The following is a 57,671-nucleotide window of genomic DNA, read 5'->3' on the forward strand; positions in this document are numbered from 1 at the left end:
CTCTGTTCAATTTTCAAAGACCAGTGCGGCTTTTCCCTCACCGCTTAGTTAGCTTACCACGGTGGGTTTTCCTTGTCAACACTTTTTTAAAAATTGTTTGTTAGATTTTCTTACTAACTAATTTTTAATGTATCCAAGTGTTTTGACTTGGTGTCGCTCTTGCCGCAAGCGACTTACTTATAGTACCACGAATCTTTATAGAATCTTTTCTATTACTTCTTATATTATTAATAAATATTACATATTTCTCTATTTTTCTCTCTATATTAATGTTTTGCTTATACAGATACACTAGGTTTAGTTTATTATAATATATAATAAATAACAGGAATACTTTTCGTTAAAAGAGAAAAATTGTATTATAATTATAGAAAGGAAACTTCCTTGATTAATGAAAGGAGATTTAAATGAAGAAATCAGATTTTTTAAGTATTTTAGAAGCTAACCTATCGGGATACCCTAATAATACAGTGGAAACCATACTAAATAAATATAAAAATAAGTTTAAAGAAGCTGAAGCCCAGGGAATCTCTGAAGATTCAATCTTGAATAGTATGGGAGATCCATACATAATTGCTCAAAGCTATATAAAAAATATGCCCCTTATTATAAAAGATGACAGCTCTTCATCCACAGAAACCTACTGTAATATGGACTCATCAGTGAAAACTGAGGATCTTCCATCAGTAAATGATGTTCAATCTTTTTTGGCTAGATTTTTTAAAGGTATTTTTAGTCTTTTAGGCTTTGTATTCTTTCTTATTATATCTTTACCTATATTTTTTATACTTTTATCTTTATTTATATGTTCTATTTTATTATCTGTTTTTGGATTAGTCATATTATTTTCTTCTATCTTTGCCCCAAGTTTTTTATCACAGATATCCTCTCCTATTAATTTATCTAATTTAGGAATGCTAGGTGCTTTAAATATTGGTATAGTAATTTTTATTATAGGAATACTCCTTATTAAATTTAACTACAGACTCATAAGAGCACTAGGAAGAAAAGTTAGAGGCTCTCATAATAACAAGAAAACTACTACACAATCAAGTGATTCTTAGCTTCAGATGGACTTACTTAAAAGGAATATCCTCTTCAGCTCAAGCTTAGAAGAACTTATCCAGGAGCTTAGCGCTTATTAAGAAGTAGGGATATTAGGAGCGGTTAGATATCGAATAAAATATCCCTACAAAAAAAGAACATACTCCTTTCAGCAATGCTGTTATAAAGTATGTTCTTTATTTTCATTATTATTTAGCTTTTAATGTCTTTACTAAGCTTGGACATCAATATTTTCATTTTCTTTTTTCTTCATATAAATTTCCCACGGTTTTTTCCTTATAATTGCGTAACCTATCCTTATTATAGCCGCTATGGCAATATAGATAAGCATTAATTTATATGCTTGGTCCCAAGCCTTCATCATGTCCAATTTATCATTACTAACCAGCCTTATTACTGAGGTAAGTAATCCAAGGTATAAGGCGCAGGCAGTAAATATAAAGCTCATTACTACTATTTCCACGCCAGAATACATAAAGTATCTGTTTAACCTTTGCGTCTTCATGTACCTATAAGATATAACTCCTAGTACTAATATAATAAAAGCTGCAATTAACATAAAAATCATTACAGAGGCTTGCAAATTATTATTTTGAAGAGCTAGTCTATAATCTGTATTTATCATTTCATAAAGCTTATAAACAGTAAAATTATCTACCCACTTAATAAATTCCCTAGTTTTTGTATACCTTTCGCTTAATAAAAAATAGCCTGTACCAAAAATCAACAAATATGAATATATGAAAAGTATAGGCATTATAACAACAGAAAAGGGCTTACCTAATATAGAATGAAGGAATAGGTTTATACTCACCATTAAGATAATAAATATCAAGTGAAACATCAAAAACTTTATAAAATAGGAAAAATCAACTTTAGCCATATCATAAAATACTCTTCTATTAGATATGTAAGCTATAATCTTTAAAAGATAATTTCCCCCAAAGCTTATTCCTAAAGCTGTAAGCAAAAAAGTCCCTTCTGTTATAAAATAAGTAATTCTTTTACCGCCTTGAAACTCTTCTGACTGAAGATACTTAGCTTTATTAGACATTAATATGGTGCAGCTTAGCGTATATACTAAAGCTAGAAGAATCATATTAATCCAAGATAAGGATATATAATTCTTTATGGCATAGGACTGGCTAAAGCCAACCTTAGCACCTTTTGTAGCCACAGAAAACATTTGGTTATTATTAAAAACTACAAGTAAAATCAGGAATAATATAGGACTAAACCATTTAATTTTTTTAAATTCCTGTTTAAACATAGATTTTGAAAAATATTCTCTCATAATTATCACCCATCACATCAAAATCTTTCAGATAATATATCCTATTATATCATAATCCAGTTAATTACTGTATTTTTAATTATTTTAATTTTAGTAACACATATTTATATGAAACATATAATGATTATATAAACCCCTAGCTAGCTACTCCTCTTAAATATAATGCTTTGCCCCAACATTTATTTAATAGAATTCTTCCTACTCCCATCTTTAAATTAAAACAGATCGCTCCAAAAAAGGAGCGGTCTGTTTTTTTTACGATGCCTTATAATATCACCTTAAAAATAATTAAGAATATAACCCCAGGAACGCCAAAGAATCCAGCTATCAAAGCTGTTGCAGCATTAATCCCTATTTGTATGCCAAATCCTTGTCCAAAGAAATTAACTAACCAGAGAAGTACAGCACCTAATAAACCATTTACTAAGAGTTTTACTAAGACTTTTATTGGCCAAGAAAATAGTTTTACTAATACCACTAAAGCTACCATTGCTATAATAAAATAAATAATAATATCCATACCTTTAGCCCCCTTTATACTAAATCATAAGAAATTATGATTCTAACTACTATATATAATATATTACTACTATTATATATTATAATATGCCTGTATGGAATTTTTATTGATAAGATCCTTAGCGGTTATAGAAATATCATATTGCTTTGCCATGGTTAGAAGATACTCGTACCTAGTTACAGCAGCTTGTTTATAAAAAATGGCCACCTCTATAAGCTTAGAGTCCGTGGTATTTTGAAAAAAGCTCTCTGCAGCTTCCATATCTGCCAAAGCCTTATCTATGCCTTCAAGTATATCTTTCTTAATCTGCTTTAGTTGCTTTTTCGTAAACTCAAAAGTAATAACGCTTTCTGACATAAAAAAACCTCCTATTTACGTAATAGCTTGATTATTGACGTAAATAGGAAGTTTTATGCAAATTTTTATATGTTAATCAAATAATGTTTTATCAAAAACATGCAATAAGACTACCGACAGATATACCTACAATACATAATAAAATAAAATGTAATAATCTGAAACATTGTAGAATACAAGTTTCTCACTACTCACTTTTTATACTCTATAAATAAAAGCAAGATAGGATCCTATCCTGCTAAACTTTCCCCAGAGTTGCTATATTAGACCATATTTAACAAAGCTAATATTAAAATAATTGAAGTAATTACAGGAAGAAAGTATCCAATTAATGTACATATTAAATATGGGAGACGCTTTTTTCTTTCCGTCTCCGATATCATATATGGGAAACGTTTTTTTCTTTCCATCTCCGATACATCAAAATTTGATTTTCTAAAATCTTTTTCCACTTTTTTTAACCCTATTATTCCGGTAACAAAAAACACCAAACTTAAAAGATAACCTAATATAATTATCATATTTCCAGTAAAATTTTGCATTACTTCTCCTTCCTGATAATACAAACTTTATATATACTTTTTCTCAAATGATTGTACCTAATATAAACTCATTATTAGGGTAAGCATAACCACACACATTATAGCTAACCAATTACTATTCCAATAACATAATCCACGAGATTTATAAGTTTGCTCATGAAATGGATCCAAACTGTATCTCAATAATACGTTCAATGGTTCTACCAGTTTTATAGAAATAATAGATTCATTAATACAGGTTTGTGGTATTAATCGGAATAGTTTGAAACCTAGAGTATATTTTATGCTAAAAAAGCTTTCTACTTTAACCAGTAGATTTTCAAATTAGTTGCTCGTTTTCACTTCCAGCATTATGTGTAATTATAAAACAATTGTATCTTACATATAATACCATATTATTATATTATTATAAATTATAATAATAAATTCTAAATTATATAATTAAACAGAAGAAAAGTAAAAGTATGAAAGCTTGTATGTCATTGTTTTTAAATTATGATATGAAGCAATTAGGAGTAAAAAATAAGGGAAAAAGACTGGTCATTTTAACCTGCTTTTCCCCTTCTATGCCTTACTTATTAAAGCTTCCGACTTAGTATTATCTTTTCATTTTCTAAACTTTTAACCTAGCCTTATTCCTCTTGTCATAACATAACTTTATTTTCTGTAATAATACTTTTTTGCTGTGACAGATGTTTTTTGTAATATACATTTAAATCTATAACTTAAATTTCTTTTCTACCCTCTAAGGCTTTAGATAAGGTAACTTCATCTGCATATTCCAAGTCTCCCCCTACAGGTATTCCTGATGCAATCCTAGTAACCTTCATATCTAATGGTTTTAATATCCTAGATATGTACATAGCAGTAGCTTCTCCTTCTATAGTAGGATTGGTGGCTACTATAACTTCCTTTACCTCTGGGGACATCCTTGCTACCAGTTCCCTTATTTTAATATCCTGAGGGCCTCTTCCTTGCATAGGGGAGATATTTCCATGAAGAACATGATAAACCCCATTAAATTCTTTAATTTTTTCCATAGTCATTATATCCTTGGGTTGTTCGATTACACATATTAAGCTTTTATCTCTATTAGGATTAGAACATATAGCACAAGGATCCTTATCTGTATAATTTCCACACACGGAACAGTATTTTATGGTCCCTCTTGCTTGCACTAAAGCTTTTGAAAATTCCTCCACTTCTTCTTGTGGAAGGTTTAATATATGTAGTGTAAGCCTTTGAGCGGTTTTATGTCCCACCCCTGGGAGTTTTGCAAATTCTTCTATAAGCTTTTCAATAGCTACAGGATAAAAATCCAATTATTTCACATCCCTATATAATTTAAAATTGAGAATTGAGAATGAAGGAAAAAAATTTTTCCCTAAGGAAAAATTTTTTAGTTAATTTCATTCTATAAATTCTATAGTTTAGAATAATCCTGGCATGTTAAGTCCGCCAGTTAATTTTCCCATTTCACTGTTTGTTTCTTCCTCTGCTTTTTTAAGAACTTCATTAACAGCACTTAAAACCATATCTTCAAGCATTTCTACATCATCTGGGTCTAATACTTCTGGTTGTATCTTTATGGAAGTCAATTGTTTCTTGCCGTTTGCTTTAGCTACTATCGCTCCACCACCAACGGAAGCTTCGAACTCTTTATTTTCAAGTTCTTTTTGCATATCTTCCATCTGCTTTTGTAGTTTTTGTGCCTGTTTCATTAAATTATTCATGTTTCCGCCGCCGAAACCTCCTGGAAATCCTTTTGCCATGTTTATAAACCTCCTTAATTACCATTCATTTACTCATATTATTATATATTATTTTAATGCTTATGACCATATTTATAATAAGCTTTAATGTGAAGCTTGAAGGAAACTTATTCATCAATGATCTGGATGTTGTCTTCTCCAAAGGCCTCTATAATAAGATCTTCTGTGCTTTTACTATCTTGTTCCTTACGATCTACAATATATCTAACCTTTAGCTTATCCTTTAATATTTCTGAAAATACTTCATCTACTATTTTTCTATTATCTTCTTTTTCTAACCTAAGCTTGTTAAAAGAAAATTGTTCTTCATATTGTACTATAATAACACCTTTGTCACAAGATAATGGTTTTCCAGTCATTAAAGATGCATATATAAGCATATTTCTCCTGGCCTTAAAGCTTTCCAATATATCTTTCCATGCTCTTTTAACCATATCTATATTTACTTTTGAATCCGCATTAACGATATCTCCCGATTCTCTTAAAGATTCTTTTTTCTTTGATGACGTAGCTTGTTTATTAACTATGTTTTTCTTTTGCTTTTCCACATCTCCCTGGGATGATACAGCTATTTTTCCGCTTTTAATTAAATCCTCTAACTTATTAATTCTAGTAAGCATAACCTCAGGGGAAGTGTCATATTCTATTTTACATAGCTTTATAACAGAAAGTTCAAGATAAAGTCTCGCTTGCTTGCTAGATCTGGATTGTTCTTCACAATCCTGCAATATCCTTATGTTTCTCATTATCTCTTCTACTCTTATTCTATTACCCTGCTGCCTTAAAAGTTCTATATTCTCTAAGGACATATCTACTATACTCTCTGGGGAGTTGCTAACCTTTACCATGAGAAGATTTCTATAATGGGCTATCATATCTTTTATGAAGAGATATAAATCCTTTCCCGCCATTACCATTTCATCTATTACATTCATAGCTTCTTCTACATTTCTCTCTATAACAGCATCCGTAAGTTTAAATAAATTTTCATTGGTTACAAGTCCAAGCATATTAATTACATTGGAGTACTCTACTTTTCCTCCACCCATGGATATAGCTTGATCTAATATACTTAAAGAATCTCTCATAGCTCCATCTGCAATTCTGGCTATAAGGTTTAAGGAATTATCATCAGCAAATACTCCTTGATCGTGAACTATCTTCCTAAGCCTGGCGGATATATTTTCAGTGCTTATCCTTTTAAAGTCAAATCTTTGACATCTTGATAATATAGTTATAGGAAGCTTTTGAGGATCTGTGGTAGCTAAAATAAATACTACGTTCTTTGGAGGCTCCTCCAGGGTTTTCAAGAAGGCATTTACCGCACCTTGGGAAAGCATATGAACTTCGTCCATTATATATACCTTATTTCTTGCTTCCTGTGGAGGATATTGTACATCGTCAATTATATCTCTTATTTTATCAACTCCATTATTTGAAGCAGCATCTAATTCAGTAACATCTATCGCTAAACCTTCATTTATCTTTTTACACATTTCACATTCATTACAAGGTTCACCTTCTTGTAAATTAAGACAATTAAGTGCCTTAGCCATAATTTTTGCAGTAGAGGTTTTACCTGTTCCCCTAGTACCACAAAATAAATAAGCATGGGCAGTTCTTTGATTTTTAATTTGGTTTTTAAGGGTTATAGTTATATGTTCCTGTCCAACTACATCTTGAAAATTTTTAGGTCTCCATTCTCTATATAATGCAGTATAAGCCAAGGCTTTTCACCTCATTTCTATGTTTCTACCCTATTATTATACACTAAATATATATACTTTTATCAATTAGAAATATAAAAGAGTATAAAAAAAAGAAATACTTAAGTATTTCTGCGTTTCAACCTATATATTTTATTATAGCCATTCACAAAATTAAGTTTGCACTTGTCATGTGCCTGGCACCTTTTTTTAAATGAAACCGTGCACCTTACGTTGACAGTAACCTATAAGCGTTACCCATACAGTTAGCTCAAGCTAGGTTGATCCACGGCACACGAAAGATTCCACTTACCGCTGCTTCCTTCCGGACCTGACGGGGTTCACGGGCTTCCGTTGCGTGGGACCCAACTCTCAACACCACTTATATGGGGCAGACCCTACAGGTTAAAGCCGAAGTAAGGAATTCAATCCTGCTGTAGCGGATTGCAGGTACAGGGCACCGCTAACTCCCCATCTAGCACGGCAAAGTTTAAATGGCGGAGAAAGAGGGATTCGAACCCTCGGTAGAGTTTCCCCTACACACGCTTTCCAGGCGTGCTCCTTAAGCCACTCGGACATCTCTCCATAAAGGCGTCCTTATCTTAGGACGCTCATTCATTATAGCAAATTAATTTTATATATTCAAGTGTTTTTTTAATATATTTTTTGCCAAATTACATTAATAAAACCATGTTCTTCTTTTTCTTTTAATAACTATTATACCTATGATTCCAATTACTACTCCTAAAATACTTACTAGTTGGGCTGTTCTTAACCCCATAACCATTAAGCTGTCTGTTCTTAGACCTTCTATGAAGAATCTTCCTAAAGAGTATAAAGCTATGTAAGAAGATATCACTATGCCTTTACGATGCTCTTGTCTTTTATAAATAATAATCATTAATATAATAAATACTACTATGTTCCATAAGGATTCATATAAAAATGTAGGATGATAATATGTACCTGATATGTGCATACCTTTTTGTATAAACTCTGGAAATCTGCTTATAAATTCATAACTTACAGGTCCACCATGAGCTTCTCCATTCATAAAGTTCCCCCACCTACCAATGGCTTGAGCAATAATAAATGAAGGCGCTGCTATATCAGCTATATCCCAAAAATTTATTTTTTTAATCCTAGTGTATATATAAGCTGTACCTATTCCAAATATAAGAGCTCCATGAATAGCGAGTCCACCTTCCCTTGTATTAAAAATAGAAAGCAGATTATCTCTATAAGTATCAAATTCAAAGGCTACATAGTAAAGTCTCGCCCCTATTATTCCCGGTATCAAGGACACAAGAAAAACATCTAAAAAGTTATCATAGCTTATATTTTTAATCTTACAATTTAATGAAGCTACAAACATTCCTACTAATATTCCAAGCGCTATAAGTATTCCGTACCATCTTACTTCTAATCCAAAAACATTAAATGCAATAGGATTCATCAGTTTCCTCCCTGGGGTTAAACTATTTTATTTAATAGCACAACCATTTTTTCTTAATTTTAAATTACTTTAAGTTATGTTTCAAGTGGAAGTTGTTATTATAATTTAGAATTGAGAATTTAAAATTCAAAACGGAGCTGTTACACCTAGTGCAACAGCTCCGTCTATAGTAAGTGGGGAAATAGGAGTTATTTATATTATAAATTTACTTTTTAGCTTTTTCTAATGCTTGATTTACAGCCTCTATAACACCTTGAGAGGATTTTGTGGCTCCGCTTACAGCTTCTACCCCTTCAGTTCCTTGCTTTTTAACTATTTCAGGAACCATGTTTTGTGATACTCCATCTACAAGTGTTTTAGTCTCTTTATGGTCTACAAGCTTAACATCTTTGATCTTTCCGCTTTTAACTTCTACGGATACTTTTATATCGCTGGAAGCACCTCTTCCAGTTCCTTCATAAGTACCATCTTTATATTTTCCAGATGCACAACCTGCTAGTAGTGCTGCTGATAAGGCTCCTGCTGTGATAAGTGAAAATATCTTTTTCATGTAAAATACCTCCAAATTAGGGATTAATTATTTTGCAAAACCTGCTGCATTTTTACCAGCAATTCTTCCGAAAGTCACTATATCAGCTAAAGCGTTTCCGCCAAGTCTGTTTCCTCCGTGAACTCCTCCGGTAACTTCTCCTGCAGCATATAAACCTTGAATTACCTTGCCATCGCTAGTCAATACTTCTGCTTTAGTGTTAATCTTTATTCCACCCATAGTATGGTGAACCGCTGGAGTAACATCTATAGCATAGAATTTAGGTTGATTTAATTGTATTGGCATATCAGGTCTCTTAAATTCTGCGTCATTTTTTGCTGCCACTGAATCATTGTATTTTTTAACTGTATCTGCTAGTGCTGCTTTATCTATTTTAAGCTTGTCTGCTAATTCTTCAACGCTGTTTGCTTCTGTTACAAGATTCATATTGAAATATTCTTCTGTAGCTTTTAAGCTCTTTCTTAAGGTTTCATCAAAGAATAAGTAAGCTACTTTGTCTTTTTGTCCAAGGATTGCTTTTGAAACTACGTCTCTTGTTAATAGTTCATTAGTAAATCTCTTACCATCTTTATTTATAAGTATTGCACCGTTACCTCTTACAGCTTCTGTAACCATTACTGCTTTTTCTGGTACTACTGTTGGGTGAGTTTGAATTTCTTTCATATCCACTAGATCAGCACCTAATTTTGATGCCATTTCTATACCGTCACCAGTTGCTCCTGCATGGTTAGTAGTTGCAAAACCTTTTAAATCTTCTTTGTATTTAACTACCATCTGTTGATTTGCTGAGAATCCACCTGCTGCTATAACTACTGATTTAGCTTTTATTGTATATTCTTTTCCTTCTTTATCTTTAACCTTAACTCCAGTTACTTTTCCATCTTTATCTACAACTATTTCTGTAGCTTTGTTCCAAAGCCTAACATCAATTTTTCTATCTTCTGCTGCTTTCTTTAAAGTAGAAACTATTTCAGCCCCTACAGCTCCGCCTCCTGTTGGTCTATGAGCTCTTTTTTGGCTAGCTCCAGCAAGCATTCCCACATCATTTAAGTCTCCACCTAACTTTGTAAGCCAAGCTACTGAATCTTTAGCTTGTTCTGACAATAACTTAACAAGATCTGGATTATTTTTATTGTATCCACCCTTCATGGTGTCATTATACATGGTTTCTGAACTGTCTTTAATGCCAGCTTTTTCTTGTTGAGTTGTTCCAGCAGCATTTAATCCACCAGTAGCTCTGTTAGTGTTTCCACCTACCATAGGCATTTTTTCTAAAACTACTACGGATTTTCCTGCATCATGAGCTTCAACTGCTGCAGCCAGGCCTGCTCCACCTGCTCCTATTACAACTACGTCAGCGCCATTTTTACTTCCACATCCAGTAAAAGCTACTGTTGGGATAATCATCACAGCACTCATAACTAATGCTAATAATTTCTTTTTCAATTTTTGTTCCCCCTTAAACATATTTAATCTTATGTCCATTTAAAGTATATTTGTTAATTAACAAACAAACAATAATATGGTCTTATTTATCCTTTTGGTCTTTTTGGTCTTAAAGAGGAAAATATTTTTACCATAAAATGCGAAATTCGTGATAATAAAATGTAAGTTTGGTGCGCAAAAAAAGAGTTGATAAAAATAAATTTTTATTAACTCTCCTCTTAACTCATATATCTGCTACTCAATTGTTTATAATTTATAAATATGGCTTGGCCTTCCCACTTTTCCATACTCCATCTCTAAGAAAAGCTTGTGTTCTTTTGTCATATATTCTAAGTATCTTCTCACTGTAACTCTAGCCATGCCTAGGCCGTCTGCTACCTCTTCTGCAGTAAACTCTTCAGCGGAGCTTTCTTTTATATAATCCCAAATTTGCTCATAAGTGTTTCTATTAAGCCCTTTTATAAGCTCACCCTCTTGCTTTTCTTGGTGGGTAGAATTTGAATTTAATATATATTTATCTATGGTATCCTGTTGCAGCTCAAAGGCATTAGACACTTTTTCTATTCTCTTTTTATACTTTAAAAGAGCCTCTTTAAATCTTTCAAAGGTAAAAGGCTTGATTAAATAGTCCACAGCACCATATCTTAAGGATTGTTGAAGAGCTTCACAGGACTTGTCTGCAGTTATTAATATAACATCACATTCTATATCCTCCATCCTAAGCCACTTAAGAAACTCTAACCCGCTGCCTCCAGGTAGAAATATATCTAGAAGTACTAATCTAGGCCTTTTTTCTAAAGCTAACACCTTTGCTTCTTCTATATTTCCAGTAATTCCACACACATTAAAGTTTCCTACCTTAAGCAAAAATTGCTTATTAATATCACTTACCATAGGATCATCTTCCACAATCATAACCTTAATCATATTTTCACCTCTTTTTATGGCGGGGTGCCACTCACTTGCCACGTGCCTAGCGCCCTTCCTTCATTTCACAACTGGTATCTCTACTACCCATTCAGTTTCTTCTTCGGAAGTAACTTCTATAGTTCCTCCTGCTTCATCTAATATTCTTTTAACATTATACAGGCCGTATCCTCTATTCCCCTGCTTGGTACTCACGCCTAATTCAAAAACCTTTTTTATTATTTCTTTTGAAATGGCAGCACCGTTGTTTCTTACTTTCATAGTTATGTTAACTTTATCTTCTCTTATATAAAAATATATCTTGCCTTTATTCATACCTATAACAGCATCTATAGAATTTTCTATTAAGTTCCCTGCAATGCACATTAAATCATCAGAGGTTATGCACTTATGACTTTCGGATATGTAGGAACTATTATCTATCTCAAAATCAATTCTCGCCTCAGAAGCCTTATTATATTTGGCTAAAAGCATGGCAGAAAGAGCCACATCTTTAATATTGTTATTTAGTATTCCTACAACATTTGTTCTTATCCTTGATATTTCTTGAATATAACTTAATGCTCTCTTATATTCTTCCAGCTGTATAAGCCCGGATATGGTATGGAGTTTGTTCATAAACTCATGATTCTGCGCCCGTAAATCCCAGGTAAGCTTCTTTATACCTGTAAGTTCTTCAGCCATCTTTTTTACTTCTGTCATATCTTGAAAGCTTACTAAGGCCCCTTCAAAGTTTCCCTTGGAGTTTATCAGAGGCATATAATTGCTTAAAATATTTATACCATTTTCAGTTTTTTCTTCCACGTTACTTAGTAATTCCTTGTTTTTTATCACTTTATCAAAAAAATTACCCATTTTAAATTTGTTAATATCTTTACCTAAGGTTTCTGTAGATAAATTTAATATCTTTCTTGCGCTTTTATTTATTAGTATTATTTTGCCTTGCTCATCTACAGCTATTATTCCTTCTTTCATATTTTCAAGTATGGCTTCTCTTTCACTTAGTATCCAAGCTATCTCTTCAGGCTCAAGTCCAAAAATACTCTTCTTAATATTATAGGATAAAAGTGCAGCACCTATTAAACCTATGATTAAGCCTATGGCTATATACGGCACTAACCCTCTTAAAAATTCTCTTAACTCTGTTCTAACATTATCTATTAATATACCTGCACAAACTACACCTACTTGTACACCATCCTTATATACTGGTGTAAATGCCCTTAAAGATATTCCTAAGGTTCCTTTTCCTTCTGTAATGTATGACTCTCCAGTATATATAGCCCTCTTTTCATCATTTCCTTCAAACTTTTCCCCTATCCTTTCAGGCACAGGATGAGAAAATCTTGTAGAATTCATATCTATAACGGTAATAAATTGTATATTAGAACTTAATCTTATACGTTCAATAATTCCTTGAATCTTATCACTGCCCTTAATATCTCCTAGGTTATCTTGAATTTGAGGCATGGAAGCTACAGCTACCGCAGTGTTCATAGCACTTTGTCCTATTTGTAACTTCATTTTTCTTTGAAGGTACTGTACACCAAAGTAGGAACTAATACCTAATGTAAGAAAAATTATTATAGTCATATAAGTCAGTATCTTATATTGAAGTTTCATTTTTCCTCCTAATATTAAGCTTACTTTTCAAAATCATTTAACAAAACCTTACACATCAAATACGACATATTAATATAAATATCACACTTATTCTACATTAATTATAATATATGAGTAAGTAAGAAGTAAAAGGTAAAAAGTAAGAGTTATGGATAAAACTATTAGGGTTTTTTACAATTAATTATACTTATTCACTATTACTTCTTACCTCTTACCTCTTACTTCTTAGTTCTTAGTTCTTACCTAATTACCTATTCCCCTTCCTTCTCTATAAAATTATAATTTATTTAAATTAAAAACAAAAGGTAAAAGAAAAAGAGGCCTCCCACAAATTATGGAAAACCTCTTATCAACTCTTAACAACTGTTCTATTATCTCTTAGCTCTTACTTCTTAGCTCTTACCTATTACCTATTCACTCATATGGCTGCCATTCCTTAGCAAACCTTCCCTGGGTTTAGTAGGTTATGAGGGTCAAAGGCAAGTTTAATGCCTCTCATTATGGCTAGGGTTTCTGGGCTTAGGGATTGATTTAGGTATGGTTTCTTGGCAAATCCTATACCGTGTTCTCCGGATACCTGTCCTTTAAGCACTCTAGCTTTTTTGTACATATCATCCATTACTGCATTTAGTTTAAGCTTCCAGGTTTCTTCATCTAGTGCATCTTTTAGTACATATATATGAAGGTTTCCATCACCTGCATGTCCAAAACTTCTTATTCTTATATCATGCTTTTCTTCCATTTCATGAGTATATTTAACAAATTCCGCTACTCTGTTTCTTGGTACAACTACATCAACTTCGTCCATTTCAGTGGTAGATGCTTTTATAGCTTCAAGGAAGGCTCCTCTAGCACTCCATATAGCTTCTTCTCTTTCAGCAGTATTGGATATATAAACATCTAAGGCGCCATTTTCAAGGCATATATCTGCTACCTTTTCATAGTTTTTCTCTACTTCTTCCGTGGTGTTTCCATCAAATTTTAGTAGAAGATATGCATCGGAACTATTATCAGGGAACTTCTTACCTAAAAATTCTTCTGCAGCTACTATGGCTTCTCTTTGCATAAACTCAATGGCCGTAGGTATAGATTTTGATTTTATTATTTGTGGCACGGTGTCTATGGCCTTTTGAAGATCTGGAAAAGGTATTAGAAGGCTTACAAATTTCTTTGGCAAAGGTAAAAGCTTAAGTGTAGCCTTGGTTACTATACCTAAGGTACCTTCTGAACCTACAATTAAATCTTTTAAGCTATAACCTGAACTATTTTTTACTACCTTACCACCAATTTCTATAACCTCTCCACTAGGAAGTACTACTTCAAGCCCTCTTACATAATCTCTGGTAACACCATATTTAACAGCTCTCATACCTCCTGCATTGGTATTAATATTTCCTGCTATGGTAGCTGTTTTTTCACCTGGGTCTGGTGGGTAGAACAGGTCATTTTCTTCTACAAACTTACCTATTTCCATAAGTAGCACACCAGGTTCTACTGTAAGAGTAAGATTTTCTTCATCTAATTCTAAAATATTGTTCATCTTGCTTAAATCTATCATTATTCCGCCATAAATAGGCACTGATGCACCTACAAGCCCTGTACCTGAACCTCTTGGAGTTACGGGAATCTTGTTTTCATAGGAATATTTCATTATTTTTGAAACTTCTTCTGTACTTAAAGCCTGTACTACAACCTCAGGCATTTTTTTAACTCCGCCTAACTCGTCATGGCTATAGTCTTCATTTATAGTTTCTCCATAGAATACCCTTTCATCATCTTTAACTACAGACAATATATATTCTATATCCTTCATATCCACTATTTTATAATTTGACTGTAAAACTGTATTATTCATAACCTTATGCCTCCTTTTCAGCTTTTAATGCTTCAATAAGCTTTGGAACTATTTCATATATATCTCCCACTATTCCATAGTGAGCCACCTTGAATATAGGAGCTTTATCATCTTTGTTTATAGCAAATATATAATCTGAGTTATTCATACCTGCAGTAAATTGTACAGCTCCGGAAACACCTAAAGTAATGATAAGTCTTGGTCTTACAGTTCTTCCGCTTAAACCTATCTGTTTTTTGGCATCAGTCCAACCAGCTTCAATTAGCGGTCTTGTGGAGGCTACTTGCCCTCCTAGAAGTTCTGCTAGCTCATTAGCCATAGCTAAGTCCTTTTCAGATTTTATTCCTCTTCCTGCTACCACTATTACCTCTGCATCAGTAATACCTGTTTCTTTTTCTTTAGCAATTATGTCAAATACATTTATACCTGAGGCAAGCTTTTCTTCCTTAACACAGCAGTGATTTACTTTACCTGAAGCTTCCTCTGTTCTCTCCGGTGCGTTCATAACCTTATATCTTACAGTAGCCAGCTGCGGTCTTGAGTTTGGAGTTACTATCTGAGCCATGATATTACCGCCAAAGGCAGGTCTTATCTGAACTAAATCTGTATTTTCTTTCATATCTAATATAGTGCAGTCTGCGGTAAGTCCAGTTCTAAATCTAGCAGCTACCCTAGGTGCTAAGGATCTTCCTATGGTGGTAGCCCCTACTAATATGGCTGTAGGTTTTACTTTATTTATAAAGTCTTCAAAAGCAGAGGTATAAGGCTCTATTCTAAAATGTTTTAAATTTTCATCATCATATACAAATACCTCATCCACTCCATAATGAAGAAGTTCTTCTGCTTTATGAGCTATGTTATGTCCCATAAACACTGCATATACAGGATGGTTTACCTTGGAAGCAAGCTCTCTGGCTTTTCCTATAAGTTCAAAGGTTACTGGATGTATTTCACCTTCTACATGATCCACATATACAGCTACGCCCTTCCAAGCACCTTTATCTATGCTTTTAACCTCTTCTTCTACAAACACTACAGCTCCTTCTGGGCCTTTTTTAACACAAAGCTTGCACATCTTACAGCCTGAATTAATTTCTAACTTGCCTTGATTATTTTCCATAGCTCCAAAGGGGCATATTTTTACAAGCTCATCTATATTAACTATCTTTTCTTGATTTATCACTAATTTTCCCATTTTAAAATCCCCCTAAATAAATTTTAAAGCCTTAAACTTTTCAAGCATCTTTCCCGCCAATTCTTCTGAATTCCCTGTCCAAGTTTCCCTGTCATTGTTAACTTCAGGAGGAAATATTCTTTCTACTTGAGTAGGTGATCCGCTTAATCCATACTTCTTTTCATCTTGATCTTCCAAATCCTTTAAGCTTACGACTTTTATTTCCCTATCCTTAGTAGCTAACTTCTTCTTATAGGAAGGAAGTCTAGGCTCAAATATATCCTTTTCCACAGTTATAAGACAAGGATACTTAATTTCTGCCACCTCTACAGTATCTGGCATATCCATTTCTACCACTATAGAAGCTTCCTTTAACTCTACTATTTTCCTTACATTGGCTACATGAGGTATTCCTAAATATTCTGCCATTTCAGGTCCTACTTGAGCAGTATCTCCATCTGTGGTTTGCTTTCCGCAGATAATAACATCAGGATTTCCCATTTTTCTTACCCCTTGAGAAATGGTATAGGAAGTGGCAAGTACATCCGCTCCCCCAAACTTTCTATCAGAAATTAAAGCGCCTTCATCCGCCCCCATCATGTAAGCTTCCTTTATAACTGCCATAGCTTGAGGCGGTCCCATACTTATAACGGATACCTTACCTCCCTTTTCTTCTTTCATACGAAGGGCAGTTTCTAAGGCATAAAGGTCATAGGGATTCATTTTAGAATCTACTCCATCCCTTTTTAGCACTCCAGTTACAGGATCTACTTCTACCTTTGAAGTACCTGGTACCTGCTTTATACAAACTATTATTTCCATTCTAATTCCCCCTAAAATCTATATTAATAATAAAAAAACGTTTTCTTGGCAACGATTACTCAAAAATTGGTATGACCACTTTTATTTACAACTTCATATTATCACTACTGTAATATTTTTTCTATAATTGTTATAATATTAACATCAATATTTTTTATTTACTCCCTGTAGCGCCCATACAAAGGTATTATGTTCATATTTTATTAATAAATGCAGATATATTTTTTTAATATCAGTTAATCAGTTAACAATTATAAATTTTGTATATAATTTTAAATTTTAATATTGGTCGTACCAATATTAAAGAAGCTGTGGCATTAGCGGTTAAAAACCGCTGATACCACAGCTTCTTTCTATTTTTCCCCAAAATTTTCTCTTATAAGTTCAAAGTGTGCCTTCATAGCGGAATATGCCTCTTGAGAATCACCCTTCTCCAAAGCTGCTAATATTTTTTCATGATGTATATTTAAATTGTTCCAGGTCTTGTGAGCTTTATATATTTTATTTCTAGAATCTCTTATAAACTCATCTATTAACTGGGACAACACTTCTAACACATTTAATATTAATATGTTTTTTGAAGCTTTAGCTATAAAATAGTGAAACTGCTTGTCAAAAAATATGCGCTCATCTTCATCTTGGCACAGTTTAAGCCCTTCAATTATGGTTTTTAACTCAACTATTTCCTCAGGCTCAATCCTATTGGCTGCAAGAGCCACAGTCTGAAGTTCTAAAAGCTCTCTAAACTCTAGTATATCTTCAGCCTTACCATTGTCTAGCATAAATAGTGTAGATAGTGGTTCAAATAAGCTTCCATCAAAATTTTCCCTTATGTAATTGCCCGCTCCCTGCTTGCTTTCAATAAGTCCAATAACCTCTAAAGCTCTTAGAGCTTCTCTTACAGAGGTTCTGCTAACCTGTAGTTGTTCTGCTAAATCTCTTTCCGTAGGCAGCTTGTCACCTTTTTTTAAAATCCCCTTAAGTATAAGGAGTTTTATTTGTTCCACCACCTGCTCATAAACCTTTGCACTTTTTATAGGCTTAAACACTTCAATCCCCATCTTCCATAAAATAATTCACCTTAAAACACTAGTGAAAACAGTTTTTTCTATGCTAACTTACATATTCTATAACCTTTTCACCTTATGCATCTTCAAAAAAATAACTAGTCACTATGCTAGTTTATTTTCTTTCAGATGCCTTACATCATCGTCTATGAGGTAAATTATACATTACCTAATTAAAAAATTAAAGCAATAGTAAGGTCAAATTATTTTTTTAATCCATAACCTCCATATACGGTTTTTGTGTCACTGATGGAGATAACAGAGTTTATTCCGCTATTTTCAACTAGTTTTACAAGTTCATTCTTTCTCTTTCTTTTTACATGAGCCATAAGTATTTTTTTATTCTCTTTGAACCCTTCTGCATCTATGACTGTTACCCCTAAATTATGCTCTCTTAAAACAGTAGCCATATTAGGTGCATCTGCATCTGAAACTATTATATTTATAGTAACAAGACCTAGAGCAAGCTTCTCTTCTATGGTAGATCCCAGGTAATTTCCTACTCCAAAACCTAAAGCATAAACCACCATCCTAATGGGATCATCTTTGATCCCCACCAATACGGTACTTACTAAAACAAGCCATATAGAAACTTCAAACACTCCTATTATAGCTCCATAAAGCTTTTCTCCCCTAGTAATAAGCACAGTTCTTAAAGTCATCAAGGAAACTTCTACAATTTTAGCAACAAATATCATTAAGTAATTTAACACCATCATCCCACCAAACATTATGTATTTATAAACTATGATATAATATCTCCTCTTAAAAATAAACCCTATAAAAGTAACATTAGTATTAATTTATAGTTTAGAATTCTAACTTCTCCATACTAAACCTTCTAATACTTTTAACCTTTGAATATTTAATTTATATTATAAAAAAGCTGCCTGAAAATCAGCGCAGCCTTTTTAACCTAAGTAATTCTAAAGATATACCTAATATATTTATTTACCATGGGTAATTAACCCATTTAAATTCTTTACAGTAGAAGCTTATATACTTAATATGCTGATTTAGCATAATTACTTTTGTCAATAACTGAAGCAATTAAGCATAATAATGCAGTTACTCCTAATAAAATTCCACATTCTAATGGATAGTTTAATACACTCTTTCCTTCTATCCAAGTACCTCTTATCATATATAGCCCATGGATTATAGGGTTTATTATCTCCAAAACCCTTCTCATTGAAGCGCCAAACATTTCAGGTGGGAAAGTTAACCCTCCTAAAAACATCTCAAAGTAAAAAACTATCAGTGCTACAGTTTGGTAAACAGTGCTCTTTCTAAATATTGAGGATAAAAAATATCCTAAGGAAAACTGGAAAGCTGTTATTATAAGAATAGTTAATAACACATTAACTATATTATTAATTGGTATAGTAATGTTATTTATAAAATAAGCAAATAATACCAATGATATGATTCCAATTATCTCACAAATAATAATGGTTATAGATACTGAAATTGCAATTTCTAAAGGTTTAAAGCCTAGTAATTTATATTTAATAAAATAATTCTTTTCTTTATATACGGTAAGCATTAATCCAAACATCATAATTCCGCCGTTGATTATAATGATAGGTAAATAGCTAGGTATTAGATAATCTACAGCAGCAACCTTACCATTATATCCAGTTACGCCTTTTAATAAGTTACTAAAGATCACGTACATAATTACTGGAAAACCAATTAAGAAAAACATAGCTTGATAATCTCTAATTTGTAATCTTAGCTGATAAATACTCAATGCTTTAAGCTTCTTCATAACAAATCTTTCCCTCCTTATCAAGGCTATACCCTGCAATTTTTAAGAATACATCTTCTAATGTGGGTGATTTTAGCACAAGATTTTTTATTCCAACATTAGATAAAAGGTCAATAAGCACCTTTTCCTCATCTTTTGTCCTTATTTGATATCTTTCATCTGTTAATTCTAGCACGCTATATTTGGATAATTTAAATGAAGCTCTATTATCTTTAAGTTGAAACTCAATTATTTTGTCACCATTAGAATATTTATCTATAGCATTGGTTACCGTTCCCAAATACTTCATCTCACCTTGATCTAATATAATTATTCTATCTGCTAGATATTCGATTTCCTCCAAAAAGTGACTAGTTAAAACAATGGTTGTTTCTTTATCTTTATTCACCTTTACTAGCATTTCCCACACTCTTCGTCTTGCTATAGGATCTAAACCTGTGGTAAGCTCGTCAAGAAATATTATGTCTGGCTGATGTATAAGTGTAAGCATTATAGCTAGCCTTTGTCTATTACCCCCAGATAGATACTTAACATAAGTTTTCATTTCATTTTCTAATCCAAAATCTTTTAATAAGGCTTTTAAATCCACATCACTATTGGTAAGTTCTTTGTATAGCTTACATAAATCTATTACCCTTGCCTTATCTTCAAAATAGTTATGCTGCATCTGTACTCCAATATGATCATACATACTCTTTTTATCAAATAGGTAATCAATATTACCTTGATTTGGCTTATATATATCTACCAGGCAATTAACTAAAGTAGTCTTACCAGCTCCATTGTGTCCTACTATAGCTAATACCTCACCAGCTTCTACTTGAAAACTAATATCTTTTATTGCCGTCTTAGTACCAAATTTTTTAGTTATATTATCCACTGTAATTAGTTTACTCACCATAACCCCTCCTTTTATTTAATTCTATCACCCTCTTAAATATTAATTAATATTTTTCATACCGCTAAATGGGCAATACATACTTAAATTCTCATATTATAAAAAAATCTCTTGAAACACTTGAATATAGTTACTCTTTAAATTTATCTATAATTACCACAATATAAAAAAACAGCCCTATAAGAGCTGTGAAATTTACATTTCAGATATGATTTATCATATTAAATACCATTACTAAGTGAATTAATCAAAGCTGTAATAGTTTCATTTTTTCCTTTGTTATAAGTGCGTTGCTCAATTCATGTGTATTTTTAAAATAAATAATAAAAGATGTATCTCCATAAGGTTCAATCCTTTGAATGTTTTTTAGATTTACTATATAAGACTTATGAGTTCTTAAGAAATTGCTTGTGAGCTTTTTCTCCATTTCTGAAAGAGTTACATTAGTATAGTATTTTTTATCCATTACATTCACTACTAATTGATTGTGTTCCTTTTCTATATAGTTTATCTCGCTCATATTGATTAGATTATAACCTTGTTTTTCCTTAATAATTAATAGATCATTTGATATTAAGGTGTTTTCTTGTTTTGCCTCAGTTGTTAATGCTATTATTCTCTCCATATTACTCTTTACCCTTGAAAAATCAATCGGTTTAAGTATATAATCAACAGCTTTTACTTCGTAAGAATCACATGCATAATCTCTATAAGCTGTAATAAAAACAATCTTTAAATCTTCATTTATAGATAGCATAATCTTAGATGCTTCAAGTCCATCCATTATAGGCATGTCCACATCCATGAAAGCAAGATGTATATCATTATTTTTTACTAATTCAACAGCCTCTTCTCCATTGGAAGCTAAGAATATTTCATTAATTTCTTCATTTTCTTCAATGACTTTTTTTAGCACCCTTACAGTATAAATATCATCATCACAAATTAGAACATTAAACATTTTTATCACCTACTTCTAAAGTAAAAATAATACTATCCTCTGAAGTGTTTACTTCAATTTTGCCGCCATAACCTTCCAACAACTCTTTAACAATGTATAATCCATATCCCCTTCCAGCATTAGCTTTTGTAGAAAATCCTTGTTCAAATAATCTATTTAGATTTATATTATCTTGTTTATAATGATTTCTAATTTTAAAAATATATCCCTTCATATCCTCAGTATTCTCAACATGAAAGTAGATTTTTTGCGGCAACTCTTTATGCATTAAAAGATATTCAATAGAATTGTCCAGTAAATTACCTATAATACTCGCTATATCCCAGGGTTTTATCTTGGATAATTTAACTCTGCAGTATTTTAGAACAATGAATTCTATTCCCTTTTGGTTTGCCAGTTCTTTTTTAGTATTTACAACTGCGGTTAAAGTAGGATTACCTAATCTAAGAAATTGACCTGAAAATCTATAAGTTTCTGCAATTCCTTGAAGATAATTAATAGCTATTTCCTGTTCATCTAACATAAGCATGGAGTTTACAGTTTGGATATGATTTATATGATCATGGCCTTGCTTCCTAAATAGATCAATCAATGCTTCAGTATTCTTAAACTCTGATTTTACAATTGCTAACTCATTATTTTTATCCATTTCCTTCATTAGCTTATAAGCAAGAAAAAAATTAATAATTTCCGATATAATAACTATCCCTATTAGCCAATAACTTAATATATTATGTTTTTCAACGTTTTCTGCAATGAACATTTTTCTTGCTATAAATATAATAATAAATAGTTGTATTATATAAGGTAAAAACAAATAATAAATTGCTTTCTTTCTATTTGTCATTCTTATTATAATCCTCCTGATCCCCAATATTGATGCTATCTTCTAATTTACTTTACTTATACTTTTAATAATCTCTATCCTCAATGATAACCTAATTATAGCTTATTGAAAAATATAAGAAAATCCTGCTATTATAAAAAGGCTGCCTGAAACCTCATGGCAGCCTTTTTAAATTACTGGGGATAGCTTGTTCTACTTAACAAGTTCCACTTCTAATGTTTTTTCTATACCAAAGGAGCTCTTAATATTTATTTTCGCGGTTTTATTACTTAATTTACCCTTGGTCTTTATCCAAAAACCTATACACCCCCCTATTAATGCTACTTGCTTAGGTCCTACTACGTTTATATCTCCTTCTGTTTCCACAGAAATGAAACCACTTATGAAAGGAAGAAGATTTTCACATTGATCCACAGCCTTAACAACCACTCTGGTAGTATCCACTTCCTCACCTTTTAGGCATTTGTCATCTATGGTTACAGATAAATCCTTAAGCACCGGATTTTTTGAGTATTTCTTTACCGCTACCTGTTTATTATCTAAAAACCCTTTAAATTCTACTTCATTCCAGCTGTAACCCCATTCCCCTGAGGAAGCTTCTATTTTAATAGGAGGATATTTTAATCCCGATAGCTTGTTATCTAAAGTATTTTCGTCTCTTCTAAATATCCATACAGTCTTTCCTTCTAACACCACTTCCACACTATCACAATTGGTGCATATATATATGGGGAATACTTCTCCCTTATTTCTTTCTCCTCTTGTCCAGTAAGTTAAAGGCCCCAGTACCACTCCTTGTGAAGGTTCCTTTTGGCTGCTATATATATAGGAAGCAAACTTAGGTATTCTAAACATGTCCATAACTCCGTGATAACAGATTCTATCCCCAGAGCCAAAATCAAAATGAGTGTTATAGTCAAAGGCGCACCATCCTATAGCTCCTAAATGCTCCTGACTTTTTGCTGATTCACTTTGAACTCTACCGTGTCTTAAGGCATGCTCTACCAATCTTTCTTCATTATCAAAACGCTTAGTAGGGAAAATATGTCCACAGAACTCAGTAACCAAGTAAGGCACTTCTTTGTCTAAACCGGTAACTTGTTTTCTTGTTCTTAGTACCTGTTCTCCACCATCATGAATAAAATCATTCATAGTGTATATATCTTCTAAAAGATGGCTATTTTCATAACATCTTATGCCTGAGGTAGGTCTTGAAGCATCTAGTCTTCTAGCTAAGTCATTGGTTTTTGTGTAAAGCTCATCATCATCTCCAGATTCATTAATCCTAACTCCCCAGGTTATTATAGATGGATGGTTAAAATCTCTTAGAATCATAGACTCAACATCATCTAAAACTTGATTTCTCCACGCTTCATCAGAGCTTACATGCTGCCAACCTGGTATTTCCTCTAAAACTAGAAGTCCAATTTCATCACAACGGTTTAAAAAGTATGGTGATGCAGGGTAATGAGAGCTTCTAACTGTGTTAAGCCCTAATTCAAATTTTAATATCTCTGCATCCTTTCTTTGAGCTCTAGCAGGCATAGCATAACCTGAATAAGGGAAGGCTTGATGCCTGTTTAATCCTCTGATTTTTACCTTGTTTCCGTTTATATAAAGCCCTTTACCTTCTATTTTTAGATGTCTAAAGCCTAGTGTCTCCGTACTCTCATCTAATTTACAGTTCTCTTTAGCTTCTTTGCCAAGGAAAAGTTCTAACTTAACTTCATAAAGATTTGGATTTTCTATATCCCAAAGCTTTATATTTTCTAAAGGTATTTCTTCTAAGTAATACCATTTACTTGCTTTTTCTACCTCTACCACCTGAGTAAAGTTAATTTTTTCTTCACTATTATCCTTGTGTTTTAGGGTAAAATTTAATAAGTATTCCCCTGCTTCACCCTTATTATTAATTAAAACTTTAGGAGTTAATTCTACATGTCCATTTTTAATATCTGAAACCTTATAATCATAAAATGCATTTTCTATAAAGCACTGAGATACTTCATATAAATATACATCCCTATAAACTCCTCCATAGGTTAAATAGTCAATTACATGTCCAAAAGGCGGTATATCTTCTCTTTCACTAGAATCTACCTCAAGATAAATAGAGTTTTTTTCTCCATAGTTTATAAGCTTTGTTATCTCAATAAACTTTGGAGTGTAACCACCTTTATACTCCCCTGCAAATTTATCGTTTACATAAAAGTTAAAGGAAGTCATTACTCCATCAAACTGGATAAATACCCTTTTTTCTTTATTTTCTACATATATATCTCTCTTATAGTTAGTAATTATTTGATAACTCTTTTCATCAAAATAATTATAAGGTAATTCTACATTAGTATGAGGTAAATTTACTTCATTATATTCTTTATCTTCTTTTTGCTTAAACCACCAATTGTTATTAATTAGCCTTTTGTTATTAGAAATCATATGTGTTCCTCCTTCTTGAAGCTGTTTCATTATATACTGATTGTCATGGTATGGAATTCATATTTCTTATATCATATTAATATCTAGTAAATCAATAGCTATAGATGTATTAACCTAACTTTGGAGAGTTGCACAAACATTTCTAAAAATATATAAAAAAACTAAAGGATGCCCCAAGTACTTTGAGACATCCTTTTTACAATAACATTATATTATAAATTAATTTTATTTTAATAATTTCTTGCTGCTACTTCAAAATATTCCTTTGGATGTAAGCAAGCAGGACATTTTTCTGGAGCTTCATAAGCTTCTAAAATAAATCCGCAGTTTCTACATTTCCATAGAACTTTTTCGTCTTTTTTAAATACTTGTCCATTATTAACGTTAGCTAATAATTTTAAGTATCTTTCTTCGTGTTCTTTTTCAACCTTTGATATCATATCATAGGCTACGGCAACTTCTGGGAAGCCTTCTTCTCTTGCAACTTTAGCGAATTCTGGATATAAGTCTGTCCATTCTTCATTCTCACCAGCAGCTGCAGCTTTTAAGTTATCAGCAGTGTTGTCATGTAGAGATACAGGATATTTAGCAGTGATTTCTATAGCCTCATCCTTATAATCTTCTTTTAAGAATTTGTAAAATCTCTTGGCATGTTCTTTTTCTTGTTCTGCAGTTTCTATAAATATTTCTGCAATTTGAAGAAAGCCTTGTTTTTTCGCTACGCTAGCATAATAAGTATACCTATTTCTAGCTTGAGACTCACCAGCAAATGATTTTAATAGATTCTCTGCAGTTTTAGTTCCTCTTAATGATTTCATAAAAATCCTCCTTCTACAGTACTTACACATAATTTAGTGATAATAATTTAACACTAGTTATAAGCTCTTGTATATATATTAACAACACATCTGTAAATTGTCAATAATAATTATTATTAAAGAGGAGTTAATTTATTTTTATATCCATAACAATATGATATAATTATATAAATGGGAGATTTAACAATAATGTATCAATAATTTATAATTAATGTTGAAATATCCTAGGTTTATCACTAAAATATATGTATTAAGCTATGAAAGGAAGATAGCTATGAAAATAGATAATATAAACTATTATTTAAGAGATAATGATGTTAAGCCCTCCTATCAAAGAACAAAAATATTTGAATATATATTAAAAGATAATAGTCATCCTACAGTTAATCAAATATATGAAGCTTTGGTGGATGAAATACCTACATTATCTAAGACTACAGTTTATAATACCCTAAACCTATTTGTAGAAAAAAGAATTGTAGAGATGATAACCATTGAAGGCAATGAGGCTAGGTATGATATCTTTAACCCTGAGGCTCATGCTCATTTTAAGTGTGAGGTATGCAAAAAAGTTTATGATATAAGCTTAGATATAAGCGAGGCAAAGGCGGAAGCTCTTAAAGGTTTTGATGTTAAAGAGCAGTATATTCACTTTAAAGGAGTTTGTCCTAAGTGCAAAAAGTTTGTTAATGCTCAGGATAAATAATATGAACAAAAATGTAAAAGCTCATATTTAATGGATTAAAAGTCTAAATAGATTTTTAATCCATTTTATTTTTATAATTTTTCATTTTACCCTTGACATATTACAATATAAGAGTTATTATTATATTGTAATCATTACAAGATTAAAATAAAAACATATAAGGAGAGGATATTATGAATAATAAAGAAAATCTTTTAAAGGACTTAAATGTATACTTGGCTAATCTTAACGTCTTAAATATAAAACTTCACAACTATCACTGGAATGTAAAAGGACCTGGTTTCTTCCAACTACATGAACAATTTGAAGTACTTTATAATCAAGCTTTCTCAGAATTAGATGAAGTGGCAGAAAGAATCCTAGCTTTAGGCTCACATCCTGCTTCCAGCATGAAAGAATATCTAGAATTAGCTACACTAAAAGAAAGAGCTAGCGAAGCTATAAACTCCCTAGACTCTATAAATGAAGTGAAAAAAGACTTCCAAGTGATGAAAGATCACGCTTTAAGCTTAATAGAAGCTTCAGAAAATGCTAAGGACCCAGTAACTGCAGACATGTTCACTGGATTCGCAGCTAACTACGAAAAGGCATTATGGATGTTAAATGCTTATCTAGGATAGACAAACTAATGGCATTCATATTTGGAGAATTGAAAATTTAGAGTTTAGAATTGAGAATGAAGGATAGTTTTTCTGAGAAAGAGTCAGAAAAACTTCTAACATAATTTAGAGAGGAGCTGCACACTAATTACTTAGTGCTGCAGCTCCTTATTTTCTACGATACTATTTTAATAAAAATGCGAACTCCACGGAGTGTGAATTTTATGTTTAGCTTCTTCTACTCTTTTTAACTTCTAGAACGTTTGACAATCTATATTTTATTATACAATGACGAAGCTATGCTCGTGAAAGATAATATACCTACTTTCTTTTTACTGCAACTCCCATTTTATTACACAAAACCACTAACAATGAAAGCTTATATTTTGCCAACTAATACATATGAGCTACTTGGTGTAGAATATTTTATTAGGTATTAGCTATATATTAGGCATTAGCTAAAGTTAAAAATGATAAAAATATTACTATACAAATTGTTGCTATTAAAGCAATAATATTAAGGATCTTATTAGTCTGATTCTCTGTTTTAAATATTTTACGAATAACAAAATAAATTCCTATTCCTATAATTCCTCCAAGAGTGTTTCCAATGAAGTCTGTTATATCAGAAGCACCTATTGCAAGTATAAACTGTAATACCTCATATAATAAGCTAACACCTGCTATTGGGAGAACTTTCTTTAAAAATGGCCAGTTGCTTTTTAACATACTAATATAAAGTCCGAAAGGTACAAACACAAGCACATTTGCATATATCTCTGAAAAATCAATTTTATTGTTGACTATTACAGAGCCTTCGAAGGGAATTAAGTTAATACCACGAAAATGGCCTAATTCTTGAATTGAAAATCCCATTTTAAATAATATAATCCATGTTAAAACTATTAAATATACTAAAAATAAGCAAGTAGTCATCCTACATTGCTTAGATTCTTTATTTTTCATTGTAATCCTCCTTATTCTTTTTAATAAGTATACTAAAAATTTCTTAAAAAATTGTTCATCTCATTCTTAAAAACTTCTTAAGATTGGAGAATAAATAAAAGCACCTATTCCTTCTCTTAAATAATTCATTAACATATCTTGCTTCTCCGTTGAAGTTAAGTTTATATAAATAATATTTATTTCAGTCTAGCACATAGAAAATAAAAAGCCATGCTATGAGTTCAAATCCTCATACATGACTTTCATTTGAGTGTGTCGGTAATAAATGATGTGAGTGTATCTTCTGTAGCGTGATTTGAACTGTCACACAAGGTTAGTTTTGTTCATTAATCTCACTGATAAAACGGAATTTGTTAAAGCGTTTGTGCCGTATTAAATACACATAATAATCCGTCTGATATTATTCCGTTGAAAATGTACTGCAAATAGTTCAGATCGTGGTCGTGTTTTGGAAAAGTAAATATATGTAGGTTTTTATTACCTGCTTTATCAAAATCAGCTCGAATTTTATCAATATCAGAGATAGGAATGTTTGCGTCATCTTCACCTTGAAAAATGAAAATTGGCACAGAAAGCGAACACATTAAGGTTGACACATCTGGTAAAGCAAAATGTTCCTTACACCATGTTGAGGTAATACGAACTGAAAAATTATCTCTTAACCATTCATCATTATTATCCTCTATGGCTTGAAACACATTTGTTTTATATTCTGATAGTTTAAGTGCAAAGTCACTTTGTGTTAATTTTCCATCCTTATCTATATCCAGATCCTCAAATTCTGTATCTGGGAAAAGAGAAGAACGGACATTATACTTGTCCAAAATATAATCGGATTTTTCTATAAATCCTTTTTCTGAACAGCCAAAGTATCTACACATATTTACCATAGAGCTTCCGCCGCTTAATTGCCAATCAAGAGTGTCTTTCATATTCTCATAAGAAAATCCCAACAGCAACAATCCTGCAACATCTTTGCATTTTTTCATAGCAAAAGGAACAAGCGTAGCACCCTCACTAATACCCATAAGCAATATTTTTGATTGTTTAAATTGAGAGAGTTTCTTTACAAAATCCTTTATAGTCAAAATATCTTGAATAGATGTTGACGGACGATAGGTTTCAAACTTTTTTGCATTTACAGAAACAAACTCTGGCGGAATATCTGATAAACTACACCCCCTTGTATTCCAACGGCAAAATGCTATATTCCGTTTGCAAAATTCCTGTGCAAATAAATCAAAGTAATTAAAATGTTTTCCTTCAATCTCCCTATGATTATCATAAGTATTAGCACCGCTACCGTGACAAAAAATAATAATGCTTTGGGTATCCGAAGGATAATCTATTTTTACATCAAGCATATATCCGTCATGGGCCTTCACATGAAATAAGCTTGTCTGGTTCAATGTCTTACACCCCTCTAAAATTCAATTTTTGTGAGATTATATAAACAGCCTTCAGTTTAGAAGAATATCATATCATATAAAAAGTAAAAACATAGTGTGAGTTTAAATACTCAAACTATGCTTTAGTATGGCGGAGACGGTGGGATTCGAACCCACGGAACCTTACGGTTCAACTGATTTCGAGTCAGTCTCGTTATGACCACTTCGATACGTCTCCATATTGCACTATAAAAGAAAACTAATAGCTCCCTTCATATTAATGCACTGATGTAATTATATAAAAAATATTCTAATAAATCAACAAGCAGTATTCCCTAAGTAAGCAGTTTTTCTGCAGAAAGACTTATGCCTACTGCTCCTAGAGGTGCTGTTATTAAAATAGATAAAACAGCAATGGCTAGCATTAATTCTCCACCCTGTACTCCTAGGGATAATGGAATGGCTCCCATAGCTGCCTGTACTGTGGCTTTAGGTATATAGGCTATAACACAAAACAATTTTTCTTTAAAGTTTAGGTTTGTTTTTATAAGAGAGAGCATTACCCCTATACTTCTTCCTATTAATCCTATAAAAATTACTATTATGCCTACAGCTCCTGCATGTAAGGCTACCTTAGTATTTACTTGTGCTCCTACTAATACAAAAAGTAGTATTTCTGCAAAAACCCATATTTTATTGAACTTTATTGCAAGCCTCTTGCCTACCTTAGGAAGCTTTTCTAATATTATAAATCCTATGGTCATAACCCCTAAAAGAGCTGCAATTTCTATCTTATTTTTAAGAAGGGTTTCTAAAGCAGTTAAAAGTATGGCAGAGCCTATGATCATAAGAACCTTTTTAGTATCTCTTATATTATATTTTTTAAAAATCCTAACCATAAAATATCCTATGACAATACCTAATAATATGCCTAGTATAATGGAAATAGGAATGCTTAAAATTTGAACTCCTATATTCATCTGTTTTCCACTATAAAGTCCTAAAAAAGTTGAAAATATAGTTATGGCAAAGACATCATCTATAGAAGCCCCTGCAAGAATAAGAGTAGGGATTCCCTTATCTGTTCCTACTCCTCTCTCCATAAATCCCAGCATGGAAGGCACTACCACAGCGGGAGATACTGCTGCAATAATAAAACCTAAAATTCCCCCCTGTACAAAAGTGAAGCCAAGAAATTTTACAGAAGCAAAGGCTATAAAAAAGCCTTCAATAAGTCCAGGAATACAACTTAACCTTAAGGCTGGAGCCCCTACCTTTTTTAAATCACCTCTGCTTATTCCAAAACCTGCTCTTAAAAGTATAATAATTAAAGCAATTTTTCTAAAGTCCGCTGATATACTTATAATTTCTGGCTGAAGGATGTTAAGACCATAAGGTCCAATTACCATTCCTAATATAATCATCCCCAGCAATCCTGGCAGCTTTATTTTTGCAAATAATGTGTTTGACAAAAGACCTAATAAAATTATGATCGCTAAACTTGTAGCCATGATTCCCCTCCTAAAAATTCAACTAAAAAAACTCCCACAGGATAATAAACTATACCTGTAGGAGTCATCAGCATTCCGCAATTATGGTGAACTCCATCACCTATTTAAAATAATTTTTATTCATCAATTTTAAATTATAATTTTTTATATGTGATTTGTCAATTTTAAAATAGTGCCAGGCACGTGACAAGTTGCAAACTAACTCCAGAAGAAAGTAAATTTATTCTAATATAATTCTTTATTGTAAATAACTACATAATAACAACACAAGTTTATATTTTTTCTTAAAAATAGCTAGTATAAATCTAAGAAAGAAATATAATAAAAGTATAGAGGCTATTATTTTAAAATAAACTTTTAGAATTATGTTGTATGAATATTAATTTTACGGAGGTGCTATAAATGAGCAATAAAAAACTATATAAAACTAAGGAAAACTCTATGATTTCTGGAGTTTGTGCTGGTCTAGCTGAGTATTTTGATTTAGATGTTTCTATCATAAGAATTCTTTGGGTAGTTTTCAGTCTTGCTGGAGGTTCTGGAATAATTGCCTATATTGCTGCAGCTATAATCTTACCTGAAAAAAGAGATGTATATAAACAGGATCCTAACTACGGAAAGCCCTATCAAGATGCAGAATTTCACCAAGAAGACCCTAGGGATAAAGAGTAAAAAATAGTACAAGACTTAATAAACACAAAACTTCCAATTTTTGTTACCGCCCCTGGGGTGATAACAAAAAATGGAAGTTTTTCGTTTTTTCAATAAACTTTAATCTTATATTTTTTAACCTTATATTTTAAATCTAAATACCAAGAAGCCATACAGCTATGGAAAAATAAAGAATTAATGCTATGGAATCTACTATGGTGGTTATCAAGGGGCTTGCCATTATAGCAGGGTCTAGTTTAAGCTTCTTTGCAGCTAAAGGAAGAATTCCTCCTATAATCTTTGCTAGCACTACTGTAAAGAATAAGCTTATGCAAACAGTTAGGGCTACAAAAAAGTCAACCTTTTGTAGGAAATATATCCTAAGGAAGTTAACCACTGAAAGCACTAAGCCAGCAATAACACTTACTCCCAACTCTTTTCCTATAACCTTGAAAGTATCTTTAAGTTGAATTTCTCCTAAGGCCATACCTCTTATAACCAGAGTTGAGGATTGAGAACCCGCATTACCACCAGTATCCATAAGCATGGGTATAAAGGCAGCTAGTATTACTACAGATTGAAGCACCTCTTCATACTTTTGAATTATATTACCGGTAAAGGTAGCTGAAATCATAAGTACTAAAAGCCATATTATCCTATGTTTGGCCAGTGTCCAAACATTGGTTTTAAGATATTCTTCTTCGTTGGGCTCCATAGCAGCCATCCTTTGGAAGTCTTCTGTAGCCTCTTGGTCTATGATATCAATGATATCGTCAATGGTTATAATACCTACCAATCTCTTTTCATTGTCTGTTACTGGGATGGTGGTTAGGTCATATTTCTTAAATTGTTCTGCAATATATTCTTGGTCATCTAAGGTATTTACATATATTATTTCTGTAGTCATTATATCTTTTATTAATACGTCAAAATCGCTTAAGATAAGTTTTCTTATAGAAACTATACCTTCTAGTTTCCTGTTATCATCCATAACGTAGCAGGTATTAATAGTAGCTTTATCTATACCGGTTTTCTTAATATGAGCTAAAGCATCTTTAACAGTCATCTCTTTTTTTAAGTCAGCATACTCTATGGTCATAATGCTTCCGCCAGAGCTATCAGGATAATTTAAAAACTGATTTATAAGATTCCTTCTATCTTGAGAGGTATTCTTAAGGATCTTTTTTACCACATTGGCAGGCAACTCTTCCAAAACATCTACAGTTTCGTCCATATATAGGTCATCTAATATATTAGATATTTCAACGTCAGTGATGGATTGTACTATATGAGCTCTTTGATCCCTGTCCAATTCAGTAAATACATCTGAAGCCATATCCTTAGGAAGCAGCCTAAATACCTTAACCACATCTTCCATTTCCAGCTCTTCAAAAAGCTGAGCTATGTCTATGGCGTTATGCTTCATAAGCTCTTGTTTTGCTTCTAAAAGCTTCTTTTCTTTGATAAGTTCTACAATATTCATCTTTTAAAACCTCCTCTAAGAGAGTCCTAAAAGATAAATACTGAAAATTAGGACTCTCTTATATTAAATTTTTGTTCCGTAAAGGGCCATCGTCCATTTCTATTTTTACCTCCATTTTAAAAGCCTCCTTAATTTGGGGAGGCTAATTTAATTATTATAAATACTTTTTAATGTCCTCTGAAGTAACTACTCTGCCCATAACCTTTACCTTGCCATCTACCACCAAGGCTGGTGTTTTCATTACACCATAGGACATTATTTCTTTAATGTCACTCACCTTTTCTACCACAGCGTCTAAGCCGAGCTCTTCCACGGCTTTTTTTGCGTTTTCTTCAAGCTTCTTGCAATTTGAGCAGCCTGTTCCTAAAATCTTAATAACCATAATATTGCCTCCTTGTTTTATATAAATATAAATGAAAAAGCATTAAATAAATATCCTATGATCATTATACCTATAGATACAATAGTCACAAAAATTGCTAAAAGCTTTGGTTTAACTACCTTGCCAAGCATTATCATGGAAGGAAGAGAAAGCGCTGTCACAGCCATCATAAAGGAGAGCACAGTGCCTATTCCTACACCTTTACCAAATAAAGCTTCAGCTATAGGAAGTGTCCCAAAGATGTCAGCATACATAGGAATTCCTACTAAAGTAGCCACAATTACAGCAAAAGGATTATTTCCACCTATCACTTTTTCTATGGCACTTTGAGGTATCCAGTTATGAATAGCTGCACCTATACCCACACCTATTATAACATAAAGCCAAACTCTTTGAATAATTTCTTTTACTTGTTCTTTACCATAGGAAATTCTTTCTTTCTTAGTAAGTTCTACAGGTTCTATATCAGGGCTTTCAATTTCCCTAACATATCCTTGTACATAACTTTCCATATTTAATTTATCTATAATTGTGCCGCCTATAACGGCAAGGATCAGTCCTACTATCACATAAGCTATTGCTATCTTAACCCCAAAGAAAGACATTAATATAAGCAGGGAAGCTAAATCTACCAAAGGAGAAGATATTAAAAAGGAAAAGGTTATTCCTAAAGGAAGTCCTGCTGAAGTAAAGCCTATAAAAATAGGTATGCTGGAACAACTGCAAAAAGGTGTTATAGTACCTAATAAAGCTCCTAATATATTTCCCTTTACTCCTTTTATCCTTCCTAAGATCTTCTTAGTTCTCTCTGGCGGGAAATAGCTTTGAATGTATGAAATAAGAAAGATCAGCACTGAAAGCAATATAAATATTTTTATGGTATCGTATATAAAAAAGTGTATACTTCCTCCTATTCTATCACTGACAGAAAGGCCAAAAACTTTCTCTACCAACAATTTAACTATGTTAGAAAGCCAGTTCATCTTTAATATTTCATTATTAATCCATTGAAATATTTGCATAATTATATACCTCCGATTTTCATGTAGCTAAAAAACCTTATCATAAAACTGTTTCTACTGACTCTGCAACAGCTCTACTTTTTACATAATTGAAGGAACTTCTCAGCATCGCTTAGCTTGTTCACATCTTTTTTAAGCACCTCATAATTTTCTATATTATCCACTATGTTTTTCAAAATGCTTCTATATATATTTTCTTGAAGATTTAAATAGTAAAATATAAATTGTTCTTGCCTCTCATCCTGTACTATACCTAAATCTCTAAGTTTTGCTAGATGTTTTGATACTTTTGGCTGTGACTCTTCCATAATCCCTTGAAGCTCACAAACACATAGCTTTTTATGATAAAGCAAAATAAGTATCCTCAGTCTGGTTTCATCTGATAAAAGCTTAAAAAATTCCGTAAGACTATTCATTAGTTTAATTTAACCCTCCAATCTATTATTTCTATATCCTTATATACCCATATGCGTATATATACATTATAGTTTTTTCTTCAAGGAAATGTCAATGTATTATAATTAAATTTCATTATTTTTTATTCTTATTGCTAGATTCTTAACCTTTTCCTCTATAATTTTTGCAGTTTTTTCAAACACACTTTCTAATTTTCCTGTAGGATCCTCTAGCCCCAATTAAAATTAAAAAGCCTTTATACTAAATACATATAAAAGCTTTTTACAATAACCTTCACTAAAAATATTTATTATACTTAAACTAATGCGTTTAGACAAAAGATAATTTTTCAATATAAATATTACTATCATATCTAAAGCTAATATATTAATGATCTTTATATTACTCTTCTATCTTTTTACCAATATAAATATAATAATCTTCATTATCTTCCATATATACTTTCTTAAAATTAAAGCCTTCTATAAACTTACATAACACCTCTACTGGAGGCAGCATATGGGATTTAATTTTTTCTTCTATGCCTTTATGTCTATTATTAATAGCATCCTTACTTTCAATATGGGCTATAACCAATATACCTTCGGCTCTTAATAATTCATAAGCTTTTTTAAAAAACTTCTCTTTGTCCTTAAAGTGAGGATAACAGGAATAGGCAATTATGGCATGATATTTTTCCAAGGATGTAAACTTTAAAAAATCATCATTAATAAATTTTAAATTATCATATGTATGTTTTCTTTGGGAAACCCTAAGCATATTTTCTGCTATGTCTAAGGCTGTAACCCTGCCTTCTTCTCCTACCTTGTCCTCTATATGGGGAATCATAACACCTGTACCACTGCCTATGTCTAATACACTATATCCCTTTTGTAAATTTACTTTGTGCATAATATAATTAACATTTTCTTCAGGGTGCTTGGCCATATTGTCCCATTCTTCTGCTACACTGTTAAAAAATTCTCTATCTTTCATATTCAGCCACCGATTTATATAAAGACTTTTTAAGAGCTAAAACAATCACAGGCACTAGAGCCAGCTGTATAGCTATTCCTGGAAGTCCCTTTACAAATAGCCCTGTAACCACCATTTTAATATTAAAAGGCTTGTTCATAAATAAATGAAGTATTATGTAATTTCCAGCTATATTCACTGCCCTACCCAAAAGCATAGAAGAGATTAAAGCTACGTATATATTTCTTTTCCCCTTATTATATATTAATGATATTAATATGCCGTAAGCTGCTAGTTCTAATATCATTACATATACAAATGGAAAAGGCGGCATACCTGTAAGCAGATGACTCATTATAGGGGTTATTATCCCCACTAATGCTGCATACAAAGGATTTAATATAAAGCCACCAATTAAAACTGGAATATGCATGGGTAAAAATACTGAACCAGCATCTTTAACTCCATGAAAAATTTGAGGCAAAATAACCCCAATAGCAATTAGCACTGAAGCTCTAATGAGCTGTTGTAGATTAGCATTTTTTCTCATAATAATTCTCTCCTTTTACCCTTTAAGTTACATATTCATTATACTTTAAGATATTAGAAAAGTAAGCATATATTGTTAAAATTTCTACTATTATTTATCTATTTTTAAATATAAGATGATATCATATCTATAAGTAAATCTGGAAAAAATGCTTTTCAAAAAAAGTCCAAAGTAGGAAGTTTTATTGACTCTCTTGTTTTATTAATTATTCAATTTCATTTTCTTACATTTGAAATTAGTAGTCCCCCTATCGTGTTTTTTGATAGAGTAAAAGTGACATATTGTATGAGATTATTAGAACAATGCAGCTTACAATAAAACCAATTATAATAAAAATATTTTTATTTGACATAACCAAATTAATTACTCCAGACAATGTACCTACAAATGACTGGATAATAACCAATGCCATTATCGCTACATATGGTACCAATAACCAAAACTTTGCTTTTGTATATCCACCTTTAAAAAAGAGCGGCATCTGTATCCCCACCATTACTGAAAAGATCAAAAATGAAACGCTAAAGCCCATTAACACATCTTGCACATTTATAGTCTTGCTTTTAAACAATGCAATAGCGGATGAAAGAACAATAATCGCAAATATTGCCAGTATATAGTTCAAGATCACAAAAATATACCGTCCAAGAACGATGTCTTTAATTCTGACTGAAAGCGTGCCATATAAGCGTTTTAGATTGTTTTTTTCTTCTATACTAAAAACAGTTGAGGCCATTAACGCTACAAACCAAGAGCAAGTAAAACATAGTATGAATATAGACGAGTTCATGAATGAAAATATCATCCCCATCAACACTAAAATCAAATACATACTTAACTGTTGTCTCATTGTGAAAATATCAAGTTTTGTCATTTTGATTGCGCCTATCATGATCTCACCCCTTTTTTACTAACATGGATAACAATATCATCAAGTGTGGCATTATCTACCACAAAGTTCTCAAAATACACTTTATCTTCTATTCGAATTAAGCCTTCAAATCCAATATCCGTACTGCGAAGCCCAATAATTTTATCTTCAAGGATTTTTGTCAAATCTTTAGGTCTACCTTTGATAATTCGGAAACCACATAGTAAATCTTCTAAACTGCCAGTATAGAACATTTTGCCTTGATTTATGAACGTAATATAATCGGCAATTTTTTCAAGATCAGTAGTGATATGGGTAGAGAACAATACGCTTCTTTCGCCATCCTTAATATAATCTTGCAAGATTTCCAAGAACTCATCACGCATTACAGGATCCAGTCCACTAGTTGGCTCATCAAGGATAAGTAGTTTTGCATTATGTGAGAACGCGGCGGCAAGCATTAGCTTCATTTGCATCCCCCGTGACAATTCACTCACCTTTTTATTCCATGGTAGGTCAAAGCGTGTTATCATCTCTTCAAAAACATCATGTTTCCACTCTTCATAAAAGATAGATAAAGCTTTTTCTGTATCCCTTACCGACCAGCTATCCACATAAAAAATATTATCAAAAACAACACCAACGTTTTGCTTGATTGAAATTTCATTTTTTACATTGTCCATGCCAAAAACTAAAACCTCACCGGCATCTTTTTCAAGTATATTCAAGATTAACTGTATTGTTGTCGTCTTTCCTGCACCATTCGGGCCGATACCCCCCATGATGTATCCCTTTGGCAGTGTAAAACAAATATCTTTTAGAGTGAAGTCAGGAAATTTTTTGCTTACACCTTTTAGTTTTAAATAATCATCCGTCATTTTCCACCTCCAACAATAACCTCAAAAGGCTAATAATTTCATCATCTGTCATTGAAGCTCTTTGTGCTGCCTGTATCGCATTGTTAAGTCCCAATTCCACTTCGCGTATCAACTGTTCGCGTATGAGTTCAGAGCCACTTGACATAACAAAAAATCCTTTGCCTTGGCGACTTGCAATAAAGCCTTCTTGTTCAAGTTCATTGTAGGCTCTGGTAGTAGTTAATACACTTATTTTCAAATCTCGTGCTAATTGCCGAAGTGAGGGAAGCATTTCGTTTTCTTCCAATTCACCTGAAAGAATTTGAGCTCTTACTTGCTCCTTAATTTGCTCATAAATCGGCAGATTAGAACCGTTTGAGATAACTATGTTCAAATCATCACCTCTACAACTATATTTTTCATTAAATTAAATAATAAGAGTTACTATTTGGCTTTTGTTATAATTGGTTTTCCTTCTGAATCTAATAACACTGTCAATCCACCAGAAGTCCCATTACTAATATATAGATAATTTACTCCAGTTTCTTTATCAACTATTACTCTATAGCTTTCTATGGCTCCTTCTGAGGATACAACTTCAAATCTTTTAACCCCCTTCATAATTTCACCCCCTAAATTTAAATTTTTTAATGTTTTATGTAGTAAAGTCATTATAGGCTCTAACTTATTTTTAAATCTCGTGCTAATTGCCGACGTGATGGAAGAATTTTACTTTCTATCACTTCACCTCAAAGAATTTGAGCTCTTCTTGTTCCTTAATTTTCTCATAAATCGGCATATTAAAGCCGTTTGAGATAACTATATTTAAATCATCCCCTCTACAACTGTATTTATCATCGCAAGTACAGTATAATCAGTTACATCTTGTTTGTCAAGGTCAAAGAAAAGAAGCATAGAAATAATATTTTCAGCTACTAAAAACATAGTGGCTAAAAGTCTAACCGTCAGGGAGCGTTATTTAGTTTTCGGATATATGGAAAAGAGGCCATACCGTTTATTTGGTACGACCTCTGGATTTTTAAATTTTATATAATAGAACCCTCAATTCACAAAAAAGAGGGTGTGCATCTATAAAAAATGGGAGTGTTGAATTTTCTATTCAAAACTCCCGCGCCCTCATAAGCACTGGCTTTAAAGTCCATGTATCTATATTAGGCAATTGTCTTGGTGCAGGAGAAGGGATTTGAACCCTCAAAAACTAGTGCCTGAAACTAGCGCGTATGCCGTTCCGCCACCCCTGCAGAATGAAATTTTACTTGTATTTTACACAAAGGAATAAATATATTATATCAAATTAATGGGGAAAATAAATATCAGCTTTTATGCTTTATTCATTGTTTTAACCACTTTTTTACTATAACATCATACCTGCTCTTTCTAGGTCATTATATGTACAATTTTCAATTATATGCTAGTATATAATGATATAATTATTAAAATTAAAGACAAGCTTCCTATTAAAGAAGCCTGTCCTTATTACTTGCATATTAAATTATATTATTTTTCTTGAGCTGCATTAACTCCTGCTCTTCTACCAAATACCACTATATCAGCTATAGCATTTCCGCCTAGTCTGTTAGTTCCATGAACTACACCTGTTACTTCTCCAGCTGCATATAAGCCTTTGATTGGTTGTCCTTTTGCATCTAATACTCTTGTTTCAGTATCAATTACTAGACCACCCATAGTGTGGTGTACTGAAGGAACTGCTTTTTGTATATAGTATGGTCCTTGCTCTAAGGATACAAGTTTACCTCTGTGTTTAAAGTCTAAATCTTTACCATCTTTAGCAAAGCCGTTTACTCTTTCCACAGTTTTCTTAAATTCATCTACTGGAATCTTAAAGAATTTTGCTGCATCTTCTATAGTTTCAGCTTTGTATAATAATCCTTCTTTTACAAGCATCTCATATTCATCTTTGTGAACAGATATAGTTTTGCTTATGTCATCTATGCTCTTGTTCCAGAATACATAGCAATATTTACCTGTTTGATTTAATATAGCTTTAGAAATTACGTCTCTTCTTTCTAACTCTTCTACAAATCTCTTACCTTCTTGGTTTACAAGTATAGCTCCATCAAAACGAGAGTCAGCTACTAGAGATATAACCCCTGTTTTAGGATTAGATATTGGGTATGTTTGAATATTTTCCATATTAGTTATTGCTGCACCTATTTTTTCTGCCATTACTATACCATCACCAGTAGTACCAGGAGTATCTGTGCTCATGTACTTTTCATCTAGTTCTGGATTGTACTTCTTTCTCATTTCTACGTTGGATCCAAATCCACCTGCAGCTATGATAACACCTTTTTTAGCTTTGAAAGTTAAGTCTTGTCCTGCAAGATTTTTAGCTTTTACACCAACAACTTTATTGTTTTCATATATTAATTCTTTAACTTCTGTTTCTGTTTTTACTGTTATACCAAGTTCATCACTCTTCATTTTGAACTTAGTCATCATTTCTGCACCAGTATGTCCTTCTGGAATAAGTGCTCTTTTTACAGAATGTCCTCCAAATTGGAATAATTGATTATCAAGGAATTTAACCTTAACATAATCCTTTAACCATTCTGCAGCTCCCTTTGCATTATCAGTAAGAACTTTTACTATAGCTGGGTTTCCTTTATTGTCTCCACCTTTAAGAGTATCTTCATAGAACTTTTCTGGTGAGTCATTTTCTATACCTACATTCTTTTGAACCCAAGTTTGAGGAGCATTCATTTCTCCTCCGGAGATTAATGTGTTACCTCCTATAGTTGGCATCTTTTCAAGTATTACTACATTAGCGCCAGCATTTTTTGCTTCTAAAGCAGCACTAAAGCCAGCTCCACCAGCTCCAACTACTACTACATCATACTCTTGAGTAGTGTCTTTTTCTTTTAAAGGTTCCACAGTAAGTTTATCTCCTTCTAGCTTTAAGCCAGCTTTTTTAAGAGCATCCTTTACCGCATTAATATAACCATTACTAGTTTCTGTAGATCCAGTTATAGCATCTACATTTACATTGTTTTTATTTACCATAGTGCTTTTTATTTTGTTGTAAACAGGCTCGCTAAGTACAACATTTTCACTGCTTTCAAGGATCTTAATATCTTTTATCTTTCCTTGAGCTACCTCTACTTCTACTTTGATGGAACCATGTTTTCCATCAGCTTGTCCAGTGTATTTTCCATCTTTTCCTTGTGCACTCTTACCACAACCAGCAAAAGCTCCTAATATGAGCATAAAGGTCATGATCAAAGTTAAGTTCTTAAAAAACCTTTTCATAAGTATTTGTCCTCCCCTTTTGTTAAGTTATTTATATAAATTATATAAATATTCACAATACGTTTTAACGTGCTAAATCGCTATAACTCAAGGTTCTAAGCTATATAATCTTCTATATTTTGTATACTTATTCACAGTTATACATTTATGTACCACAACAGATTATAATTTCATGTTAATTAATTGTCAATACATGCTCATTATCAAAATACTAGTCTATACTAAATTTATTATTACTTATATCAATTTTCCTATGAAATACTATGGTATATTTGCCAAACTGTAAATATAATAAAAAAGTCTGGTAAAATATCTAAATATTTTATCAGACTAGTGGTTATATATTTAGTTTTTTCTTTACATCCTCTATAATTTCTTCCCACTGGTTATCTAATTCTGTGGGAGGAATTTCAAAATAATTTAGCTTTATATCTTCTTCTTTCAAAGCTTTAAATATCTCTTCCATGAATATACCTCTATTTCCTGAAATACTGCAGGTAGGACTTTCCTTTACTCCTATTATTCCTAATATTTCATAACCATTTTTTAAATATTCCCTTAAATCCTCCATAAATGGCTGAAACAGCTTTTTGCATAACTCCCGGTATTCTGGTACATCATATTCTTCTTTACTCATAGGTTTTCTACCTAAGCCTAAATATTTAAATTCAGGGCAAGGCAGCTGAATTATCCCTATTCCTTTTTCTACTAACATATTAACTATATAAAAAGGCCCTTTTGCTCTTGCAAGAGGACTTACTACACTATTTTGGTTAAGTATACAATGGCTGGTTAAAACAAGCCTCTTTCCTCTATTCATATTTCACCTCATTGATTTCTTCCATTATATTTACACTAAAGTTTATTCTTTTTTCATCTATATAAATAATTTCTTAATACTTTTCTCATGTAGCTGATGCTTTATCTTTGTAATTAACCTTCTAAAAGCATGATATCATGGCACCTTTAGCTGTGGATCCGGAACTTTACCTTTGCAATTCATATTAACCTAGTATAAGAACTATTTAACATACATTATATAATAATATTTTTATTTACTTAACATATATAATTATTTCCAATAGAAGAAAGCTTGTCTATCAAATATTTGTATTTAACTTATTATGGCAGTGCATATAAAATTTAAAGTGAATTCATATATTTAGGAGGAAATCATGAGAAACAAAAAGATTTTTATTTTAACCATCTCTGCTTTTGCCATAGCTTTAAACATAGTGTTAGGTACCATAACTTCAAAACTTAACATAACCTTTTTATTTTTAGATACCATAGGAACCATATTAATAGCATCCCTATACGGACCTTGGTATGGAGCAGCCGTAGGATCTTTAAGTAATATATTAAGCCCCATATTATCAGGAAACCCTAAAAACATTCCTTTCTTCCTAGTTAATATGGCGGTAGGAATAATAGTAGGTTATATAGCCAAAAAATATGGTTTCAAATTAAAGACTGCCATAGTTACAGGCTTAATCCTAGCTGTAGTAGCTCCATTAATAGGCTCACCTATAGGTGTTATCCTTTATGGGGGAGTAGTGGGCTCTGGCCAAGACATATTAGTTACTTTCATGAGAAATACAGGAATGAAACTATTTCAAGCGTTTTTTACTACTAGACTTTTAGAAAACTTTATAGACAAGGTAGTAAGTTGCTTATTAGTAGCTATGATAATACCTGCTATACCTAATGAGTACAAAATTTTAAAAAGCAAATAATTATTTTCTTTTCCATTTAAAAAAATCTTTAAGCAGCTGGCTGCATTCTTCATTATATAACCAATGAGTTTTTGTATGAAGGTTAAGATTATCATTTTGGAGTATATTTAATATAGAGCCACAGGCACCTGCAGCAGGGTCTATGGTACCTATATATACTTCAGATATTCTAGCTTGAGCTATGGCTCCAGCACACATTATACAAGGTTCTAAGGTTACATAAAGTTTGCAGCCTGTTAATCTCCAACTATTAAGCTTTTCCGAGGCATCTTTTATAGCTAGAACCTCAGCATGAGCCAAGGGAGAATTAAGGGTTTCCCTTAAATTATGTGCTCTGCTTATTATTTTGTTGTCTTTAACTATTATAGCTCCTACTGGCACTTCATCTAGCATTAAAGCCTTTCTTGCTTCCATTAGCGCTTCTTTCATAAAATCCATATTATCACCTTTATAAAAATAATAAGCTGCATCGCTGCAGCTGAAATTTTTAGGTAAATATTCTTACCTTCTTTATTCTATTTTTATCTATATCCTCTACTATGAATTTAATGTTCTGATATTGGATTTCTTCGGACTTTTCAGGAAATCTTCCAAGCTGTCCAATAACAAACCCTCCTACGGAATCAAATTCTTCGGATTCAATATTTATTCCTATCATATCATTAAGATCCGGTATCCTCGTACTTCCTGATACTATATATTCATCTTCTTTTATCACTTCAATTTCTTTATCTTCTTCATCATCATACTCGTCGTCTATTTCACCAACGATCTCTTCTACTAAATCCTCTATGGTAACTATTCCTACGGTTCCACCATATTCATCTAGTACCACAGATATATGATTTCTGGTTTTTTTCATTTCTGAAAAAAGATCTGTGATTTTTTTAAATTCAAAGGTATAGTAGGGTTCACGCATAATCTTTGTCACATCAAAGTCATCTTCTGGAATACCCATTAAAATTAAATCTTTTACATATAAAATACCTACTATATCATCTATGGTTTCATTATAAATAGGTATTCTAGAGAATTGTTCTGTTTTAATTACATGAAGTATTTCCTCATAAGAGGCTTCTGTGTCCAAGGCTATTACATCTACCCTTTGAACCATTACATCCTTAACCTGCAAATCTCCAAATTCAAATACATTATAAATCATCTGCTTCTCTTCAATCTCAAGAACCCCTTCTTCCTCGCTGACATCTACCATGGTTTTAAGCTCTTCTTGAGTGATGAAAGGCTGTGTAACATTAGGGTTTCCACCAAATAATTTTATAAACATGCCAGAAATATAAGTAAATACTGTCACTAAAGGCTTAAGCAAAAAAACAATAAAGGAAATGGGTCTACTTACCTTTAATGAAATCCTTTCAGAATTCTGAGCTGCTAAAGATTTTGGAGTAATTTCCCCAAATATAAGAACTAATACTGTCATAATACCAGTTGCTATGGCTACCCCTTTGTTTCCAAAGTTCTTGTAGGTTATGGAGGTTGCAAGAGCTGAAGCTCCAATGTTTGCCACGTTATTTCCTACTAAAATGCTTCCTAAAAGCCTATGTGGGTTTTCTACTAATTTTTCTACTAAAGCTGCATTCTTAACATTCTCCTCTACCATATGCCTTATCCTAATCTTGCTAAGTGACATCAAAGCAGTTTCTGACATTGAAAAGAATGCCGAAAATCCAAGTAAAATAATAAGCGCTACGATCTCCCACGTACTACTAGGTTCCAAAAAAACCACACTCCTATAAACTTTATGATTAAATTTTATTTTATCGATATTTTATTATACCATAATTTTTTATTTTTTAATTTATTTTCTATTAATTAATATTGAAAGAAAATCTATATATTTATTTATGCTCAAATTTTCATTTAGTAATCTCATTATTTAATTATTCTATATTATATTGCAAAAGGTTATTTAAAAGAAGCTTAAATTCTCCTTTTAAATAACCTCTTTATTATTCCTTATCCTCATTAAATTGCACTATGGTCAATAGCATATGGGTTCTCTTAGCGCCTTCTCTTTTTTCCTTTTTAGACTTAAGCTTTGAAAATATTTTTTTAAGCTCCTCTACCTCTTCTGGAGTTACATATATCTCATTGGCAGAAGACACCATAGGATCCTCAGCAGCGCTCTTGCCTTCAATAACTTCACTAAGCTTAGAAAGAGATTCATTATAAACGCTTTTAAGCATTTTTTCCGTTTCACTTTTAAAGAAAGGATTAGGGACGTCTTCCTCTTCAGCTTGTATGGTAAAGGACTCCGCTGTAGGCTTATAATACTTGGCAACTATACCATTTATAATTTCAGTATCTACCACGGAAACTATGCCTACCTTCTCCAGTTTTTTAATATGATAATAAACCTTAGAAGGTACTTCTCCCAGCTTTTCAGCAATTTGGGTAGCAGTAGCTCCATCATTGAAATATGCGAAGGTAGTGATGATTTTAAATCTATAAGGATCTGATATTGCTTTTATTTCTTCTGTGGTCTTTAAAACTTTTGTATTTTCCATTTTACCATCCTTAAGCAGTTTTTAAATTGTTGTTAAATAGTAATCCCAAGGAAGTCAAAATAATTATAGCACCCATTATTAGGAATATCAAGGAAGCTGAAAAATACTGGGCTACAGCACCTGTAAGGGCTGCACCTAAAGGAATAATTCCTGTGCTTACTAAGGACATTATACCACTAACTCTTCCTAAAACCTTTTTATCTGTATTAACTAATACATAAGTGCTTATAGGTGCAGTCATAGCTGGAATCATTAACCCCATAAGGCCAAAACCTATGGCAGTAGCTATTAAGGATAGCTCTCTTGAAGCTATGATATTTCCTGGCATGTATAAGAAGGAATAGGATAACCCAAAGATAAAAGCAGCTCCTATCAAAAGCTTGTATCCCTGTATTTTATCTCCTATATGAGCCACCACTAGTCCTCCTAGTATAGTACCTACGGACAAACTAATGCTTATAAGGCTTAACACCTCAGGCCCTCCCTTTAAAATTTTGTTTGAAAATATGGGAAGCAAAACACTAATAGGAGATAAACAAAAGTTTATTATAGCAAATAATATCATAGATATTAATACTATTTTATTAAGCTTTAAATATGAGAAACCTTCTTTAATATCTTCAAAAGTACTTTTCACATTTAACTTTACTTTTTCCAGCTCTTCTGGAGCATATTTTATAAGATAAATTATACCTGCAGCACAGAAAAAAGTACCAGCATCTATTAATAAAGCTCCAGTAATGCCTAACTTAGCTATTATGATACCGGCTATGGCAGTACCTATAAGCTCTGTAAATTTATATATGGATGCTGATAAAGAATTGGCAGAAGTATAACTATCTTTATCTATAAGCTTAGGAAGCATAGAAATCACCGCTGGAGACATTAGTATTTCTAGGGTTGAGTTTACCACAGTTAAGGCAAATATATGCCATAATGCAAGTTTGCCTGTAAAATATAAAAGACCAATTATTGTAACAGCTATTCCTCTTCCTAAAAAACTTAAAATTACAATCTTTTTCTTATCAAACCTATCTGCTAAAACCCCAGTAAAGGCTCCAAACAACAGATTTGGAAGAGCGTTAAGAGCAAAGGTTGCCCCTAGTAAAAGTTCAGAACCAGTGAGGATATATACCATCCAACTAAAAGCAATGGCATCAATGGAATCTCCAAATCTAGAAATAGAGTTAGCAACTAATAACTTTGCATACTCCTTTTGCTTTAAAAGCTTTAAAACAGCTGACTTTTCCATAACCTTCATAAAATTACCCCCCATTAAAATTAATTTAACGTTAAAATATTTTTATCGTTAAATTAATTTTATCGTGGTTGTTTGGAAAAGTCAACCTATTTTCAAGATAAAAGCTATAAAAATTATTATCATCAATCAAGCAGCTATATCCCTAGGGTTTAGAAGTAAATTATAAGCAAAAGGATGTTATTCTATACTATGTAATAATATGGTACAATCGTTATATAAGTATTAACCTTGAAAGTTATAAATAAATGGAAAAAGAAGATTGATTATATATTTTGTAATATCAGACATTAGTCAAGTGTATTTATTACTGTTAACTACTTTAGAGAGTGAAGATTAAATGTTAAGAAGAATTATATTGAGAAACAGCCTTGATCAAGATTTATCCCATGCAGAGTAAAGTATAGTAATACTATTTCTGTATGGGAGTAATAGATTTACTATCTGCTGAACTCTGCACTTTGTTTATAAGCTAATAAACAGGGAGTGGATATTGTGAAATATTTAAATGCAGCAGAAGTGTTACCAGAATATTTGCTAATGGAAATTCAAAAACATATAAGAGGTGAAATTCTATATATACCAAGTGGTGATGAGCATATAAAATGGGGAGAAAAAAATGGCTCTAAAATTTATTTTGAAAATAGAAATAAAGAGATGAAAAGTCACTATAAAAATGGTTATAGTATAGAGCAAATATGTCATGAATACGGATTAGCATATGATACGGTGCGTAAAATTTTATATAAAAAGTGAAAATATTAGGGCTTGAATATTTCAAGGCCCTTTTTTCATTATAGGTATAGAATGATTATATATAAAGTTGGAATATATGCCATATTCATAAAAGTATATACTAGTAGTAAAGGGGGGGTATCTATGCCAATACAGTTTAGAAATTATACAAAACAACCAGGTATTACAGAAGACTATCATAAAGTAAGGGATTTTTTTATTAGATTAGGCTATGCAGAATTTACTTATACAAGATGGGATTGGATGGCAACACATGGATACTTAGATAAGTCTGCTGTTGGCAAAATTGGTATATGGGAAGATGATAAACAAATAGTAGGAGTAGCAACTTATGATTGCCAATTAGGAGATGCATTTTGTTTAACTCTGCCAGAATATAGTTATTTAAAAAAAGACATGTTACTATATGCAAAAGACAATCTTTCTAAGGATGAAAAATTTGGTGTTGTTATTTCAGACACTGATTTGAAATTTCAAGATATTGCAGCTAATCTAGGGTTTATTGCTACTTGCCAGAAGGAAAGCGATGCAATTTTTTATTTGGATAAAACATCTACAGAATACTCTTTACCAGATGGATTTCATATTACTACCATGAAGGAAACTTTTGATCCTTATCAATATTTACGTGTATTATGGAAAGGGTTTAACCACGAATTGGACGGTGAAGGAGATTTCCAATTTTCAAATGAAAAAGAATTAGCATGTAAAGAAGAGATGATTCGTCCAAATGTTGATTTAAATTTAAAGGTTGCTGCAGTTGCTCCAGACGGAAATTTTGCTGCATATTGCGGAATGTGGTATGACCCAGAAGCTGGTTATGCAGTAATAGAACCAGTAGCAACAGATCCTCAATATCGCAAGATGGGATTAGGCAAGGCTGTAGTTTTAGAAGGAATTCGACGTGTTGGAGAACTTGGAGCAAAGACGGCTTTAGTAGGCTCCTCACAGCAGTTCTATTACAGTATTGGATTACGCCCATTTAGTACCTCAACCATATGGAGGGAAAAATAGATATTATTATAACTTGATTAAATGTGTGCACGATAAATTTTATAAGAGTTTTCAACCTTATTTATTAGGTATAAGGGGAGTACCCATAGATTTTGTAAATCAAGTGGATACTCCCTAAATTAATGTTATATATTCACATTCCCTATTTTATCTAAATTCCAATAATTTAATATTAATTTTAGATTTTCCTGGCTTATCAGCTTCATCTTTAATCCACATGATAGATTTACTATCAGAGCATATTATATTAATATCATTAACTTCCAACTTTTCCACGGAGTCAATGATTGAATATGACTTATTGGTAAGATCATAACCTATTATAATTGAAGATATATTTGCTGAAATAAAAACTATGTTATCTGCTACGCTAACTTTTTCCATACAGAAACTTTTTTTCATATCTGTAGGTGCCTGTGCTATTTTATAATTATAAATTTCTGTCCAATACTTAGTTTTCAAATTATATACTGCTACTCTTCCGCCATTAACATCTCCATCATTTCTTTCCTCTGCAATTATAAAATTTGATGATATTTTAGGATTAATATATTGATTTCCTGGTAATTCTGTAATCTTATTATCCACCAAGCTGTATGCATATACCTTACTATCTGTTAATATAGAGTTTCCTCTAAAAATAGAATAGCTATAGACTATTTCATCATCTTGTATGTAGGGTGCACTAAAAAAGCCATCTACTTTTATTCTGCTATCCACTAGCTTTTTTGAATTAGAATATATGTCATAATATTTTACGCCTTGAAATATTTTATTATTATCATTAAGATCAAAATTAGAGTAAACTACCTTGCCATTTGAAACGCTAATATCTGAAGGAAAATAATAATAGGTTTTATAGTATTCTTTTAACTTATTTTCTTCAATATTTTTACTAGCTTCTATTTCCTTTCTATTTTGTGTATTAGTATCTATTATATTCAAACTCCATTTAAAACCAGGTAAGGGATTTTTAAAGTAGTTTTTATCTACCTCTATCCAAATAATAAAATTATCATATAACTTAAAGTTAACAATACCCTTATTAGCATCACTTGGTCTCAAAAGGACCTCCTTATTATCATCCTTATCTATTCTTATTATCTCATTGCCCTCTTCTCCATTTACCCCATAGTAATACCCATTTCTAAAAAAGTAAGGTATAAAATATTTATTACTATCTGCTAATAATAAGTTTGTTATATCGCTAATATGAAACTCTCTATGAAGGTTTTCTATTTCTTGTTTATTTTCTAAGGAGACTTGAACATTCCTAGGTAGGTTTTCTTTAGATTTTGATATTTGATTCCTGTTACAACTAGTTGAGAAAGGTACTATAAATAATAATAGGACTAATAATAACCCTTTTTTAATATACATGCATAGCCTCCTGCCAGCTTATCTAAAACTAGATGTAAATAACACCCTTCTAATTGAATTATTTGGAAAATTATACATGTATTAAGTTCTATATAAATTGCTAAATTCCTTTTTATATTTTTCTTAAAACTAATAAAATAACTTTCATACAAATTTGTATGAAAGCTTTAAAGTAATTTTATATTTTTTATTTTATTATGCTTTAAAATAATACTCCATTTATAAGGATTCTATCTCATTAAACCTTCTTCTAAATAAAATAAATATGATGCTTCCATCAATTATCCATTGAATGGTGGTTATTATCCAAACATAAACTACAGACAATTTTAAAACATAAATAACTATAAACATTAAAGGAAGTCTTACTATCCAGCTGGAAATAACAGAAACCTTAAAAGGTGTTTTAGTATCTCCAGAGCCCTTCAAAACTCCTCCAGCTACCATAGAAATAGCCATAAAAGGCTGTTCAATGGAGGCAACCATAAGACAAAGTACCCCTTCGCTTATAACTTTTTCTTCTCCTGCACCTATATATAAAGAAAATAAAGTTCTAGGTATAGCTAAAAACAGCACTGAACAAATAAGCATAACTAAGGTTGCCAGTAATATAGAACAGTAAGCATATTCCTTGGCTTTTTTATAATTTTTTTCTCCTATTTTATGTCCTACTAAGGTGGTAGCAGCCACCGCAAAGCCCCATCCTGGCATAAAAGATATGGATTCTATGGAAGTGGTTATTTGATTGGCTGCAAAAGCTACACTTCCTAAAGATACTATAAAAAAGTTGCTTAAAAGCCTGCTTATACTGAAAGCTCCCTCTTGAAAGGAAGAAGGAATAGAAAGCTTCATAAGGCTTTTAACCATAGAGTAATCTATATCCTTAATATATTTTAGCTTTACCTTTATTTTAGAGTACTTATACATATAAATAGCTATAAAAATAAATCCTAAGACTTGGGCTATGCTAGTTGCTATAGCTGCTCCTCTAGCCCCTAGAGAAGGCATACCGAACTTTCCAAATATAAGTGAATAATCTAAAAATATATTTACTACATTTATTATCACTGAAGCAATTAATGGGGTTTTAGTGTTTCCATATCCCCTTAAACCTGCATTAAGACTATTCATAAGCATATTAAAAGCAATGCCTATGGAAGCAATTTTCATATATGGAGAAGCTAAGCTTACTATCTTCTCTTCCGCTCCAATGAGTCTAAATATTATAGAAGAGGTGGAAAACAACACTGCCCAAACTATTATGGATATAATAGCCGTAGATAAAAAACCTAAGGTAGCATACTCCTCAGCTAACTCTTTTTTACCTGCCCCAATTTTCCTGGCAACTAAGGAGGCTACTCCTATGGAAATACCATTGGACACCAATATATTAGAGAAAGTATAAATAATTTCACTGCTAAGACCTACGCTGCTTACAGCCAAATTTCCTCCATACTGCCCTACCATCATGGTATCAAATACGCCAATCATCATATATAATATCATCTCACCCACAGCAGGCAAGGCAATCCTTAAAACATCCCAAACGGTACTTTTATGTATCTTCATAGTCATCACCTCTCTAATAAATTCTTGACTATTATATCATATCAAGTAATTCTTAGCTTTAGATGGATTTACCTAAAAAAGACTAGGTATCAGCTAAAAACTGTTGCCTAGTTCTTCATTTATTTTTTCAGTTCTTCAATTTCCTTCTGAAGATTATTAATCTTTTTTTCGAATTTATCATTTATATATATAATAATTGATAATAAACCTAATATTGTTCCCGCAAATGCCATTATATTTGTTTTATCCATAAAACCCATCCCTCCATAACAATTTCTATATTACAATAACATTGTAAAAATTTAGGATTATAGTTTAGGCTTTCTATATATTATATTAGATTGAAAAACTAAGTTATAATAAAATGAATTTTTAAGGTTTTATAATAAAGATAACTACTCATTTATATATACTTTATCATATACTTTATAGTTTAATGTATATAATATTACAACTATCCCAGCTGTAATCAATCTAAATTTAAATGTAGAAGGTTCCAAACTATTATCGTTATTAAAACTTGCTCCAAGTAAAACCATTAGAAATAAATTATTTTCTATAAGAAAGTATGGCATAAATAGTTTTTTTCTATTAACTATAGTTAGGTATGTGGATATTAAGATTGAAACAATGGAAGCAATTATATTTTGAATATTTCCTTTAAAATACACTCTTGTGCTTACAATTAAGGCACTTAAAATAATCAACTCTATAATTATCAAGACAATCTCTAAAGGTGTAATTCTAATTTTCTTTTTCATTCAATCATCCCCCTTAGTTAATATACATAAAGCTCCTTTTACTTATATTGTAACTTAAGGTATAATTTAAATCAAAAGTAATATTTATATAATTTTTTATTCACAATTTTATGAGGGCCTAAATTTTTAAAAAAACTAAAGTCTAAAGAGCTGCCGAAAAAACAATAAATAATCAAATTAATTTGTTATTATAATTTGGCCATAAGTTATTATTGTAAACATACACTTATTTACGCAATAGCAGCCATATGGGTTATGAACTTTCAATAAGTTATAACTCATATGGCTGCCATTATTTAATAAAACTAAATAGAAACATCATCAAAAATATTATAGCTACAGCAAAAGACTTAAAACGATTAAAATCTACTAAACCTTCTTTATAGCTCATATCTTTATCATAAAAGCTTTTTCTATTGTAGAAAGAACTATTTTTATTTATGGCTGTGTAAAGAGAAACAGCAAATCCTAAGAACAGAAAGATTCTAATAATAATCCAATTCATATTAAACCTCCGTTGCTTTTAAATATAAGATACCATAATTGCAAATAAGTACACGCAGTATAAATAGATATAATGCTACTCAAATATATTTATAATTATGGAATTTGGTAAAGTACTCTTTAGCTATACTATTCACTTAATTTGATTTCTTAGTTGTAGTTAAAATGTAGAGAGCATAGATCAATGATATTACATTTAAAGAAATAACTATAGAAAGTAAGGCTATTTCTGCACTTCCATAACTAGGTAATATATGAAAATATATAAACCTTAATAAGTCACCTAGTGGAAAAGAAAAAAAGCTGAGTAAAAGGCTAGGTAACAGTTTTTTCATTGGTAACACCACCTCCATATTATTAATATGTATGCATACAATATTAATTCAATAAAAATTCTATTTTCCCTTCCATTATTTTTAACTATTTCAAATTATTTGTATTCAATGCTATAACAAGACATACTCATGCAACTATATAATTACTTAAAGGTGAAAAAATAAAATTCATATCTGAAAGATTCAGTCATAAATCTATAATGGTTACAATGAACACCTATAATTACATACTTGCATCTATGAAAAAGCAAATTTTAAAGCTATTAAATAACGTATGTAATTATATATAAAATTTTTAATTATTATGAACTAGTTGAAAATAAATTAATATAATGATTAATGAAACATATAAGAATGATTAGAGTCTTAAGAAAAAAAAGAATAAGTTACATTGACAGAGATATTTTTTTTAGATATCATATGATTAAAAGCGAATATATGCATGTGAGGAGGTTTAATGATGAACTTAATGCAAGTTATAAAAGCACTTGGCGATGAAACACGTATGAGAATACTCAATATACTTAAAGATGGGGAATTGTGTGTATGTGAGATAGAAGTAATATTAGGTATCAATCAATCTAATGCATCAAGACACTTAAATAAATTAACAAATGCTAAGATATTAGATTACAGAAAAGTAGCCAAGTATGTTTATTATAAATTAAATGAGGATACTATGAGAGAATATCATTTCATTAAGGAAGTTATTCAAAAGAATACAATGGAGTCAAAGTACTATAAAAAAGATAATGAAAGACTAAAAAGATATAGAGCTAGTGGCTTAACTTGTGACGAATTAAAAGATGGGAAATTATGCTTTAATTAAGTACTTTAAATTAGTAAAAGGGAGCGATTAAGTATGAAACCAAAGGTAGCTTTTATATGTGTTCATAATTCTTGTAGATCACAGATGGCTGAAGCATTAAGTAAACTATTTGCTTCTGAAGTCTTTGAAGCTTATTCTGCTGGAACAGAATTAAGATCACAGATAAACCAGGATGCAGTTAGAGTTATTAAAGAATTCTATAAGGTAGACATGAATGAAACACAGTATTCAAAACTTCTCACAGATATACCTGAAGTTGATATTGTAGTAAAAATGGGCTGTAATGTTGTTTGTCCGTTTTTACCCTCAAAGCACGAAGAAGATTGGGGCTTAGAAGATCCTACTGGAAAAAGTGATGAAGAGTTTATAACAACAGCTAAAATCATTGAAGAAAAGGTTAAGGATTTAGCGGAAAGAATTAAAAATAGCAAAATTATTCTATAGGGGGATTAAAAATGACAGCAGAAAATAGAAAAGAAGGTAAAGGACTTGGTTTCTTTGAAAGATATCTAACTGTATGGGTAGCATTATGTATTATAGTAGGTATTCTTATTGGACAATTTATACCTATAATTCCTGAAACTTTGAATAAGTTTGAATACTATAATGTCTCTATACCTGTAGCGGTTCTAATTTGGCTTATGATATATCCCATGATGCTTAAAATTGACTTTACAAGTATAGTAAGTGCTACTAAAAAACCAAAAGGACTTATAGTTACCTGCGTTACTAATTGGCTTATAAAGCCTTTTACTATGTATTTAATTGCAGCTTTCTTTTTAAAGGTTGTATTCAAAGCCTTTATACCTGAAAATCTTGCTACGGATTATTTAGCAGGAGCAGTTCTTTTAGGAGCAGCACCTTGTACAGCAATGGTGTTTGTTTGGAGCTATTTAACTAAAGGGGATGCTGGGTATACCTTAGTTCAAGTAGCAATTAATGATTTAATTATATTAATCGCATTTACTCCTATTGTAGCCTTTTTATTAGGAGTAAGTGATGTAACAGTACCTTATGGTACACTTATTTTATCAACCATACTTTTTGTTGTAATACCACTTACTGCTGGGTATTTAACAAGAAGGAGCATCATAAAAAATAGAGGTAAAGATTATTTTAACAATGTATTTTTAAAAAAATTTGATAATGTAACTATAATAGGGTTACTTCTTACTTTAGTTATCATTTTCTCCTTCCAAGGTGAAATTATAATCAATAACCCTGTACACATATTATTAATAGCAATTCCATTAACTATACAGACCTTCTTAATATTTGCCATTGCTTATGGATGGTCAAAAGCTTGGAAGCTACCGCATAGTGTTGCAGCTCCTGCAGGTATGATTGGAGCAAGTAATTTCTTTGAACTTTCTGTAGCTGTAGCAATTTCATTATTTGGATTGAAATCAGGTGCAGCTTTAGCAACGGTAGTAGGCGTGTTAACAGAAGTTCCTATAATGCTAACCCTTGTTAAAATAGCAAATAGGACAAGACAATGGTTTCCTAGTGAAGAAAATAAATAATATGCGAAGAAAAAGTCAGTTTATGCTGACTTTTTTCTTTTAATAAATACTAATAAATAATTGACAAATATAAATTTCAAGCATATTATGAATATATACCCATATGAGTATATAGGAATATATGAAGTATAATAGGAGAAAGGAAGTATTAAACAATGAATAACTTAACTAATTTCTTTAAGCTACTCTCTGATGAAACACGGCTAAGAATTTTAATACTGCTCTATCATAAAAAGTTATGTGTTTGTGAAATGTGCGGTATAATGAACGAGTCTCAACCAAAGGTTTCGAAGCATCTTGGAAAGCTTAGAGATATGGGCTTTGTAAAAGATGAAAGGCAAGAACAGTTTATATACTATTATTTAACTATTGAAAATGAGCTATTTAAAGACATATTACAAGGAATCGCTGAGAATGTAGAAGATTATCCAGTTATTAAAAATGATATTAAAAATATAAATAGCACAGAGAAATACTTAGAAGCATGTAAAAGAAGATTATAGAAATACGTATATATTCTACATAGATAATAGGATGGGGTGTTTTAAATGAATATATTTACTTGGCTTAATGATCAAATATTGAAAATGTCTTGGCTTTCAGAACTTGTACGATTGCTAGTAGAGAAAGTATTTAGACTTCCTATTAATGAAAAGCTAGGAGGTAGTATACATTTCTTTATGTATGATACAATAAAGATTTTTATATTGTTATCAGTGCTAATTTTTATTATATCTTATATACAAAGTTACTTTCCTCCAGAAAGAACTAAAAAAATACTAGGAGGAATAAAAGGTATAAAAGGAAATATACTTGGTGCATTGCTTGGAACAATTACACCCTTTTGCAGCTGCTCTAGTATACCTATATTTATAGGATTTACATCTGCTGGATTGCCCTTAGGAATTACTTTTTCTTTTTTAATATCTTCACCACTGGTGGATATAGGCTCTCTATTAATATTAATGTCTTTCTTTGGAGCTAAAATTGCTATAGCCTATGTAGTAGTAGGTATAATTTTAGCTGTTGTAGGAGGAACAATAATTGATAAACTAAAAATGGAAAAATATATTGAAGGCTATGTGCTAGAAATGCAGAGCCCTGACGTTGACTTTATTGAAATGACAAGAGAAGAAAGAATATCTTACTCAAAAAGCCAAGTTAGAGATATTGTAAATAAGGTATGGATATATGTATTGATTGGAGTTGGAATCGGAGCTGCAATTCACAATTGGATTCCTCAATCTATTATAGAAAAGATTATAGGTGATAATAATCCATTTGCTGTATTATTAGCTACCGCAGTAGGCATACCAATGTATGCAGATATATTTGGGACAATACCAATAGCAGAAGCTTTGTTTGGAAAAGGTGTAGGAATTGGAACAGTATTGTCTTTTATGATGGCTGTGACAGCCTTATCCCTTCCATCTATAATTATGCTAAGTAAAGTTGTAAAGCCTAAATTACTTACAATATTTGTAGCTATAGTGTCAATAGGTATAGTTATAATCGGTTATCTATTTAATGTATTTTCATATATTTTTATATAATTATTAAGGGAGGAATAGATTATGTTAATTAAAGTTTTAGGTTCAGGCTGTACAAACTGTAAAAAGCTAGAGGAAAACACAAGAAAAGCAGTAGAAGCATTAGGGCTCGATGCTACTATTGAGAAAGTAACAGACTTTAAAGATATAATGTCCTATGGAGTAATGAAAACACCTGCACTTGTAGTTGATGAAAAAGTAAAAATAATGGGGAGAGTTCCAACTGCAGAAGAAATAAAAAAATATTTATAAAAATATTATGCTTACTATATATCAATAAATATATAGTAAGCATAATATAGTAAATATATTCTGATAAGAATATTTCTTATTTTAATTTATTGACAAGTATTTTTTTAAGCCATCATATGAT

The 57,671-nt window shown here is 31.6% G+C and carries 61 protein-coding genes, 3 tRNA genes, 1 other RNA gene, 1 pseudogene and 1 riboswitch; of the genes and pseudogenes, 13 read left to right on the forward strand and 53 right to left on the reverse strand.

The features are described from left to right. Positions 1-407 precede the first annotated feature (407 nt). Positions 408-1,064 carry a DUF1700 domain-containing protein gene (locus BUA82_RS19100; RefSeq protein ID WP_073012375.1) on the forward strand — a complete coding sequence of 219 codons (657 nt, stop codon included), beginning with the start codon at positions 408-410 and terminating at the stop codon, positions 1,062-1,064. A gap of 212 nt (positions 1,065-1,276) precedes the next feature. Here the strand turns inward: BUA82_RS19100 and BUA82_RS19105 are convergent, their stop codons facing one another. The 25 genes from BUA82_RS19105 to rbr form a co-directional block, all read right to left on the reverse strand. Beyond that, positions 1,277-2,359, reverse strand: coding sequence for a hypothetical protein (locus BUA82_RS19105; RefSeq protein WP_073012378.1), 1,083 nt, complete (start codon positions 2,357-2,359; stop codon positions 1,277-1,279). Positions 2,360-2,624: 265 nt separating this feature from the next. Beyond that, positions 2,625-2,879: a pro-sigmaK processing inhibitor BofA family protein gene (locus BUA82_RS19110; RefSeq protein ID WP_073012381.1), complete on the reverse strand. Its 255-nt coding sequence runs from the start codon at positions 2,877-2,879 to the stop codon at positions 2,625-2,627. A gap of 72 nt (positions 2,880-2,951) precedes the next feature. Then, entirely contained in the window at positions 2,952-3,236 is a 285-nt protein-coding gene (locus BUA82_RS19115) for a DUF2508 family protein (protein WP_073012383.1), read from the reverse strand. Positions 3,237-3,499: 263 nt separating this feature from the next. Next, positions 3,500-3,778 (reverse strand): hypothetical protein, encoded by a 279-nt coding sequence (locus tag BUA82_RS19120; RefSeq protein ID WP_073012386.1) that lies wholly within the window; start codon positions 3,776-3,778, stop codon positions 3,500-3,502. 725 nt (positions 3,779-4,503) lie between these two features. After that, positions 4,504-5,100, reverse strand: coding sequence for a recombination mediator RecR (gene recR / locus BUA82_RS19125; RefSeq protein WP_073012389.1), 597 nt, complete (start codon positions 5,098-5,100; stop codon positions 4,504-4,506). A gap of 108 nt (positions 5,101-5,208) precedes the next feature. After that, positions 5,209-5,550, reverse strand: a complete 342-nt coding sequence (locus tag BUA82_RS19130) for a YbaB/EbfC family nucleoid-associated protein (protein ID WP_073012392.1) — start codon at positions 5,548-5,550, stop codon at positions 5,209-5,211. Between the two features lie 107 nt (positions 5,551-5,657). Continuing rightward, on the reverse strand, positions 5,658-7,277 hold the full coding sequence (gene dnaX / locus BUA82_RS19135) for a DNA polymerase III subunit gamma/tau (protein ID WP_073012395.1): 1,620 nt from the start codon (positions 7,275-7,277) through the stop codon (positions 5,658-5,660). 199 nt (positions 7,278-7,476) lie between these two features. Beyond that, an RNA gene (gene ffs, locus BUA82_RS19140) (signal recognition particle sRNA large type) lies at positions 7,477-7,740 on the reverse strand. A gap of 11 nt (positions 7,741-7,751) precedes the next feature. Then, positions 7,752-7,841, reverse strand: a tRNA-Ser gene (locus tag BUA82_RS19145). A gap of 94 nt (positions 7,842-7,935) precedes the next feature. Continuing rightward, positions 7,936-8,712: a prolipoprotein diacylglyceryl transferase gene (gene lgt / locus BUA82_RS19150; protein ID WP_073012398.1), complete on the reverse strand. Its 777-nt coding sequence runs from the start codon at positions 8,710-8,712 to the stop codon at positions 7,936-7,938. Between the two features lie 205 nt (positions 8,713-8,917). Further along, positions 8,918-9,262 carry an FMN-binding protein gene (locus BUA82_RS21060; protein ID WP_073012401.1) on the reverse strand — a complete coding sequence of 115 codons (345 nt, stop codon included), beginning with the start codon at positions 9,260-9,262 and terminating at the stop codon, positions 8,918-8,920. Positions 9,263-9,289: 27 nt separating this feature from the next. After that, entirely contained in the window at positions 9,290-10,708 is a 1,419-nt protein-coding gene (locus tag BUA82_RS19160; RefSeq protein WP_242949014.1) for a flavocytochrome c, read from the reverse strand. Between the two features lie 246 nt (positions 10,709-10,954). Next, positions 10,955-11,635: a response regulator gene (locus tag BUA82_RS19165; protein WP_073012407.1), complete on the reverse strand. Its 681-nt coding sequence runs from the start codon at positions 11,633-11,635 to the stop codon at positions 10,955-10,957. A gap of 60 nt (positions 11,636-11,695) precedes the next feature. Then, entirely contained in the window at positions 11,696-13,258 is a 1,563-nt protein-coding gene (locus BUA82_RS19170) for an ATP-binding protein (RefSeq protein WP_073012410.1), read from the reverse strand. A gap of 436 nt (positions 13,259-13,694) precedes the next feature. Continuing rightward, positions 13,695-15,071, reverse strand: a complete 1,377-nt coding sequence (locus tag BUA82_RS19175; protein WP_423230469.1) for an FAD-binding oxidoreductase — start codon at positions 15,069-15,071, stop codon at positions 13,695-13,697. Between the two features lie 46 nt (positions 15,072-15,117). Next, positions 15,118-16,308, reverse strand: a complete 1,191-nt coding sequence (locus tag BUA82_RS19180) for an electron transfer flavoprotein subunit alpha (RefSeq protein WP_073012416.1) — start codon at positions 16,306-16,308, stop codon at positions 15,118-15,120. Positions 16,309-16,320: 12 nt separating this feature from the next. Continuing rightward, positions 16,321-17,109, reverse strand: a complete 789-nt coding sequence (locus BUA82_RS19185) for an electron transfer flavoprotein subunit beta/FixA family protein (protein ID WP_073012419.1) — start codon at positions 17,107-17,109, stop codon at positions 16,321-16,323. A 353-nt stretch (positions 17,110-17,462) separates the two neighbouring features. Beyond that, positions 17,463-18,158, reverse strand: coding sequence for a FadR/GntR family transcriptional regulator (locus tag BUA82_RS19190; protein ID WP_073012583.1), 696 nt, complete (start codon positions 18,156-18,158; stop codon positions 17,463-17,465). A gap of 221 nt (positions 18,159-18,379) precedes the next feature. Beyond that, positions 18,380-18,892 (reverse strand): DUF2179 domain-containing protein, encoded by a 513-nt coding sequence (locus tag BUA82_RS19195; RefSeq protein ID WP_073012586.1) that lies wholly within the window; start codon positions 18,890-18,892, stop codon positions 18,380-18,382. Positions 18,893-19,179: 287 nt separating this feature from the next. After that, the gene (locus tag BUA82_RS19200) at positions 19,180-19,947 is read right to left on the reverse strand and encodes an ABC transporter permease (protein ID WP_073012422.1); all 768 of its coding nucleotides are present in this window, start codon (positions 19,945-19,947) and stop codon (positions 19,180-19,182) included. Beyond that, positions 19,934-20,845 carry an ABC transporter ATP-binding protein gene (locus tag BUA82_RS19205; RefSeq protein ID WP_178140786.1) on the reverse strand — a complete coding sequence of 304 codons (912 nt, stop codon included), beginning with the start codon at positions 20,843-20,845 and terminating at the stop codon, positions 19,934-19,936. Before BUA82_RS19205 ends, BUA82_RS19200 begins: the two co-directional genes overlap by 14 nt. A gap of 247 nt (positions 20,846-21,092) precedes the next feature. Further along, complete coding sequence (locus BUA82_RS19210) at positions 21,093-21,806, reverse strand: LytR/AlgR family response regulator transcription factor (RefSeq protein WP_073012428.1); 714 nt, start codon at positions 21,804-21,806, stop codon at positions 21,093-21,095. Next, complete coding sequence (locus BUA82_RS19215; protein WP_073012431.1) at positions 21,799-22,653, reverse strand: sensor histidine kinase; 855 nt, start codon at positions 22,651-22,653, stop codon at positions 21,799-21,801. The genes BUA82_RS19210 and BUA82_RS19215 overlap by 8 nt, the downstream gene beginning before the upstream one ends. A 192-nt stretch (positions 22,654-22,845) precedes the next feature. After that, entirely contained in the window at positions 22,846-25,092 is a 2,247-nt protein-coding gene (locus BUA82_RS19220) for a glycoside hydrolase family 2 protein (protein ID WP_073012435.1), read from the reverse strand. A 230-nt stretch (positions 25,093-25,322) separates the two neighbouring features. Further along, on the reverse strand, positions 25,323-25,910 hold the full coding sequence (rbr, locus tag BUA82_RS19225) for a rubrerythrin (RefSeq protein ID WP_073012438.1): 588 nt from the start codon (positions 25,908-25,910) through the stop codon (positions 25,323-25,325). Between the two features lie 274 nt (positions 25,911-26,184). Here rbr and BUA82_RS19230 point away from each other — a divergent pair, with 274 nt between their 5' ends. Further along, positions 26,185-26,616, forward strand: a complete 432-nt coding sequence (locus BUA82_RS19230) for a Fur family transcriptional regulator (protein ID WP_073012589.1) — start codon at positions 26,185-26,187, stop codon at positions 26,614-26,616. A 173-nt stretch (positions 26,617-26,789) separates the two neighbouring features. After that, the gene (locus BUA82_RS19235; RefSeq protein ID WP_073012441.1) at positions 26,790-27,236 is read left to right on the forward strand and encodes a Dps family protein; all 447 of its coding nucleotides are present in this window, start codon (positions 26,790-26,792) and stop codon (positions 27,234-27,236) included. Positions 27,237-27,662: 426 nt separating this feature from the next. Here the strand turns inward: BUA82_RS19235 and BUA82_RS19240 are convergent, their stop codons facing one another. The 4 genes from BUA82_RS19240 to BUA82_RS19255 all read right to left on the reverse strand — a co-directional run bounded on the left by BUA82_RS19240 (position 27,663) and on the right by BUA82_RS19255 (position 31,080). After that, positions 27,663-28,181 carry a VanZ family protein gene (locus tag BUA82_RS19240; protein WP_073012444.1) on the reverse strand — a complete coding sequence of 173 codons (519 nt, stop codon included), beginning with the start codon at positions 28,179-28,181 and terminating at the stop codon, positions 27,663-27,665. A gap of 353 nt (positions 28,182-28,534) precedes the next feature. Then, a complete protein-coding gene (locus BUA82_RS19245; RefSeq protein ID WP_073012446.1) occupies positions 28,535-29,590 on the reverse strand; it encodes a hypothetical protein in 1,056 nt (351 codons plus the stop codon). 128 nt (positions 29,591-29,718) lie between these two features. Continuing rightward, positions 29,719-29,807 (reverse strand) — tRNA-Ser (locus tag BUA82_RS19250). A gap of 97 nt (positions 29,808-29,904) precedes the next feature. Continuing rightward, positions 29,905-31,080, reverse strand: coding sequence for a cation:proton antiporter (locus BUA82_RS19255; RefSeq protein WP_073012449.1), 1,176 nt, complete (start codon positions 31,078-31,080; stop codon positions 29,905-29,907). A 51-nt stretch (positions 31,081-31,131) separates the two neighbouring features. Then, positions 31,132-31,190, reverse strand: a riboswitch (Fluoride riboswitch). A gap of 292 nt (positions 31,191-31,482) precedes the next feature. Here BUA82_RS19255 and BUA82_RS19260 point away from each other — a divergent pair. Continuing rightward, on the forward strand, positions 31,483-31,752 hold the full coding sequence (locus BUA82_RS19260) for a PspC domain-containing protein (protein WP_073012452.1): 270 nt from the start codon (positions 31,483-31,485) through the stop codon (positions 31,750-31,752). 133 nt (positions 31,753-31,885) lie between these two features. Here the strand turns inward: BUA82_RS19260 and mgtE are convergent, their stop codons facing one another. The 14 genes and pseudogenes from mgtE to BUA82_RS19330 all read right to left on the reverse strand — a co-directional run bounded on the left by mgtE (position 31,886) and on the right by BUA82_RS19330 (position 42,378). Beyond that, on the reverse strand, positions 31,886-33,214 hold the full coding sequence (gene mgtE / locus BUA82_RS19265) for a magnesium transporter (protein ID WP_073012455.1): 1,329 nt from the start codon (positions 33,212-33,214) through the stop codon (positions 31,886-31,888). 154 nt (positions 33,215-33,368) lie between these two features. Next, the gene (locus tag BUA82_RS19270) at positions 33,369-33,596 is read right to left on the reverse strand and encodes a thioredoxin family protein (RefSeq protein WP_073012458.1); all 228 of its coding nucleotides are present in this window, start codon (positions 33,594-33,596) and stop codon (positions 33,369-33,371) included. 17 nt (positions 33,597-33,613) lie between these two features. Then, positions 33,614-34,618, reverse strand: a complete 1,005-nt coding sequence (locus BUA82_RS19275; RefSeq protein WP_073012461.1) for a permease — start codon at positions 34,616-34,618, stop codon at positions 33,614-33,616. Between the two features lie 74 nt (positions 34,619-34,692). Then, complete coding sequence (locus BUA82_RS19280) at positions 34,693-35,034, reverse strand: ArsR/SmtB family transcription factor (RefSeq protein ID WP_073012463.1); 342 nt, start codon at positions 35,032-35,034, stop codon at positions 34,693-34,695. A 105-nt stretch (positions 35,035-35,139) separates the two neighbouring features. Continuing rightward, positions 35,140-35,250: pseudogene (locus BUA82_RS21065) on the reverse strand (arsenate reductase ArsC); the annotation flags it as partial. Between the two features lie 166 nt (positions 35,251-35,416). Then, positions 35,417-36,010 (reverse strand): class I SAM-dependent DNA methyltransferase, encoded by a 594-nt coding sequence (locus BUA82_RS19290; RefSeq protein WP_073012466.1) that lies wholly within the window; start codon positions 36,008-36,010, stop codon positions 35,417-35,419. Then, the gene (locus BUA82_RS19295) at positions 36,000-36,539 is read right to left on the reverse strand and encodes an ECF transporter S component (RefSeq protein ID WP_073012470.1); all 540 of its coding nucleotides are present in this window, start codon (positions 36,537-36,539) and stop codon (positions 36,000-36,002) included. Before BUA82_RS19295 ends, BUA82_RS19290 begins: the two co-directional genes overlap by 11 nt. A gap of 247 nt (positions 36,540-36,786) precedes the next feature. Next, positions 36,787-37,431, reverse strand: a complete 645-nt coding sequence (locus BUA82_RS19300) for an ABC-2 transporter permease (protein ID WP_073012473.1) — start codon at positions 37,429-37,431, stop codon at positions 36,787-36,789. After that, a complete protein-coding gene (locus tag BUA82_RS19305) occupies positions 37,428-38,288 on the reverse strand; it encodes an ABC transporter ATP-binding protein (RefSeq protein WP_073012477.1) in 861 nt (286 codons plus the stop codon). The genes BUA82_RS19300 and BUA82_RS19305 overlap by 4 nt, the downstream gene beginning before the upstream one ends. After that, on the reverse strand, positions 38,278-38,661 hold the full coding sequence (locus BUA82_RS19310) for a GntR family transcriptional regulator (protein WP_073012481.1): 384 nt from the start codon (positions 38,659-38,661) through the stop codon (positions 38,278-38,280). Before BUA82_RS19310 ends, BUA82_RS19305 begins: the two co-directional genes overlap by 11 nt. Positions 38,662-38,711: 50 nt before the next feature. After that, positions 38,712-38,888, reverse strand: coding sequence for a DUF6440 family protein (locus tag BUA82_RS19315; protein WP_073012485.1), 177 nt, complete (start codon positions 38,886-38,888; stop codon positions 38,712-38,714). A gap of 565 nt (positions 38,889-39,453) precedes the next feature. Beyond that, a tRNA-Leu gene (locus BUA82_RS19320) sits at positions 39,454-39,529 on the reverse strand. A gap of 256 nt (positions 39,530-39,785) precedes the next feature. After that, positions 39,786-41,558: a flavocytochrome c gene (locus BUA82_RS19325; RefSeq protein ID WP_073012488.1), complete on the reverse strand. Its 1,773-nt coding sequence runs from the start codon at positions 41,556-41,558 to the stop codon at positions 39,786-39,788. A 337-nt stretch (positions 41,559-41,895) separates the two neighbouring features. Beyond that, entirely contained in the window at positions 41,896-42,378 is a 483-nt protein-coding gene (locus tag BUA82_RS19330) for a CD3072 family TudS-related putative desulfidase (RefSeq protein WP_073012491.1), read from the reverse strand. Positions 42,379-42,733: 355 nt separating this feature from the next. On the opposite strand from BUA82_RS19330, the gene BUA82_RS19335 reads away from it, so the two are divergent. Next, the gene (locus BUA82_RS19335; protein ID WP_073012493.1) at positions 42,734-43,294 is read left to right on the forward strand and encodes a CD3073 family putative ECF transporter S component; all 561 of its coding nucleotides are present in this window, start codon (positions 42,734-42,736) and stop codon (positions 43,292-43,294) included. On the opposite strand, the gene BUA82_RS19340 is transcribed toward BUA82_RS19335, so the two are convergent. The 4 genes from BUA82_RS19340 to BUA82_RS19355 form a co-directional block, all read right to left on the reverse strand. Then, positions 43,295-43,732, reverse strand: coding sequence for a nucleoside deaminase (locus BUA82_RS19340; RefSeq protein ID WP_073012497.1), 438 nt, complete (start codon positions 43,730-43,732; stop codon positions 43,295-43,297). Positions 43,733-43,781: 49 nt separating this feature from the next. Next, complete coding sequence (locus BUA82_RS19345) at positions 43,782-45,029, reverse strand: HlyC/CorC family transporter (RefSeq protein ID WP_073012499.1); 1,248 nt, start codon at positions 45,027-45,029, stop codon at positions 43,782-43,784. A gap of 232 nt (positions 45,030-45,261) precedes the next feature. Further along, positions 45,262-45,819, reverse strand: coding sequence for a helix-turn-helix domain-containing protein (locus BUA82_RS19350; RefSeq protein ID WP_073012501.1), 558 nt, complete (start codon positions 45,817-45,819; stop codon positions 45,262-45,264). A 10-nt stretch (positions 45,820-45,829) separates the two neighbouring features. Then, positions 45,830-47,080, reverse strand: a complete 1,251-nt coding sequence (locus BUA82_RS19355) for an MFS transporter (RefSeq protein ID WP_073012504.1) — start codon at positions 47,078-47,080, stop codon at positions 45,830-45,832. A 492-nt stretch (positions 47,081-47,572) separates the two neighbouring features. On the opposite strand from BUA82_RS19355, the gene BUA82_RS19360 reads away from it, so the two are divergent. Further along, positions 47,573-47,833, forward strand: coding sequence for a CD3324 family protein (locus tag BUA82_RS19360; RefSeq protein WP_073012507.1), 261 nt, complete (start codon positions 47,573-47,575; stop codon positions 47,831-47,833). Positions 47,834-47,884: 51 nt separating this feature from the next. Then, positions 47,885-48,847: a GNAT family N-acetyltransferase gene (locus BUA82_RS19365; RefSeq protein ID WP_083600041.1), complete on the forward strand. Its 963-nt coding sequence runs from the start codon at positions 47,885-47,887 to the stop codon at positions 48,845-48,847. Between the two features lie 147 nt (positions 48,848-48,994). On the opposite strand, the gene BUA82_RS19370 is transcribed toward BUA82_RS19365, so the two are convergent. The 6 genes from BUA82_RS19370 to BUA82_RS19390 form a co-directional block, all read right to left on the reverse strand. Beyond that, positions 48,995-50,227, reverse strand: coding sequence for a hypothetical protein (locus BUA82_RS19370; protein ID WP_073012513.1), 1,233 nt, complete (start codon positions 50,225-50,227; stop codon positions 48,995-48,997). A 219-nt stretch (positions 50,228-50,446) separates the two neighbouring features. Beyond that, positions 50,447-51,796, reverse strand: a complete 1,350-nt coding sequence (locus BUA82_RS19375; RefSeq protein ID WP_073012516.1) for an MATE family efflux transporter — start codon at positions 51,794-51,796, stop codon at positions 50,447-50,449. Between the two features lie 119 nt (positions 51,797-51,915). Beyond that, on the reverse strand, positions 51,916-52,047 hold the full coding sequence (locus BUA82_RS21160; protein ID WP_278321600.1) for a hypothetical protein: 132 nt from the start codon (positions 52,045-52,047) through the stop codon (positions 51,916-51,918). A 144-nt stretch (positions 52,048-52,191) separates the two neighbouring features. Next, the gene (locus BUA82_RS19380) at positions 52,192-52,557 is read right to left on the reverse strand and encodes a hypothetical protein (protein ID WP_073012519.1); all 366 of its coding nucleotides are present in this window, start codon (positions 52,555-52,557) and stop codon (positions 52,192-52,194) included. 292 nt (positions 52,558-52,849) lie between these two features. Further along, the gene (locus BUA82_RS19385) at positions 52,850-53,062 is read right to left on the reverse strand and encodes a hypothetical protein (RefSeq protein WP_073012530.1); all 213 of its coding nucleotides are present in this window, start codon (positions 53,060-53,062) and stop codon (positions 52,850-52,852) included. A gap of 136 nt (positions 53,063-53,198) precedes the next feature. Then, on the reverse strand, positions 53,199-53,396 hold the full coding sequence (locus BUA82_RS19390) for a hypothetical protein (protein WP_073012533.1): 198 nt from the start codon (positions 53,394-53,396) through the stop codon (positions 53,199-53,201). Between the two features lie 460 nt (positions 53,397-53,856). Between BUA82_RS19390 and BUA82_RS19395 the strand changes: the two genes are divergently transcribed. From BUA82_RS19395 to BUA82_RS19420, 6 genes are all read left to right on the forward strand, one after another. Then, the gene (locus BUA82_RS19395) at positions 53,857-54,225 is read left to right on the forward strand and encodes an ArsR/SmtB family transcription factor (RefSeq protein ID WP_073012536.1); all 369 of its coding nucleotides are present in this window, start codon (positions 53,857-53,859) and stop codon (positions 54,223-54,225) included. A 33-nt stretch (positions 54,226-54,258) separates the two neighbouring features. Then, positions 54,259-54,669 carry an arsenate reductase ArsC gene (locus BUA82_RS19400; protein WP_073012539.1) on the forward strand — a complete coding sequence of 137 codons (411 nt, stop codon included), beginning with the start codon at positions 54,259-54,261 and terminating at the stop codon, positions 54,667-54,669. An 11-nt stretch (positions 54,670-54,680) separates the two neighbouring features. After that, positions 54,681-55,748 carry an ACR3 family arsenite efflux transporter gene (gene arsB / locus BUA82_RS19405; RefSeq protein WP_073012542.1) on the forward strand — a complete coding sequence of 356 codons (1,068 nt, stop codon included), beginning with the start codon at positions 54,681-54,683 and terminating at the stop codon, positions 55,746-55,748. 155 nt (positions 55,749-55,903) lie between these two features. Beyond that, positions 55,904-56,251 (forward strand): ArsR/SmtB family transcription factor, encoded by a 348-nt coding sequence (locus BUA82_RS19410; protein WP_073012545.1) that lies wholly within the window; start codon positions 55,904-55,906, stop codon positions 56,249-56,251. Positions 56,252-56,296: 45 nt separating this feature from the next. Next, complete coding sequence (locus tag BUA82_RS19415) at positions 56,297-57,301, forward strand: permease (protein ID WP_073012548.1); 1,005 nt, start codon at positions 56,297-56,299, stop codon at positions 57,299-57,301. A 21-nt stretch (positions 57,302-57,322) separates the two neighbouring features. After that, a complete protein-coding gene (locus tag BUA82_RS19420) occupies positions 57,323-57,550 on the forward strand; it encodes a thioredoxin family protein (protein WP_073012551.1) in 228 nt (75 codons plus the stop codon). Positions 57,551-57,671 lie beyond the last annotated feature (121 nt).

Source organism: Clostridium amylolyticum (assembly GCF_900142075.1).
In the GTDB taxonomy this organism is placed as follows: Bacteria; Bacillota; Clostridia; order Clostridiales; family Clostridiaceae; genus Clostridium_AA; species Clostridium_AA amylolyticum.

Coding starts and splice junctions, on each gene's coding strand:
- BUA82_RS19115 (WP_073012383.1), bottom strand. CDS start 3,236: ATGTCAGAAAGCGTTATTACTTTTGAGTTTACGAAAAAGCAACTAAAG.
- BUA82_RS21060 (WP_073012401.1), bottom strand. CDS start 9,262: ATGAAAAAGATATTTTCACTTATCACAGCAGGAGCCTTATCAGCAGCA.
- lgt (WP_073012398.1), bottom strand. CDS start 8,712: ATGAATCCTATTGCATTTAATGTTTTTGGATTAGAAGTAAGATGGTAC.
- BUA82_RS19420 (WP_073012551.1), top strand. CDS start 57,323: ATGTTAATTAAAGTTTTAGGTTCAGGCTGTACAAACTGTAAAAAGCTA.
- BUA82_RS19220 (WP_073012435.1), bottom strand. CDS start 25,092: ATGATTTCTAATAACAAAAGGCTAATTAATAACAATTGGTGGTTTAAG.
- arsB (WP_073012542.1), top strand. CDS start 54,681: ATGACAGCAGAAAATAGAAAAGAAGGTAAAGGACTTGGTTTCTTTGAA.
- mgtE (WP_073012455.1), bottom strand. CDS start 33,214: ATGAATATTGTAGAACTTATCAAAGAAAAGAAGCTTTTAGAAGCAAAA.
- BUA82_RS19235 (WP_073012441.1), top strand. CDS start 26,790: ATGAATAATAAAGAAAATCTTTTAAAGGACTTAAATGTATACTTGGCT.
- BUA82_RS19255 (WP_073012449.1), bottom strand. CDS start 31,080: ATGGCTACAAGTTTAGCGATCATAATTTTATTAGGTCTTTTGTCAAAC.
- BUA82_RS19165 (WP_073012407.1), bottom strand. CDS start 11,635: ATGATTAAGGTTATGATTGTGGAAGATGATCCTATGGTAAGTGATATT.
- BUA82_RS19355 (WP_073012504.1), bottom strand. CDS start 47,080: ATGAAGGTTATGGAAAAGTCAGCTGTTTTAAAGCTTTTAAAGCAAAAG.
- BUA82_RS19260 (WP_073012452.1), top strand. CDS start 31,483: ATGAGCAATAAAAAACTATATAAAACTAAGGAAAACTCTATGATTTCT.
- BUA82_RS19300 (WP_073012473.1), bottom strand. CDS start 37,431: ATGATAGGCGCAATCAAAATGACAAAACTTGATATTTTCACAATGAGA.
- BUA82_RS19400 (WP_073012539.1), top strand. CDS start 54,259: ATGAAACCAAAGGTAGCTTTTATATGTGTTCATAATTCTTGTAGATCA.
- BUA82_RS19410 (WP_073012545.1), top strand. CDS start 55,904: ATGAATAACTTAACTAATTTCTTTAAGCTACTCTCTGATGAAACACGG.
- BUA82_RS19340 (WP_073012497.1), bottom strand. CDS start 43,732: ATGGATTTTATGAAAGAAGCGCTAATGGAAGCAAGAAAGGCTTTAATG.
- rbr (WP_073012438.1), bottom strand. CDS start 25,910: ATGAAATCATTAAGAGGAACTAAAACTGCAGAGAATCTATTAAAATCA.
- BUA82_RS19295 (WP_073012470.1), bottom strand. CDS start 36,539: ATGAGAAAAAATGCTAATCTACAACAGCTCATTAGAGCTTCAGTGCTA.
- BUA82_RS19325 (WP_073012488.1), bottom strand. CDS start 41,558: ATGAAAAGGTTTTTTAAGAACTTAACTTTGATCATGACCTTTATGCTC.
- BUA82_RS19370 (WP_073012513.1), bottom strand. CDS start 50,227: ATGTATATTAAAAAAGGGTTATTATTAGTCCTATTATTATTTATAGTA.
- BUA82_RS19275 (WP_073012461.1), bottom strand. CDS start 34,618: ATGCAAATATTTCAATGGATTAATAATGAAATATTAAAGATGAACTGG.
- BUA82_RS19305 (WP_073012477.1), bottom strand. CDS start 38,288: ATGACGGATGATTATTTAAAACTAAAAGGTGTAAGCAAAAAATTTCCT.
- BUA82_RS19110 (WP_073012381.1), bottom strand. CDS start 2,879: ATGGATATTATTATTTATTTTATTATAGCAATGGTAGCTTTAGTGGTA.
- BUA82_RS19175 (WP_423230469.1), bottom strand. CDS start 15,071: ATGAAGGATATAGAATATATATTGTCTGTAGTTAAAGATGATGAAAGG.
- BUA82_RS19375 (WP_073012516.1), bottom strand. CDS start 51,796: ATGAAGATACATAAAAGTACCGTTTGGGATGTTTTAAGGATTGCCTTG.
- BUA82_RS19315 (WP_073012485.1), bottom strand. CDS start 38,888: ATGAAGGGGGTTAAAAGATTTGAAGTTGTATCCTCAGAAGGAGCCATA.
- BUA82_RS19385 (WP_073012530.1), bottom strand. CDS start 53,062: ATGAATTGGATTATTATTAGAATCTTTCTGTTCTTAGGATTTGCTGTT.
- BUA82_RS19290 (WP_073012466.1), bottom strand. CDS start 36,010: ATGAAAGATAGAGAATTTTTTAACAGTGTAGCAGAAGAATGGGACAAT.
- BUA82_RS19200 (WP_073012422.1), bottom strand. CDS start 19,947: ATGAAGAAGCTTAAAGCATTGAGTATTTATCAGCTAAGATTACAAATT.
- BUA82_RS19120 (WP_073012386.1), bottom strand. CDS start 3,778: ATGCAAAATTTTACTGGAAATATGATAATTATATTAGGTTATCTTTTA.
- BUA82_RS19180 (WP_073012416.1), bottom strand. CDS start 16,308: ATGGGAAAATTAGTGATAAATCAAGAAAAGATAGTTAATATAGATGAG.
- BUA82_RS19210 (WP_073012428.1), bottom strand. CDS start 21,806: ATGTTTAATGTTCTAATTTGTGATGATGATATTTATACTGTAAGGGTG.
- BUA82_RS19390 (WP_073012533.1), bottom strand. CDS start 53,396: ATGAAAAAACTGTTACCTAGCCTTTTACTCAGCTTTTTTTCTTTTCCA.
- BUA82_RS19195 (WP_073012586.1), bottom strand. CDS start 18,892: ATGGTGTTAAATTACTTAATGATATTTGTTGCTAAAATTGTAGAAGTT.
- BUA82_RS21160 (WP_278321600.1), bottom strand. CDS start 52,047: ATGGATAAAACAAATATAATGGCATTTGCGGGAACAATATTAGGTTTA.
- BUA82_RS19105 (WP_073012378.1), bottom strand. CDS start 2,359: ATGAGAGAATATTTTTCAAAATCTATGTTTAAACAGGAATTTAAAAAA.
- BUA82_RS19170 (WP_073012410.1), bottom strand. CDS start 13,258: ATGAAACTTCAATATAAGATACTGACTTATATGACTATAATAATTTTT.
- BUA82_RS19280 (WP_073012463.1), bottom strand. CDS start 35,034: ATGAATAGTCTTACGGAATTTTTTAAGCTTTTATCAGATGAAACCAGA.
- BUA82_RS19415 (WP_073012548.1), top strand. CDS start 56,297: ATGAATATATTTACTTGGCTTAATGATCAAATATTGAAAATGTCTTGG.
- BUA82_RS19100 (WP_073012375.1), top strand. CDS start 408: ATGAAGAAATCAGATTTTTTAAGTATTTTAGAAGCTAACCTATCGGGA.
- BUA82_RS19270 (WP_073012458.1), bottom strand. CDS start 33,596: ATGGTTATTAAGATTTTAGGAACAGGCTGCTCAAATTGCAAGAAGCTT.
- BUA82_RS19335 (WP_073012493.1), top strand. CDS start 42,734: ATGAGAAACAAAAAGATTTTTATTTTAACCATCTCTGCTTTTGCCATA.
- BUA82_RS19350 (WP_073012501.1), bottom strand. CDS start 45,819: ATGGAAAATACAAAAGTTTTAAAGACCACAGAAGAAATAAAAGCAATA.
- BUA82_RS19380 (WP_073012519.1), bottom strand. CDS start 52,557: ATGAAAAAGAAAATTAGAATTACACCTTTAGAGATTGTCTTGATAATT.
- BUA82_RS19240 (WP_073012444.1), bottom strand. CDS start 28,181: ATGAAAAATAAAGAATCTAAGCAATGTAGGATGACTACTTGCTTATTT.
- BUA82_RS19215 (WP_073012431.1), bottom strand. CDS start 22,653: ATGACAAATAGAAAGAAAGCAATTTATTATTTGTTTTTACCTTATATA.
- BUA82_RS19230 (WP_073012589.1), top strand. CDS start 26,185: ATGAAAATAGATAATATAAACTATTATTTAAGAGATAATGATGTTAAG.
- BUA82_RS19330 (WP_073012491.1), bottom strand. CDS start 42,378: ATGAATAGAGGAAAGAGGCTTGTTTTAACCAGCCATTGTATACTTAAC.
- BUA82_RS19130 (WP_073012392.1), bottom strand. CDS start 5,550: ATGGCAAAAGGATTTCCAGGAGGTTTCGGCGGCGGAAACATGAATAAT.
- BUA82_RS19365 (WP_083600041.1), top strand. CDS start 47,885: ATGATTATATATAAAGTTGGAATATATGCCATATTCATAAAAGTATAT.
- BUA82_RS19185 (WP_073012419.1), bottom strand. CDS start 17,109: ATGGAAATAATAGTTTGTATAAAGCAGGTACCAGGTACTTCAAAGGTA.
- BUA82_RS19395 (WP_073012536.1), top strand. CDS start 53,857: ATGAACTTAATGCAAGTTATAAAAGCACTTGGCGATGAAACACGTATG.